Genomic DNA, 55,727 nt, shown 5'->3' on the forward strand with positions numbered 1-55,727 from the left:
GCCAAGGGGAGCCAGCTCGCGAGTGAGGTTCTGCAACTTCTGGTTGTGGTAGCTGGCCACATGGCGCACCTTCTCCACCACCTTCATGCTGCGGGCTGACGGGGTCTGCCCCAGATCCGGGATGTTGAACAGCAGGATCTGCTGCGCGCCGTTGAGCACCAACCGGTTGGATGCCAGCCGGATGGTATCGATCACCCGATCCGCATCCCGCTCGGTGTTCCAGCCATAAGCCAGATAGTCGTTGGCACCGACCCAGATCACCACCAGATCATCGGGGCGGAACTTGTCCTTTTTCAGGAACTGATCGATCTCGTAATCGAGGTTGTTGATCACCTGATATTTGGGATCCCAGGACCAGAAACCGAGCCAGCCGTTCAGAGCCCCCAGATGGTTATAGGCCACCGCGGTCGCACCGCCTTCCGCCTCGTTGGCCACGACCAGACCGGGGAAACGCTCGTCACCCAACTGCTCCAGCCACACCGGGCCGTTGCTGAAACGCCCGTTGAAGTAGGGTGGGCTGGAGGGGAGATACCCCCGCATCTTTTTGTACATCTTGCCGGTGTCGGAGAGGCTGTCACCAAACATCACGACCCGGGAAAAAGGTTGGCGTCCCTCTGCCGCTTGCGCGGTCAATGCCATTAACCCCAATAAACAAACAAGCCATTTTTTCATATTGTTATGCTCTTCGATTAAGCAGGTGAGACCTGCGGACTTCTCCTCGAGTGGCGACAGGCATGGGAAGAGTCTGCTGCCACTGACTTCTGGTGAAGGCGACAGATTACAGTTCCAGATGAAATCACACATGTTCCGCCACCGATGAAATCGCTTGCGCTCACAAAACAGACAATCACACCAGCCTATTTCTTTCACGCTTGTTTCACGCCCCCCCCGGCACAATGCCCCCATACCAACGACAGGAGTATGAAATGAACAAGGCAAGCGCAAGCGTAATCGGACTGTTGACCCTGATGTCTGTCTCCTCTTTTGCCATGGCGGCCTATACCGGCCCGCAGGAGCAGAACAAGGTTTCCGTTGCTCAACTGAAAGATCTGGCCGATGACAGCTGGGCCACCCTGGAAGGGAAACTGGTCAAGCACCTGGGCGGCGAGAACTATCTGTTCCGTGATGCCAGCGGTGAAGTGGAGGTCGAAGTGGATCAGGATGTGTGGCGTGGCACCGAAGTGGGCCCGGACGACCTGATCCGCATTCGTGGTGAAGTGGACCACAGCTGGAACAAGACCGAAGTGGAAGTGAAAACCCTGGAGAAAGTGGGCGCGGCCCCGCAGACCAAGGGCGGCTTTATCGCCAAATAAGGCCACTTCAACGACGAACTGGCCAGACGTTAAAAGGGCGCTTGATATCAAGCGCCCTTTTGCATGGTTAACCCAGCGTCACCGCTTAACCGGCCCGACTGGCAAAGGCTCTCTTGAACCCCTTCTCGGCCTGATTGACCTTGTAGAGGTAACGGCGCGCCTCCTCTTTGGGATGCTGCTCGGTCAACACCTGATAGACCGCCTCGGGGGAGAGCCGGTTGATCCGACCCGGCGCCGCCTTGCGATCGCTGGAGAAGGTATTGAGTACCCCGCCAGCACCACCGTTATAGGCGGAGATCACCGCATAGCGACGGGAGCGCGGATCCTCGATATCCGCCAGATAGACGGTCTGCAACAGGTGCAGATAAGCGGTACCGACATCGATGTTGTAGGCCGGGTTGAACAGCTCCTCCCGGGTCGGCTGGCCGTTCTTGCCCTTGACCCGAACATAGACGTCACGACCGGCGGTAGCCGGGATCACCTGCATCAGGCCATAAGCGTTGGCATGGCTCACCGCATAGGGGTTGAAGCTGCTCTCGGTCTTGATCACCGCATAGATCAGGCTCTCCGGCACGCCGTATTTGCGCGACGCTTCCCGGATGATCCCCGCATACTTGTAGCCCCGTCGATCTTCATGGTTGGCCACCATGGGTATATCGACGAAGAAGATGGTGCGAATACCCAGAGTGCGCTTCTTCATCGCCGTGTTGAGCAGGTAATCGGCATAACGCTCGGCGCGCCAGGAGGCTCGGATTGGCTGGCGCTGGTTGTCCAGCACCTGACCATAGAGGAAAGGCTCGCCGCCGGTCAGAATTTCCCGATCGGAGTAAAGATCCACTTCCGCCGGATCGTCCGGCGTCAGCAGGGTCTCGATGATAGCGCGACGCAGGTGAGCGCGGGGATCGATGCCCGAGACCGTCTCCACCATGATGTGGCCGCTGGAGAAGTCGATGTGGGCCCGGCTCTTGTACTGATCCGTGTATTTGACGTAGTCAAACTTGCCCGCAAACAGCGCCTCCCGCCCCCATATCTCGTTCACGTTATGGGAGAGCGCGCTGATCATGTGTTCAAAACCGCGGATGTCCTTGCCGTTGACCAGATCGTCATCCTCACTCCCGCTGGGCTTGGGGGAAGATGAGCAGGCAGAGAGAAACAGCAGGGTGCACAGCAGCCAAAAAATTCGGCCCATAGGATCCTCAAACCGGGCAGCAGAGCTGCCCATCATTCATTTGCTGCGACTTCAGGAGCGGTCACGCCAGTGTGGCGCCATTCCCGCACCTGTTCACACGTACAACAGCCGGAGAGCTTACTGGGCAGGCGGGGTGTAACCTTCGATCTGCACTTCACCTGCATCAAACAGGTAGCTGACCATCTCTTTTTCCAGCAGTTGGCGATGCTCAAGATTCATCATGTTGAGCTTTTTCTCGTTGATCAGCATCACCTGCTTCTTCTGCCACTCGGCCCAGGCTTCCTTGCTGATGTTGTCAAAAATCCGCTTGCCGAGCTCACCGGGATAGAGTTGGAAATCCAGACCCGGGCCCTCTTTTTTCAGGCGTTGGCAAAATACAGTACGGCTCATGTTGACCTCTATGGTTGTAACTCTGGATAGGCGAGGAGACGGGCCGTGGCGGCCGCCAGCCCCACCTCGGCAGGATGGCGTAAGTTATACCAGAGTCGGTTATCTGCTTCCATGAGCCGCAGCGGCTGCGCCTCATCAATGTCAATCAGCAGCGGCTGAATATCGAGATGGAAGTGGCTGAAGGTATGGCGAAAACCGCCCAGTTCACGATAACCGTGATGGCTCAGGCCGAGGGATGCCAGCAGACCATCTACCTCCGCCAGCGAAGCCACCTGCGGGAAGCAGTAAAGCCCGCCCCAGATCCCCTGTGGCGGCCGCTTCTCCAGCAGCAGCTCATCATCATGCCGGATCAGCAGCATGATGCCATCGCGAGCCGGAATGCTCTTCTTGGGCTTGCTGTTGGGATAAGCGGTAGGCTTGCCTTGCGACAGCCCCTGGCAATCGGCCCGCACCGGGCAGCGATCACAGGCAGGCTTGCTGCGGGTGCAGATCGTCGCCCCGATATCCATCATCGCCTGATTGTATTGCGCTACGCCCAGTTTGGGAGTCAGCCGGATGGCGATCTCCCACAGCTCGTTCTCCACCTGTTTTTGGCCGGGCCAGCCCGGCAGCGCCAGCCAGCGGGTGAGTACCCGCTTCACATTGCCATCAAGGATGGCGTGGGGCTGACCCAGAGAGAGCGACAGCACGGCCCCGGCGGTTGAGCGGCCAATGCCCGGCAGCGCCATCACCTCGTCAAAGCGCTCGGGAAAGAGGCCGTGGTGATGATCGCGGATCTGCTGAGCCGCCTTGTGCAGGTTGCGGGCCCGGGCGTAGTAGCCAAGCCCGGTCCAGTGGTGCAGCACCTCGTCGACAGGGGCATCGGCCAGCGCCACCACATCGGGGAAGCGCGCCATAAAACGCTGGTAATAAGGAATCACGGTAGCGACCTGGGTCTGCTGCAGCATGATCTCCGAGACCCAGACCCGGTAAGGGGTCTTCTCCTGCTGCCAGGGCAGGGTTTTGCGGCCATGAAGCTCGTACCACTCCAGAACCCGGCTTGCGAAGGTTGATTGATTCACGTTGTTCTCATGTCGTTGATATAAGTGGAACTCTGCGGTTCCTTCGGCTCATCTGGCCTGCGCGGGCATAAAGTCATCCCGCAGCACAGCGCCAACTGTCTGGTGCGGCAGCGTAAGGCCTCGTCACGCCCAAGTCAAAGCCGCGCTGACTGGCGCTGCGGGCAGGTGGTGCTCAGGCAGCAAAACGGTAACAAAGACGATATACTCGGCCCCACGATTGATGACGGGAGAGACGGTTTGCAGACTTATCTGGTTGGGGGCGCAGTGCGGGATCGCCTGCTGGGATTACCGCAGGGCGACAGGGATCATCTGGTGGTCGGTGCCACCGTGGAACAGATGCTGGCGCTGGGTTTTACCCAGGTCGGTCGCGACTTTCCCGTGTTTCTTCACCCCAAAACCCAGCAGGAGTATGCCCTCGCCCGTACCGAACGCAAACAGGGTCAGGGCTACACCGGTTTTGTCTGCCACGCCGCCCCCGATGTGACGCTCGAGCAGGATCTGCTTCGCCGGGATCTCACCATCAACGCCATCGCCGAAGATGATCAGGGCCAACTCCACGATCCCTACGGTGGCATTGAGGATTTGGAAAAACGGCTGCTGCGCCACGTTTCCCCTGCCTTTGCCGAAGATCCGCTGCGCATCCTGCGGGTCGCCCGCTTCGCCGCCCGCTTCCACACTCAGGGCTTTACCATAGCGCCGGAAACCCTCGCCCTGATGAGCGAGATGACTGCCGCTGGCGAGCTGGCCCACCTCACGCCGGAGCGAGTCTGGAAGGAGCTGGAAAAAGTGCTGCTGGGGCCGACCCCGCAGATCTTTATCGAGGCGCTGCGTCAGTGCGGCGCCCTCAAGGCGCTCTTCCCCGAGATCGATGCCTTGTTTGGCGTGCCCGCCCCGGCCAAGTGGCATCCGGAGATCGATACCGGCATCCACACCCTGATGGTGCTGGAGCAGGCGTGCCGGATCTCCCCCGAGCTGACCGTCCGCTTTGCTGCCCTCTGCCACGACCTTGGCAAGGGAGTAACTCCCAAGGAGTTCTGGCCAAGCCATCACGGTCACGGCCAGAAGGGGCTGCCGCTTATTCGCGCCCTGTGCGAGCGATTCCGGGTACCCAATGAGTGCCGGGATCTGGCGCTGCTGGTGAGCGATCTGCATACCCACATCCACATCGCCTTTGAGCTCAAGCCAGCCACCCTGCTCAAGGTGTTCGACAAGGCCGATGCCTGGCGCCGCCCCGAGCGCTTTGCCCAGCTGCTGGATGCCTGCCGCGCCGACTTCCATGGCCGCACCGGTTTCGAGGAGCGGGTCTACGCCGAGCCGGACTATGTGGCCGAAGCACTGGCTGCCGCCCAGGCGGTGCCGGTGAAAGAGATAGTGGCGGCCGGTTACAAGGGAGAAGAGATTAAGGAGCAGCTCGCCAAAAAGCGCACTGATGCCATCAGCCGCATCAAGGATGAGTGGACCTTTATCGAAGAGTAACCTCGGCCCCATAACAGACGGCCGCCCTGATGAGCTCCGCAAGGAGAGCATCGCCAGGGCGGCCGTTTTGCATCCAGGTTTATATGTAAAGGGGCGCTAACCCCTGCTGGTGCTGTTATGCCGGACCAATTCGCTCCATCAGGCTCATATGGGATGAGCCATCGTGGCGCTTGAGGTTCTGGCGATACTCGAACTGGCGCTGGCTCTCCTGCTTGAGCCCCAGCATCAGCGAATAGCACATCGCCAGCATGATCACCGAGAAGGGCAGCGCCGCTATGATGCTGGCTGCCTGCAAGGCCGCCAGGCCGCCGGAGACCAGCAGGATGGCCGCAACCAGCCCCTGTCCCAGACCCCATACGGCGCGGTGCAGAACCGGCGGCTCCTGATCACCGATGGAGAGCAGAGTCGTGATGACCAGCGTACCCGAGTCACTGGAGGTGATGAAGTAGGTGCAGATGAGCAGGGTCAGCACAGCTTTGGCAATCCAGCCGAAGGTATCCCAGTGTAGCAGCTCGACCGTCTTGTAGAGCGCCAGCGTCACATCCTGATTGACCGCAGCGACCACGCCGCCGCCACCAAACAGCTCCAGATTCATCGCCGTGCCGCCAAACACGGTGAGCCAGAACATGCCGAGCAGCGAGGGTACCAGCAACACACCGAGCACAAACTCGCGGATAGTACGCCCCTTGGAAATGCGGGCGATAAACATGCCGACAAACGGCGCCCAGGCAATCCACCAACCCCAGTAAAACGCCGTCCAGCTCGACTGCCAGGCCGAAGTACCGTTGGCTTCGGTGTTGGTCCAGAAGCTCAGTTTGACGATGTTCTGCAGGTAATCACCGATATTCTGCACATAAGCGTTGAGGATATAGGTGGTCGGCCCCAGTACCAGAAAGAGTGCGAGCACGAACACGCTCAGCCAGATATTGAGCTCGGAGAGGATCTTCACCCCGCGCCCGACCCCGGAGACCGCCGAGAGGGTGGCGATCAGGCTGATACCGCCAATCAGCCAGAGCTGGTTGGACTGCGACACCGCCATACCAAACATCTGGTTGAGGCCGGTATTCATCTGGGAGACCCCCAGACCAAGGGAGGTCGCCACCCCGAACACGGTGCCGAACACCGCCAGCACATCGGCCGCATGGCCCCAAAAACCGTAAATCCGCTCGCCAAGGATGGGGTAAAGCACAGAGCGGATCGCCAGCGGCAACTTGCGCCGGTAGCTGAAAAAGGCAAGTGACAGGCCGACGATCACATAGATAGCCCAGGGGTGCAGACCCCAATGGAAAAAGGTGAGGCGCATGGCGATCTGGGCCGCTTCCGGGGTCATCCCTTCGGTAATGAACGGATTGCCCTGCAGATGGTTCATCGGCTCGGCGATGCTCCAGAACACCAGACCGATACCCATGCCTGCGCTAAAGAGCATGGAAAACCAGGCGAAGTAGCCGAACTCCGGTACCTGGTCGTCGTCACCCAGCCGGATGCTGCCAAAACGGCTGAACATCAGGTAGACAGCGAAGAACAGGAACAGGGCGACCACCAGAATGTAGTACCACTTGAACCCGGCAATAATCTGATCCTTGGCACCGACAAACCAGGCGGCCGCGGTATCGGGAACAAATACGCCAAACAGCAAAAACAGGGTGATCACGGTGAGGGCCGTCATGGCCATAGTGGGGTTGAGGCCTTTCAATAGCCCTTTGCTTGCTCGCATCCAGCCTCCTTAGTCGTTGTTGAAAAAGTCTTCGCCCACATGATCACCGGCACCGCCGATGGCACGATAGACCAGTTTGCCGGCCGCCTGTTCGCGGTGATCCACAAGCGAAACCGAGGGCTGGCCATTCACGGCGTGACGCTTGCCAAGGAAGATGGCCATGGGGACGCCCAGATTGGAGATACCGCTGGTGATCCAGAGGCGGTTGAAGTCGTAAGAGCCACCGATGAACTCCAGCTGTGCCAGGCCGGTATCTAGGCCAGTCAGATAGAAGTTCATGGCACTTTCGTCAGGAAAGAGGTGCACCAGCACATAGGCGTAGCGCAATTCGTTCACCAACTCCTTTAGGTTGAAAGTACCTGTCTCACTGCAAGAGAGGGGTAACTCACCATCATAGTGGTGTACCTTGAGGTTGTTGGGGTCTTCATCATAGGCAGGCTGATAGCGCACAAAAGCCGAGGTATCCGGCAGTTCATAGCGCACTCTGACCACACGTAACTCGGCCACCAGAGACTTGATATCCAGCTCGTCATTCATCATTTCGCTCCTCAAATGTCAGGGTGAATTCCGTGAAATGCCCGTCAACCTAACACAAAATTAATTAGAGCAGAAATCATTACAACAAAAACCATATTGACCTTGTGACGAATTAGGCGGAAAATTTTGCCCCTCTCCATAGCCTTCCAATGACGCACACCCCATGGAAAAACATGATGAAGTGCTGGTCGCCCTGCGCCAGATTATTCGTGCCATCGACATGCACTCCAGGCGCTTGATCAAAGAAGCCGGGCTCACCTCCCCGCAACTCTTGCTGCTCAAAGGGATCGACGAGCTGGGACAGATCTCCATGCGCCAGCTGGCCGATCACACCAACATGAGCCAGGCCACCGCCACCACCATCATGGACCGATTGGAGAGCCGCCAACTGGTGCAGCGAGTTCGCAGCAATACCGACAAGCGCAAGGTTCACGCGACACTGACTGACGCAGGCCGCGCCCTACTGGCTCAGGCCCCTACCCCGCTGCAAGAGCGCTTCATCCAGCGTTTTCAGGCGCTGGAAGCGTGGGAGCAGACCCTGCTGCTCTCCTCCCTGCAACGCATCTCCACCATGATGAATGCAGACGAAATCGACGCTGCCCCGGTGCTGAGCGTCAGACCCCTGACCGAAGAGCAAGCTTAAACAGCCACAGAATGACAGACATAAAAAAAGCTCCCGACCGGGAGCTTTTGTCTATCAGGCACCGGAGATAATTACTCTTCCAGGCTGATACCGATATTGGAGACACCATCCTGAGAGGCGAATGCTCTGATGGCCAGGATACGATCGCTGTCGCGCTCATGGGCAACCCGCTTGAGCAGCTCGACCTGAAACTCCAGCTCGGCTTCCATATATTCGTGCTCGTAGAGCTCCTCTTCGGTCAGATCCCGCTCTTCCATCATCTCGATAAAACCGGCTACGGTACCGACGGAGGCATGACTGGCATCGTTGGCCTCTTCCCCAACACGGCAGATCACCGAGTTGTAGGCACAGCCCAGCGCCACGCAGGCATCCAGCGCCGGATAGGCACCGTAGGATTCAAACTTGCGGGGATCCGGAATATGGGCTTCGAACTCTTCGAGAATGGCACCCAGATTGACCCGGGAACCCTTGACGGTCAGGTAGTTCCACATCTGATCCAGCGCGTGCCGGAAGGCATCTGCATTGCCAAAACCGGAAGCCTGGCTGAACAGGGCATAGTTGGGGTACATGCGCTCTGCCAGCGCCAGGGTGTAGACGGTCTGTTGCCAAGGCTGTAGCTCGGCCAGTCGCTTATAAAACTTGTCACCAAACACTGGAGTCGGATCCTTTGCAAAATGTGGGGCAGATTGTAGCCCACGAGGGGCGTGGCGAAAACGAAAAAGCGCCCTGGTCGGCTATGTTGCGCTGGCAACTCGGGTAAGATGGGACGAGAGCGGCATCTTGTCGCGCCGCAAATTCTGATAAGGAACAAGAGTATGAGCCAACGTACCCTTCTTTTGCTCAGCCAGGATAATGCTCACTACGAACGTCTGCTCAAGGCGGCCAACCTCCCTCATCTGCGCATTCTGCGGGCCGACAACCCGAGCGATGCCGAACAACTTATCGGCGAGGCCCATATTCTGCTGGCAGAGCCAGCCCGCGCCAAGCCACTGCTGCCCAAAGCCAACAAGCTGAGCTGGTTCCAGTCCACCTATGCCGGGGTCGACGTGCTGCTCGATCCGGACAGTCGTCGCAACTATCAGCTCACCAACGTGCGCGGCATCTTCGGCCCGCTGATGAGCGAGTATGTCTTTGGTCATCTGCTCAGTCTGACACGCCAACTTCCTCTCTATCGGGAACAACAAAGACAACGACTCTGGCAGAGTCACCCCTATCAGGGGCTCAAAGGGAAAACCATGCTGATCCTGGGTACCGGCAGCATTGGCCAGCATATCGCCCACACCGGCAAACATTTTGGTATGAAGGTGCTGGGCATCAGCCGCAGTGGTCGGGAGCGTGCCGGGTTTGACCAGGTTTATCAGCTGCCTGCGCTCAACAAGATGCTGGCGCAGGCCGATGTCATCGTCAGCGTGCTGCCTGCCACCCGCGATACCCGTCATCTCTTCAATGCCGCCCACTTCGAACACTGCAAACCGGGCGCCATCCTGTTCAACGTCGGTCGTGGCAGCGCTGTACACTCGGGCGATTTGCTCACCGCACTGCGTACCGGCAAGCTGGCAATGGCGGTGCTGGATGTATTCGAGCAGGAGCCGCTGCCCGCCGACAGTCCACTGTGGGGACAACCCAACCTCATCGTCACCCCCCACAACAGCGCCTACAGCTTTCCAGAGGATGTGGCCCAGATATTTGTACGCAACTACATTCGCTTTATCGATGGCCAGCCACTGGATGGCAAGATTGACTTCGACAAGGGTTACTGACCAACACTGCGCATGCAAAAAGGCCCCGCCAGTCTGGCGGGGCCTTTTCATTTCAGCTAGTGGCTACAGCGATTAACCGGCGGCCAGCTCCTTGCGGTAGCTCTTCACCTTGGCCAGGAACTGGCGACGCTCCTTGCCACTGAGCGGTTCAGCCATCGGTAGCTTGGCGGTCATGGCATTGACCGGACGGTTGTTGATCCGCAGCTCGTAATGCAAGTGAGCACCAGTCGAGCGACCGGTATTGCCGGAGAGGCCGATCTTGTCGCCCATCTTCACCCGCTGACCGGTTTTGACCAGCAACTTGCTCAGGTGCAGATAACGGGTAGAGAGGGTTCGACCGTGCTTGATGACGATATAGGTACCCGCCAGCGGGTGGCTGGTCGCCTTCTGGACCACACCGTCACCCGTGGCCAGTACCGGGGTACCCACCGGAACGGCAAAGTCGGTCCCCTCGTGGGGACGGATAGCACCAGTCACAGGATGCTTGCGCGCGGGGTTGAAGTTTGAGCTGATCCGGTAACGACTGTGGGTCGGATAACGGCGGAAACCACGCTCCAGGCTGTTGCCCTGACCATCGTAATAGTTGCCATCATCGGAGAGCCAGGCCGACACCGTCTTGCCCTGACTGATCATTTCCACACCCAGCAGCTGGCTGTTACCGGTGCTCTTGCCCTCGACTGTCTCCTGGCGTACCAACACCTTGAATTTATCGCCCTTTTTCAGATCCTGGGCAAAGTTCATCCGCCACTGGAACAGGTTGGCAATCTTCTGGATATGATTGGCAGGAATGCCAGCATTGCGGGCACTGACATAGAAACTGCCGTTGATCACGCCACTGTAACGCTGCGGCTGCCACTCGACCTTCTCGTTGATCATGGAGGCAGTATAAGCATCGTCACTGCGCGCCATCACCAGCGTCTGCTTGATGTTCAAGCGGATCTTGAGTTGTTGCAGAATGTTGTCCTGATCGATCAGCAGCTCTATGGTCTGGCCCGGTTTCAATCTGGCCAGATAGTTCTTGCTGTCCGCATCAAGTACCTTGTAGAGAGTAGTGGTAGAGAGTCCCAGATTGTTAAAAATGGCGGTCAGGTTCTCACCATTACGCACCCGGTAATCCTGCCACTGCGGTGCGGTATCAACAGGGATATCGTCCTCTGCCGCACTCTGATCAACCAGTTCGTGGTCGGGGATTTCGTTAAAATCGGTGTTGTTTTCGTTGGTTGCTGTACCGGCGGTATCAATGGGCAACTCAAGACGAAGAGGCCGCTCCAGGATATCCCCCGGCGCTGGCAGCAATGCCACTGCTGACAAGGTCATGGCCGTCAGCATCAGCATGGCGTAAAAATGTTTGCGGGGAACCGGTGGTTCCCAATTGGCAGCCTGTGCTACCAAGGGACGGAGACGTTTCATCCGCTATCCTGTATTTAGATCCAAGAGAGAGTATTGCGATGTCAGTTGTGACAAAACCGTATAAAACTGTTTTTTGGACAAAACAAATTACAAATAGTTCATCACAATCTGCATGAACCTCACATTTTATGCATAACACGCCCTGATGGGCAGAAATGATCGCCTTTTTTAACTATTTTTTCCTATTTTTAAGAGCCGGGTCGGACTCGATTCGGCATTAAAAATTCAAATGTTGCGATAATTTTTCCATGGAGTGGATATGACGTTATCAAAACTGTTGCGCTGGATAATCCTTGTACTGTTCCTGATTGGTGCAGTTATGTTGTTCGTTCTTGAAGTCTCCACAGTCCGCCAGTCAATCCTTGATCAGATGTCGGCCAATCTGGAGACCGCCATCACAGCCCTTGGACTGGTACTGCAAGGCACCCTGCTCAATGATGATCAGGTGCTGGCCGAAACCATCGTCAATGCCATGTTCGATGGCGGTTTCGTCAGCTCGGTCATGCTGGTGGATCCGGATGGTCAGGTGCTGTTTCAGAAGGTATTCCACTCTACCCAGCAGAATGTTCCCGGCTGGCTTCCCTCGGTTATCGGCATGCCCCCCGTCAAGATTGAGCAAGAGTTGACCGATGGCTGGCGCATGCTGGGCACTCTGACCCTTGAGGGACATAGCGGCTACGCCTATCAGCATCTGTGGAATGCCATCAGTCGCACCGGCATAGCCCTGCTGGCGGGGCTCGTCGTATTTACCCTGGTCATCTCTCTGGTCTGCAAGCGCCTGCTGCAACCACTGGAGCAGATCAATGTGCAGCTGATCCGGCTGCGCAAACACCAGTTCAACAGCACCCTGCCCACCCCTTGGTTACAAGACCTTAAAGAGGTGGCACTTTCCATCAACCAACTGGTCTCCGAACGCAAGCGGGACCTGCTGCAACAACGGCTCAAGATCACCCAACTGGGAAAACAGCTTGCCCCAACCATGCCACAGCCACTGCAAGGGCTAAGCCCGCTGCCAGAAGGCGGGCAACTGCAAAAATTTGTCTCCACACAAGGGGAAATCGCCCTCTATCAGCGTTTCTTGCCCAGCCAGCACCTCGGTGCCGACAGCGATCTCGCGACCATCCAGAGCGCCCTGCAACAGTGGCAGCACTCTCATATAGAGGGGATCTTGCTGCCCCTCTCCCTGCTCAATCACCCGCAATGGTCCGAAATCGCCCCTCTGCTAAGCCAGGGGCGAGGAAAAACACTGGATTGGCGCTGGGATGTAGCCACATTCCCCGCCCACGGCCAGTCTACCTTGGCTGCGTTGCAGGAACAGGGGTGTGAGCTCGCCTTCAGCGCCATTCCCCTCAATGCGGATACCTTCAATCAACTTGACCCGCTCAATCCCATTTTTATCAGCTGCCAGCTGACCGATGCACCGCTCTACTGGAATCTGCTCTCCCAGACCATGCATGCCGCTGGTTATACCCTGCTGGCAGAATCGGGAGAGTGTAACGACATCGACAAACTGCGGACCTGGGGTATCGATGGTTATGCCAAGGAGGCGCAATCATGAAAAAGCTCGCCATGCTGTTGCCCCTGCTGTGGCAACCCGGCCTGATGGCTAAAACCGTCACTATCACCACCGGGGGTGAGCAGGGGATTTATCACCAGATAACCAAAGAATTTTGCCGTCTGGCCCATGAGGTCGATGAGCAACTTGCATGCACATTGCAGAGCTCATCGGGTTCAATAGAAAACCTGAAGCGGCTGAAGAGTGGCGAGACCTCCTACGCCATGGTGCAGTCAGACTGGCTGTATCAGGCAAGCAAAGGCTTGGGCCCTTTTGCCACCCAGCCGCAACCTGAGCTGCGCGCCCTGTTTGCCACCCATGCCGAGCCCTTCACCATAGTGATCCGTGCCGATGGCGATATCACTTCACTGGAACAGCTCAAGCTCGCCCCCATCGACATGGGGTTGAAGAGCTCGGGAACCCGCCAGACGGCGCTGACCCTGTTCAACATCTTGGGAGCGAAAGAACAGGATCTCGATCTGAAGAGCATGGCCAACCTGCCGGATGCGCTCTGTAGCAAGCAGATCGATGCATTTGCACTGGTGATGGGACACCCTAACCGGATTGTGCTCGACACCGCCAAACGTTGTGCGGTCAGTTTCCTCCCCATCGATGGGGCCACCCGTGATCAGCTACTCAAAGGGGTCAAATATTACCAACGTAGTCAGGTGCCCGCCCGCATCTACCCCGGCAATCTGAAGGCGACCCCCACCTTTGCCATTGCCGCCACCCTGGTTACCAATGCCAGCATGCCGGAAGAGTCTGTCTATCGTCTGACCAAGGCCATGCTGACCCAGCAGACCAAGTTCAATGAGCAGACTTATGGCTACGCCAATATGTTTCACCGGGCACGCAATAAAACCGGCCCGGTGCTGAGTATTGAGCAGCATCCGGGCGCGGCGAAATATTTCGAGGAGCTGAAAGCGGCGGGCAAGCTATAGCTGACGGCGGGGAGAGCGCAGTTGCTCGCTCGAGAAACGGGTCTTCATCGATGTCCACTGCGCCAACCGATCGGCGCTCCCCGCCAGCGTCCCTTCCCGCCGTGACTTCATGATCCAGATGCTTTTGGCATCGAAACTGTAAACGGGAATGAGATCGGTACGCTTGCTGCCCGGCAGGATCCGGCTGTTGATGTTGTCGAGCACCAGTGGGTCAGCCTTGGGCGTAGGGAAGTAGAGCGTCACCATGTGGAACTGGTTGTAACGCACAGCCTTGACGTAGGCCAGCCGCAGCTTCTTCTCATCCACCCCCAGCTCCATCAAGGTGTAGTACTTGGAGATGCTGTAATCCTCGCAATCCCCACCCCGGGCACCGATGAACTCCAGCGGATTGGCCCAGTAATCCTCATCCCCCCACAGCTTGGGATCCTCGCTGTAGGTCAGATTGTTGAAGTAGTTGTTCACCAGCTCGATCTTCTGCTGGTCGGTTGTACCCGCTCTGGGGGTGAGCAGGCGAGAAAATGCCTCGGCCCGCTGGATGGCCCGGCCACCATACACTTCCTGCAGCTTGGCCCGCAGGTCCGGACTGGCAATATATTCGGAAAGACGCGAAGCCTGCACGTTGGCGCAACATAGCGCCAACGTGCAGGCCGGGATCAACAACCATTTCATACCGGACACTCCATGTCAGATGCTGGAGGTCAGTATAGTCCCTCCGGATGAGAGGCTCAGCTGCTAATCAGCGACACTGGGCGAATGCGTCTGCCAGTTGTTGCATGAATTGGGGATAACCATCTGGGCCGAGCGGTACCTGTTCACCCACCTCATCAAGCAACAGCACCTTGGCGCCGGTATTGCGTGCCACCGATTCGATCACAGCCGGTGAGAATTGCGGCTCGGCATAAACGCAGCTCGCCTGCTTATCTTCCAGTGCCTTGCGAATATCCACTAGCGTCTTGGCGCCCGGGCGACGCTCAGGGCTCACGGTAAAGTGACCCTTTGAACTCATGCCGTAGTGGCGCTCCCAGTAGCCATAAGCCTCGTGGAAGACAAAGTACCCCTTCTCATTCACTGCCTTCATCTGGCCGGCAATCACCTTGTCCTTGGCATCCACCTTGGCATCAAATGCCGCGAGGTTGGCGTCATAGCGAGCCTGATTGGCCGGATCCAGCTTGCCCAATTCACTTGCGATCGCCTTGGCAATCACCTTGGCCTGCGTCGGGCCAAGCCAGATATGGGGATCGACCCCTTCGTGATGATGTCCCTCATGCCCTTCATCATGATCATGGTTACCGTGCTCGTGGGCGGCATGATCGTGATCATCATGGTCATGGGAGTCATGACTATCCTGAGTCGCGTAGTTGAACAGCGGCATTCCCTCAACCTGAGTCAGGGCCAAAGCATGGGGATGATTGGCCAGCGGCTTGGCCATAAACCCTTCCAGCTCGGGGCCAACCCACACCACCAGCCCAGCACTGTTGATGCTGCGAATATCGGAGGGGCGCAGGGAGAAATCGTGGGGAGAGGCGCCGGTCGGCAACAATACCTTGGGCTCACTCACGCCGTCAGTGATCGCCGCAGCGATGAAGCCAAGGGGCTTGATGGTGGTCAGTACCTCAATGGCACGAACAGGCAAACTCACCGCCAGCAGGGCAGTGAAAAGCGCAATAATTCTCATTGGTGAATCTCGTCAGGGGGTGAGTATGTGATAATATAACAGCCGCTTTTTGTTATATTATAACTCTCACTGGCTGTAAACCCCGGAGTTGTCATGAGCCAACTGGTAGAGCTGAAAGAGGTCTCTCTCTCGTTTGATGGACGCTCTGTGCTCGACAAGGTCTCCTTTACCCTCAATAAAGGCAAAATCACCACGCTAGTCGGCCCCAACGGGGCAGGCAAGAGCACCCTGAGCAAGCTGGTGCTGGGTCTGCTCACCCCGGATTCGGGCAAGATCTCCCGCAGCCGCGACCTGAGAGTCGGCTATGTACCGCAGCGCCTCTATCTGGATCCCACCTTGCCGCTGACGGTGCGTCGCTTCCTGCAACTGGGCAAAAATAGCCGCCTCTCCATCGAGGAAGCTCTGGCCCGGGTGGGCGCAGAGGGATTGCTGGAAAACCGGATGCAAAAACTCTCCGGCGGTGAGATGCAGCGGGTGCTGCTGGCCCGCGCCCTGCTGGTCAAGCCCGAGCTGCTGGTACTGGACGAGCCGGTGCAAGGGGTCGATATCACCGGCCAGATAGAGCTCTATGCCCTGATCGGCCAGCTCGCCGCCGAGTTCAATTGCGCCGTGCTGATGGTCTCCCACGACCTGCATCTGGTGATGGCCAGCACCCACGAGGTGATCTGCCTCAATCGCCATGTCTGCTGTCATGGCGAGCCGGAAAGCGTGGCCCGCCACCCCGAATTTGCCCGTCTGTTCGGGCGACCGGAGCAGGAGGTGCTGGCTGTCTATACCCACCATCACCACTGCGACGGCGAACACCATCATCATGAACCGCAGGCCCCCGTCATCCGCCTGCCTTCTCGCAACAACGCTCACAGCAAATAGCGCAAGCAACAGGACATTCAAGTGGACAGCTTTCTGTTATACGCCCTCGCGGCCGGTCTCGGCATCGCCCTGCTGGCCGGCCCCCTCGGCAGCTTCGTGGTATGGCGCAAGATGGCCTATTTTGGCGACACCCTCTCCCACGCCTGCCTGTTCGGTATCGCGCTGGGCATCCTGCTGCAGGTCGATCTCACCCTGGCGGTGGTGGTCTGCTGCCTCGCCATGGCGATGCTGCTGGTGATCATGAGTCGCAACCAGCAGGTGGCAACTGATACCCTGCTCGGCATTCTGGCCCACAGCGCCCTGTCCCTCGGTCTGGTTACCTTGAGTTTTATGGATAACGTGCGGGTGGATCTGATGGCCTACCTGTTTGGCGACCTGCTCTCGGTACAACCGATGGATCTGCTCTGGATCTACGGCGGTGGCGCGCTGGTGCTGCTCACCCTGTGGCGGCTGTGGGATCCCCTGCTCTCCATGACCATCTCGGAAGAGCTGGCACGGGTAGAAGGGATCCGGGTCGACGTGTTGCGCTGCGTGCTGATGCTGCTGATCGGGCTGGTGATTGCCGTAGCGATGAAGTTTGTCGGGGCGCTGATCATCACCTCCCTGCTGATCATCCCTGCCGCCACCGCCCGCCGCTTTAGCCAGACACCGGAGCAGATGGCCGGCTTTGCCGCGCTGATTGGCTGTCTCGCCGTGCTGGGTGGATTGACCCTCTCCTGGTATCAAGATACTCCGGCAGGCCCCTCTGTCGTCGTCTGCGCCACCAGCCTGTTTGTCCTAAGCCAGTTCAAGAAAGCTTGATGCCGCGCTAGAGCGGCATGCTCTGGCGTGTCTCCATCATCAGCCACTGGCGCAACCGGCTGATGGCGGGCTCATGGGCCCGCGAGCGCTTGCAGGTAAAGTAGAAGGCATCCCCCGTCTCCAGCTGGTGTACCGGCAAGGCCACCAGCTGGGGATCATCGGGCCGCAGCATGTAATCATTCACGAATGCCACCCCCTGATCCCAGGCCGCCGCCTCCATCGCCAACAGCACATGGCTGAAGTGGTGCATCCGTGCCTCGTCCGGAATAACCAGCCCGCCGGCCTTGGCCCAGCGCTGCCAATCCTCCCCCCGCGCCTTGTAGATGGACTGCACCGACAGCAGCGGCAACTGCCAGATGGCCTCAGGCCACTCCCCGCTGATCTGCTGCAACAGGCGGCGACTACAGACCGGAAAGAGCCGCTCCTGATAGATAAGATCGTGGCAGTAGCCCCGTCCGTGGGGTGAGACTGTGATAAAGCAATCCGCCACCCGATCAGATAGCTCAGGATCTTCCGCCACCATCTCCAGACTCAAATCCAGCTCGGGGTAGAGCTGGCGCAATCCAGCCAACCGCGGGATCAGCCACTTAACCGCAAACGAGCTGTAGACCGCGAGGCGCAACCGCATCTCGCCGCCACCGCGCAGCTGTTCGCTGCTCTGGGCAATCTGGCTAAGCCCGGCAGCAATCCCTTCGAAGTAGCTCTCCCCCTGGGTTGTCAGCGAGAGCAACCGCCCCTGACGCAGCAGCAAGCGCTCACCCAGAAAATCCTCCAGCAGACGGATCTGGTGGCTGACCGCACTCTGGCTGACGTTCAGTTCCAGAGCGGCGCGGGAGAAGCTGAGCAGCCGGGCCACCACCTCGAAATATTGCACCGCACGCAGGGGAGGAAGCTTCATTATCTAAATATCTCATGAATGGTCATTTTTTATCATTTTACTGGATATCAACCGGCACGCTACCCTCCCCTCATCTGAAGTGGGAGGTGGTATGAATGCAGTAGGGATCGGCATCCTATATCTGGTGCTGGGCAATATGGTGGCGGTTTTTTCCGATGCGCTGGTCAAGGTGCTGGAGCCGGATCAGCCCATCTTCCAGTTTGTCTTTTTCCGCCAGCTCTCGGCCGCCATTCTGCTGATGCCCTGGCTGCTCTGGTCATGGCGCCGCAACCCGCCGGTGGCCATCAAGTGGCACCTGCTGCGGGCCCATATCTGGGCGGTCGGCGTCTGCTTGATGGTGGTGGCCCTCACCCGCTTGCCGCTCGCTACCGCCAATGCCCTCTTCTATGCAGCCCCCCTGATGATGGTGCCGCTGGCGGTGTGGATGGCGGGGGAAGCGATCTCGCGCCAGAAGGTGCTGACCGCAGTCATCGGATTTATCGGGGTTTTGATCGTGCTGCGCCCGACCGAGGTGAACTGGGCCGCTCTGGCGGCGCTTGGGGTGGCGCTGTCGATGGCGCTCAACAACCTGCTGATCAAGCGGATCCCGCTCAAGCAGCCCATCGCCCAGACCCTGTTTTTCACCAACGTGCTGAGCATGCCCTTCATTCTGGCGCTGGCACTGTGGGAAGGGGGCGACTGGCAGTGGCAGATGTGGTGGCCCGCCTTCGGATCTTCGGCGCTGATCATGGTCTATGCGGGATTGTGCGTGGTGGCCTATCGCAAGGCGGAGGCTAGCAAGATCGCCTCGGCGGAGTACACCGGTCTGCTGATGGCGGTGGCCATCGGGGTATGGTTGTTTGACGAGCAGCCGGGCCTGCCGCTGCTGCTGGGCTGTATCTGCATCGTCCTGCCACTTATCGCCATGGCGCGCAGCAAGCCAAAACCGCTGGCCGAGCCAGCGCTCTAATACTCAGGGTCTCCCCAGAAGCGGGGCGACCCTTTGCTGCAGATGGGGGACGATCTCCTGCCAGAACCAGGGATTCCTCCTGAGCCAGAGGGTATTGCGCGGGGAGGGATGCGGCAACGGCAGCCAGCCGGGGCCATAGTCGGCCCAGCAGCGCACCGTGTCGGTGAGTGACCCTTTGGCTGCCCCCCGCAGATAGTAGGCTTGTGAATATTGGCCGATCAGCAGGGTCAGTTCGATATTGGGCAACAGCATCAATACCTTGTCGTGCCAGGTGGGTGCACATTCGGGGCGCGGCGGCAGATCGCCGGATTTTCCCCTGCCGGGATAGCAGAACCCCATCGGCATGATGGCGATGCGGGATTCGTCGTAAAAGGTGGCCTTATCGACACCGAGCCAATGGCGCAGCCTGTCACCGGAAGGGTCATCCCACGGGATCCCGCTGGCATGCACCCGGGTGCCGGGCGCCTGACCGATGATCAGCAAGCGGGCACTCTCGGCCCCGCGGATCACCGGACGAGGCCCCAGCGGCAGATGAGCCTCGCACAGACGGCAGGCCCTGATTTGCTCAAACAACTTATCGATTCGCTGCATGACGTTGATAGTACCAGCATTTCCCTGTTTTCCCTCTTGTGGAAACAGGGCGCGCCCCCTACTATCGCCATGAGTGTTTAATTTAATAAACGGATAATAATGAAAAACTGGCTAGGTACCGGCACCGCGACCCTCTCCTTCATCCTGTGGGGGATGCTGCCGCTCTATTATCAATTCATGCCCGAGGTCAACATGTGGGAGCTGATCTCCCACCGGGTGCTCTGGTCTGTGGTGCTGCTGGGTGCCCTGTTTTTGCTGCTTGGCCACAAGGTGCCCTGGGCACAACTGCGCAGCGAGCCGCGCCAGCTCGGCCTCATTCTGCTGGCGGGCCCCGTGATGTCCATCAGCTGGTGCATGTTCACCTGGTGCCTCACTACCGGGCAAGTGCTGACCACCAGCCTCGCCTTCTTTATGACCCCGCTGTTCAATATCGTATTCGCCGTCATCTTCCTCAAAGAGCGACTCACCCCGCAAAAGCATCTGGCGGTCGCCCTGGCGCTGGCGGGGCTCGCCTACATGCTCTTCTGCTACGGCCAACTCCCCTGGTTCTCCCTCATCATGGGGGCCAACTTCGCCTGCTATGGCCTTATCAAGAAGAAGATCCACTACGACACCGGCACCAGCCTCTATCTGGAAGCCATGGTGCAACTGCCCGTCGCGCTGATCATCATCGGCACACTGGCGTGGCACGGGGAAGGGGCATTCGTGAACGGGGATTTGGCCGACAAGCTGCTGCTGATGGGCAGTGCGCCCGCTACTCTGCTGCCGGTGGGGTTGTTCTGCTACGCGGTGGCGAGAACCCGGATGAGCACGGTGGGGCTGCTGCAATATATCGAGCCCAGCCTCGCCTTCCTGCTCGCCATCTACTGGTTTGGTGAGGCGCCGGACCCCATCAAGGCGGTCGGTTTCGCCTTTGTCTGGGCAGGTCTGCTGGTGAGCCTGTTGCCGCTGCACCGACTCAAGCGCCGCCCTCAGGGCTTACCGCGATAGGACTCCAGCACCTTGTGCCAGCGGGGATCCTTGTCCATCTGCTCGGCGATGTCGTTGAGGGTGGCATGCAGCTCTGGGCGAGATTTGGGCAGCAGGATATGGCGGGTATAGCTGGATTGGGGGAATGGCGAGATAAACAGCTTGCCCTGATAGTGGTTTGAGTCGATGAAAAAGCCCAGCGCGGAGCCAGGCACCATGGTCACATCGATGCGGCCGCGCACCAGCAGCTCAAGATTGGTCTTCACCTTCTTGGCATCGTGACGCTCCAGCTCTCCCCTTGCTGCCGCATCGTCGATCCCCTGATAGCGGTAGCCCTCCACCCCGCCGAACACCAATCCCTTGAGGGAGTCGGGTCCGCGATAGGTGATCGGCTTGTCGATGTTCGAGATTAGCTCGTTGGTGTCGCGCATCACCGGAAAGGTCCAGAGATAACGCTCGCGATGGGGATCCCCTACCCAGGCGGGATTGACCCAGACCACCAGGCCATCAAAGTCGGGATCCGCCATCTCCAGCGCCAGCCGGGCGCGATTAACCAGCCAGAGCTCGATTCTGGGTTCCCCCCCCAACTTTTCATTGAGATACTTGACCAGCTCGCGGCTCAGTCCGGCATCCACTCCGGTATTGAAGGGCGGATGCTGATGGTAATCGTAGAGACGGATCGTCTCCCCCAGAGCCGGAACCGACAACAGTAACCACAACCAGAACCAGACTCTCATCGCACCTCCTTGCACTGCTTTTGAGTTTGGCACAGAGAAGTACAAATGATAAAACCTCCTGACGGGATATCCCCGCACGCCTCTCCCCCCTCTTCTCGCTGGTTTATCTATATGGTGCGCACCGCCACCGGCCTGCTCTATACCGGGGTCAGCACGGATCCTCAACGTCGTCTGCGTCAGCACCAGAGCGGCAAGGGGGCTCGCGCCCTGCGCGGCAAGGGCCCCTTGACGCTGGCTTGGCAGCAGGAGGTCGGCGAGAAGGGGGCAGCCCTGCGCCTCGAATATCGCCTCAAGCAGCAGCCAAAATCCTTCAAGGAGCAGCTGATCCACAGCCCGGCACTCTGGCAGAGCTGGAGCCCGCAGTGGTTACCCGAAACGACCCGACCTTAAGGGTTACAGCTAAAAAAAGGCCACTCGATGAGTGGCCGAAAAGGGGAAATCAGGGAGCATTTCATAACTTGTTGCACAACTACAGATAGGTATTGTTGCGCTGACGACGGTGGCTGATGAGCCAACAGACTGCCAGCGCGACCAGCAGCCAGGGGGCCAACTTGACGATCAGGGCAAGCATGCCGCTCAGCAGCCCCAGTAGTACAAACACGCCGCTGACCAGCAGCATGGCCACCAGGGTAAAGCCGGTCAGCGCCATGACCAGCAACACTCCCAGCAAGATGAAAAATTCCAGCATAACTTGCTCCTTACGGGCTCTCTGTGCCGCGGGGCTGCCTTGCGGTCAATCCAGCCAGCGTTTCAATTCATAACGGGGCGGCATCACCAGCACCGCCAGCAGATAGGCAGCCAGTGCCAGCGGTGGCACCAGGATCAGGGCGAGCAGGGCTACCACTCGCACCGTCACTCTGGAGATCCCCAGCCGTTGGGCAATGCCGGCGCAAACGCCAGTCAGCTTGCGATGGACAAGATCCTTGGGCCAGGGAGTCATGGTTATACCTCCACCTTCTGCCCCTTGAGACGGGCCAGCTCGCGCTCTATCTCGTCATTGAGCTCCAGCTCGCGGAACTGGGCCTCCAGCGAGGGATTCTGCCCCAAAATGGCCGCCTCCAGCTGGGCTTCCAGCTGATCGACCCGGCCTTGAAAACCGTCAAAACGCGCCATCAGCTCATGCATGCGCTGGTTGTCCACCTGGGCGCGGGCACGAATGCGGCTGTGGGCTGTCTGCTCGCGCAGGGTCAGCAGTTTCTGCTTCTCCCGCGCCTCGGTCAGCTTGGCTGCCAGTCGCTCGCTGTCGGCGGTAAGCTGGGCCAGCACCTCGGCCACCCGGGCCTTGTCCTGTTCCAGCTGTTCACATTTCCTGGCCTCCGCCAGCTTCTCGGTGAGGGCGGCACGGGCCAGATCCTCACGGCCTTTCTGGATGGCGAGCTCGGCCTTGGCCGACCACTCCAGGATCTGCGCCTGCAACCCCTGCTGGTGACGCTCCAGCTGTTTCTGTTCAGCAATCACGCGGGCGGCCTGGGTACGCATCTCGACCTGCACCTGCTCCATCTCTTCGATCATCAGGCGCAGCATCTTCTCCGGCTCTTCACTCTTGTCGAGCAGGCTGTGCAGGTTGGCATTTATCACGTCGGTCAGGCGGCTGAATACGCTCATGGTCTGGCTCCTTGTTGATGGGATTGCTATCTCTTCCCATTGCATTACAAGAGCCGTGCCAAGAAAGATTATTGTTGTTTTACATATAGATGGGAATTTACCGAGGAAATTCAAGAAGGGCTTATTGGTGAGAATAGCCAACCAGGTGGTGATTTTTACCAACAAAAAAGGGAGCCTGTGGCTCCCTTGTCGATTCATCGGCGATATCCGTCAGGCGGTGTGACTGTGGCCCAGCTTGCTGTCCAGTTCGGCCAGCTTGGCCTCCATCCGGGCGCGGCAGGTGTCGGAGAGATCGCGAATGCCGCTGGCACCATGCTCCTTGCTGCAGACCGGGGCCATCACTTCCACCAGCACTTCGCCGTTGTCCCAGCGATTGAGGTCGACCTGACCGAAGTAGCTGGAGCAGACGATGGGCACCACGGGCACTTCAGCCTGTACCGCAGTGTGGAAAGCGCCCGCCTTGAACGGCAGCAGGCCACGCCCCTGGGAGCGGGTCCCTTCCGGGAACATCCAGATGGAGGTGCCGCGGTTCTTGATGCGATCCACCACCTGACCTATGGTGCCGATGGCACGGGAGCGGTTGGAGCGGTCGATCAGCACGTTGCCGGAGAGCCAGAAGATAAGGCCGAACAGCGGCAGCCAGAGCAGGCTCTTTTTGCCCACTGCCACCACGCCAGGCTGCACCGCACCGGTCACGGTGAAGATGTCGAAATTGCTCTGGTGGTTGCAGACGTAGACCGCCGGGCCGACCGATTTGACCTCGTCGGCCACCGTCACCTTGACTCGCAGCCCGATCAGCGGGCAGACCGCGTGATACATGCGAGCGAAGACATAGACGTTGTTGGGATGGCGCGGACGAACCAGACAGAGCAGCAGGCCGAACAGGAACCAGAAAATGAGCAGCAGACCAAGCAGCAGCACACGGGCAATTTTGAGCATCGAACACCTCGAGTTTTAACTCGGCGCAGTATACTGATCCCCCTTTTAGCGAACAAGCGTTCGCCAAACAGAACCGACCACCCTCCCCGTCGCGCCACCCACAGTACTACTCATCAATACGCCGCCGACTTGCCCCACCCGCCATTGGTCGTTAGGATGGCCCCATCTTGATGGACGGGGCGAACATGATTTTGCAACAACGGGTAGCGAAACATCTCCTGCTGCTGGTCTGCCTGCTGGTGCTCAATTGTGCGGCCCAGCCGCTGGCCCGGCTTGCCCTGCTCGATCACGCCCTCAGCTGTCAGGCACTGCCCGTTCCAGGCTCGGCAACGGATCAAGAGGATGCCAAACCGGCCAGCCCGCAACCCACCAGCTGCCAGCTCAACGGCAAGTGGCTAAGCGCCGCCACCCTGCTCTGCGTCGAACAGCTCTTCTTTGCCGTGGCCGTGCTGATCGCCCTGCTGGCCCCCCTTTGGCGCTACACACCGCCACTGCCCCCACCCATAGTCATCTCGCCACCCGAACGGCGTCTGCACCTCACCCTCTGCATCTGGCGGGAATGATTCCGGCTCTTTGCCATTGGTCATGACTCATGTTTGCGAGACCATCGCCGCCTTCTTGCACCAACGGGGCACGACTGCGGCGTACTGAAAACAGATTTACGGCATGGCGTTGTTGCAGGGGAATACCTTGCTGCCCCGACGCAACCACGACGACTGCCGACTAGCTTGCACAAGGCTGGCCACTTCAGGCTGGCACTACCCGATTTTAAGGAGTATCCATGAAACCGACTCTGAGCGCCCTGCCCCTGCTGGCCTCTCTCTGCGCAACCCTGCTGTCTCCGACCCTGCACGCGGCCCCCTTCACCCCTGAACAGGAAGCACGCATCAAGGAGCTGATCCGCGAGACTCTCATCGCCAACCCCAAGATCCTCGACGAGGCGGCCGAGTCCTGGGAGAAGCAGAATGCCGCAGCCCAGGAGGCCCAGCTTGGCAACTTCATCAAGGGCAACAAGGATGTGCTGTTCAACAGCGCTACCAGCCCGCGCCTGGGTGCCAAAAACCCCAAGCTGACGCTGGTGCTGTTTACCGACTACAACTGCCCCTACTGCAAGCAGTTCGATCCCCAGCTGACCAGGCTGCTCAAGGCCTATCCGAATGATCTGGGGCTGGTGATCAAGTTGCTGCCGTTCAAGGGGCAGAGCTCCGCCAAGGCAGCCCAGTACAGCCTGACCCTGTGGCAACAGGATCCCGCCCGCTTCTTCGCCCTGCACGACAAGCTGATGAGCAAGCAGGGGATGCTGACCGAGGCGGACATCAACAAGGCGCTGGCGGCCACCGGCAATGTGGCACTCAAACCGGAGGGTAAAGCCACCGAGGAGCTGCGCAACAGCCTGCGCATTGGCACCCTGCTGGGTGTACAGGGCACACCGGCGACCCTGATCGGCAACCAGCTGGTGTCGGGCGCCATCCCCTATGAGGAGCTGGAGCAGCTGGTGAAGGCCGAGCTGGCCAGGCAGAGCTAAGGTCGGGGTCGCCCGCAGGGCAGGAAGCGCTCGCACTGCGGCAATGGTGAGCCCTCAGGTCACCCCGTCTCCATGCAAAGAGCCCGGTATCACTACCGGGCTCTTTTTTCAGGAAGGAAAGGTGACAAACCAGCTCTATTGGGCGGGCGCCATCATCCCCTGCCCGAGCCGCCCTCTGGCACTGGTACGCTCGACTTCGTCAAGCACACCATCTCCATTCTTGTCCATTTGGGTAAAGAGAGCCTCATGATGCGCCATGAACTGTTCCCTGGTCGTGTCCTGCATCGGCCTCATGTTGCCCATGTTCTCCATCTTGCCAGGCATGGCCTTGCCTGACTGCTGCATTGCCTCGTGCATCTTGGCCATGGCTGCCTCTCTCTCTGCAATCGAGAGGGTACCATCCTTGTCACTGTCCTGCCGGGTGAAACGCTGCTCGGCTCTTTCCATAAACTGTGCCTTGGTAATGTCCCCCTTGATGAACATCAAGGGCTCATCGATGCTCTCATCGGCAGCGATGGCGAAACCGCTAAGCAGCACCATAGGCAGAAGATAAAATTTGAGCATGGCTGTCCATTCCTTAGTAAGGGTCTCGGTACGGCCGAGGCCAACTGACGATCGCCAAGATAATCCCCGGCGCCTCCTGTAGTGTAGTCCCTGGGCTATTCCCGACAGGGAGACAGATCCCAAGGTGCCCCGTCACGCTTTTCTGCCAGTGACCTTGCGTCCTATTCATGGCGATGGCGGGAGGTTTCCGTTAAAATGACGGGTTTTTGCCGTGCCTGGTTTGCCAATCCCCACCATCAGGCACTCGCAGCGTGAATCCTATGATGCCAGTGATGCAGGATCTGCCATGAACAACTACTTTCGGGTGCTGGGCGTCAAGTCCAACGCCAGCGAAAACGACATCAAGAAAGCCTATCGTCGGCTGTCGAACCAGTACCACCCCGACAAGCTGCACGGGGCCAGTGAAGAAGAGAAAGAGCAGGCAGCCATCAAGCTGCACCAGGTAAAGCAGGCCTATGAAGTGCTGTCCGATCCGAAACAGCGGGCAGCCTTTATCAAGGATTTCAACAACGTCATCGTGACCGACCCCGCCTCCGCCATGCAGGAGATGTGGGATCAGTTCTACCCCTGAAACAGCAGGCAGAAAGAGCAACTATGCAAAAGAGATGGGACCAGGCGCGGCTCAAGTCGCTGCAAAGCGATGCCAGCGAAAACATCGAATCCTACCGGGATCAGGACGACCCCAAGGGGCTGGAACAGTTCACCGACCAGATGAAGAGCCTGCTGCTGGCCGATATGAGCATGCTGGAGTTTATGCCCGAGTATCTGCCGCTGGCCCTCTATGGCCGGGTGCAGTTCCCGGCCAAGGCCAAGTCGCAGTGGAACAAGTGGCTCGCCAGCGGCGAGCAGCCAAGCTGGGACGAGTTCAAGGTGAGCGTCGGCTTCAACAACGCCGCCCTGCCGCTGGTCAAGGCGGTGCGGGCCCAGAGCGAAGATCAGCTGATGGAAGCCTGCGCCGTGCTGTTCCTGCTCGATAACCCGCTGCCGCGCGGCAGCCACCGCGGCGATGACGACTATGAGCTGCGCGACGAAGAAGATGAAGACGGGGAAGATGCCGACGCCGACTACCACGGCGGCAGTGACCGCTATGGTGATGACGACGGCGATCAGGATATGTACGACGAAGTCCGTTTCTAATTGGGGCAAGGCATGAGCAACAGTCTGATAGAAATTACCGCCATCGAGATCAAAGAGCTGGCCGTTATCGAGCCGAAGCAGGCCAGCGAGAAGTTCGAGCTGATCGCCAAGACCATGTCTGACGACCAGCTGGCAGAAGTGATTGAAAACATTGATATCGTTACCCTGACCCAGATCAACGGCCAGCACGACATCTCCTTCCCCTCCATCATCTCCGAGCTGATGACCCCGGAGCGGATCCGCGACATCGTCTGCCAGCAGCCGCTCTATTGGGAAGAGGCGATCAAGAACAACGCCGATGAGCTGCAACAGCACACCTTCGACTTCCTCAACTACCTGATCCGCACCCAGGATAGCGAAGCCAAGCAGCGCGAGATCCTCGAGTGCGTGGCCGAAGATCCGGCCGGTCTCTTCTACCTCGCCATCCCCTTTATCGAGTTCTATCGCGGCGATCGCTATGAAGAGGACGAAGGGTATCGCGACGTGCTGCACGCCGAAGAGGAAGATCTCGAAGAGTCCCTGCGCTACAGCGAGCGCCAGCAGAGCGAGGATGTCCACGACTACGCGCTGGATGACCCGAGAAGCCTGTTGATGCTCATTCGCGAGCTGGCCCCCGAGGTGGAGAAAGCCATCAAGGCGCTGCTGCGCAACGAGCACTCCAGCTGGGACGGCATCATCAACAAGTTTGCCGCCGAACTGGTGATGCAGGCCAAAGAGAAGAACAAGGTCGAGGAAGACGAGTACGGCGACGTCGACGACATGTTCAGCTTTCTGGATTAAGGAGCCCATTCATGCAGTTAGTCATTCGCGATGCCAACCAGGGCCCCTTTCTGACCCAGGTGCTGCGCTTTGGCCGCGACAATGAACGTTTGACCGAGCAACAGCTCGCCGCCATCAAGGGCAAGGCGGTGCTGATGAGCCTCAAATTCGCCGACAAGTACTACAACAAGTACAAAATGCACCTGCTGGAGCAGGCGGCCCACGACGTCATCGGCGTGGTGAGCCTCGGCCTGCAGGAGCTCTCGGCGCGGGATCCGGCCAAGGCGCTGGCGCTGCTGCAGGCGCCGGAAGGCCCCATCAAGCCGTTCCAGAAGGGCTGGTCGATGCTTATCACCGTCAGCCCCAAGCAGGCTGGCAACAGCCTCTACGGTGACGTGGATGCCCGCCTGCTGGACAAGATCTCGAGCCCGCCCGATGTGGAGGAGTGGCAAGGGTGGCAGGAGTACGAGAAGGCGCTGACCGAGCACAACAAGAGCCGCCTGATGGAACTCATCGACCAGCACTTCTTCGCCTGCGAGAGCGACCACCCCACCATGGAGGACAAGCTGGCCGAAGCACTGCTCTACCGCATCCTCTGTGGCAAGGGCAGTGGCGCCGCCCCGCTCAAGGTGAAGCAGGATCTCAAGCGCAAACTGGCGCGGGAGATTGAGCTCGACGAGAGCTGGTACGACACCGACTATCTCGCCGCTCAGCTCGCCCTGATGCTGAGCGCGCTACCCGCCGACATGGCCGCCGCCCTGCGCCAGGAGCTGAGCCCGGGCTTTGTGCCCAACCTGCTCCACACCCTCGGCTTTGTGCGCCAGTACCAGCTGCTGCAAAAAGAGAACGCCTCACCGGAAAAGCTCGACAACGTCGAGATGCGCGCCGGTCTCAAGCACCCGCTGCTCGGCTGGCCGCTCTACCATAACTTCTAGGGGCGTTTTCGCCGTCTGATGTGTTGATGCTCCATCTCTGATAACTCAACGCCCGGCCCGCCGGGTGTTGTTCTATCCTCCCCTCACCCTCTCCCAAGCAGATAGGTAACACGCGCAAGTCACCCTGGGGCTGCCCTTCTCCTCCCGATATTTATTCACTCAATGCCCAAGGATGAATAAACAACCTGCAATACAACAACTTGGCACCAGCTGCGTTTCGGGACAACAAAGCGGGATGCAGATCCCGCTAAAGCGCCAGAATCAGCACCAAATAGCCGACTGGATCACATCAATCGTGCCGCAACCGCGTGGTAAGCCGAGCTAAAACCACGACTCAATCACGCATAAAAAGGCGGAATAGATCAATAAAAAGCAATTAATCGCGCCGGATTAAATTTCAGGTATGGCTATTTGCACCGCTTGGCCGCTAAATGACAGACCGGCCTTCAGACCAGCATGGAAGCGCACAAGGCTAGCCGGCAGCAGACCGGCACGCTCTCAGGACGAGTAATGACTTTCTTCTCTCACAGGAGACAGACCGTGAGCGCTTCGAATCAACACCCCACCATTCCCCCCGGCTCCGGGGCGCTGTTCTTTATCCAGACCTTCTCGACCCTGGGGTTTGCCGTGCTCTACTCCACCCTGGTGCTCTACGCCACCAAGCGGCTCGGCTTTAGCGAATCCCAAGCCAATGCCATGATGGGGGTCTTCGGGGCCTTCAACTATGGCCTGCACCTGTTTGGCGGTTATCTCGGCGGGCGCTACCTCAGCAACCGCAACCTGTTCGTGATGGGGATGGTGCTGCAGGTGATCGGCTGCTACTTCATCGCCGAGATGGGGATCACCGGCCTCTACTGGGGACTCGCCATGTTCCTCACCGGCAGCGGCCTCAACGTCACCTGCCTCAACATGATGCTGACCCAGCGCTTCGCCCCGGATGATCACCGCCGCGAGAGCGCCTTCCTGTGGAACTACGCCGGGATGAATCTGGGCTTCTTTATCGGCTTCACGGTGGCGGGCTACTTCCAGCTCACCGAGGATTACCGCACCCTGTTCCTGTTTGCGACGCTGGGCAACATCATCGCCATCATCGCCACCTTCGCCTGCTGGCCGATTCTGGCGGATATCAGCACCCCGCTGCGCCATGTCAAAGGGAGCGGCTTCTACCGCCGCATGCTGGCCGGTATCGCCATTCTGGCCATGCTGGTGCCGGCGCTGCGCCTGCTGCTGACCCACGCCAGCTTCAGCGGCAGCTTCGTGCTGATCCTGGGAGCCGTGGTGCTGGTGCTGCTCTGCGTGATGACCGCCCGCCACCCGGACGCCGCCGAGCGCAGCCGCATGGTGGCCTACCTGATCCTCGCCCTCGGCTCCCTCATCTTCTGGTCGCTCTACCAGCTGGCGCCCATGGGGCTGATGCTCTTCTCCGAGCACAACATCAACCTCAATGTGTTCGGGCTGCGGGTCGCCCCCCAGTGGATCCAGAACATCAACACCCTCGTCATCGTCATCGGTGGCCCCCTGATGGCGCTGCTGTTCAAGCGGCTGCGCGAACAGGGCTGGAATATCGACATCCCCTCCCAGTTTGCCGCCTCCCTTTTCTGCATGGGGCTCGGCATGCTGGTGCTGCCGATCGGCATCCATCTGGCGGGTGCCAACGGACTGGTCGCTTTCAAGTGGATCGCCATCAGCTATGTGCTGCAGAGTTTTGGCGAGCTGCTCATCTCCCCCATCGGTTACGCCATGATTGGCAAGCTGGCCCCCGCCAGCCTGCAAGGCTTGATGATGGGCTGCTGGATGATGGTGACCGGCGTTGCCTCGGTGCTGGCGGGCTATGTCTCCGGCGCCATGCCGCAAAATATCGGCAGCACCCCGGCCGCCACCAATCCGGGTTACAGCTCGGTATTCAATATGCTCGGCTGGGGTTCGCTGGCAGGCGGCGTGGTGTTGCTACTGCTGGTGCCCCGCCTGCGCCAGTTGATCGCCTCCAAGCTCACCCCGCCACCGGCGGCGACAGCCATTCCTGTCTAATCGGGTTCGGGCCAGCCATTTCAGTGGCCCCTGCCAGCGCGAACGGTTGAATCAGCAACGCGGCTGATAATACAAGGGGCCCCGCCATCATGGATGGCGGGGCCCTCTCTTTTGGCGGGATGGATAGCTCTTTTTCAGGTTGGCAACCTTGCGCTTGCTATGGTGTTTACCCCTATCGTCGGCTCCCCTCACCCTAACCCTCTCCCAAAGGGAGAGGGGATCAGCACCTGCCACTCTGTAGCCGAAGCTGTCACGCTTAGCTATCACGCCATACCACGGTCACTATCAATGGCTGCGATCTCTACTTCCTTCTCCCACTCTTTGCCATAGATAAAGGGAGAAAGGTCGGTGAGGAGGGAGAGCAAACCACCGACAAGCAGCAGAGCGTTAAATCAAGCAGGAACGCGTAGGGTCGATTAGCGAAGCGTAATCGTCCGCACCGCAATCCCGGTAGCGATGGACATAGAGAAGAGATCAGCTGGAACACCGGCAGAATTACGGCAACCTGTTTTCGCGAACGTCTGATTACGCTTCGCTAATCAGACCTACGGCCCTAGCTGCCTTCTTCTAAGCCACGCATCACCAGCCGCTTATGTCACCGCCATCCGATTTTGCTACGAGCGGCGCTCCCTTCTCCCCTTGCGGGAGAAGGGTCGGGGATGAGGGGGAATAAACCATCACAACAGCAGCCACCGACCAGCCACAGAACGTTAAATCAAGCAGGAGCGAGTAGGGTCGATTAGCGAAGCGTAATCGTCCGTACCGCAATCCCGGTGGCGATGGATGATGGATATAGAGAAGAGATCAGCTGGAACACCAGCAGAATTGCGGCAACCTGTTTTCGCGATCGTCTGATTACGCTTCGCTAATCAGACCTACTGCCTCACTCAGCTCATCATATTTAAGAATACACTTTTGAGATAACCATTTTATAACTTTCAAGGCAGATGATATATTTTCTGATTGTGATGAGTAAGGCTCAAATATTGCTTCTATTTTCCCCCTCCTACGTTTTTTAGAATGGATTACTGCACATCTAATTGCGTACAACCAATCACTAATATTCTCTAGAGCACTAGAGTCATTATTAATAACTACTCCTTTTATCTTTACTCCAGATGATGTCTCAATATCTTTTGCTATATTACATGCCAAATCTAGGGAGCTGCTGGTTATAAATTCAAATAACTCGCCATGAGTAGCAATCAAAGACAAAACCATTCTTAAACTTATTTTCTCTGATGTGTTATGATTTTTAAGAATGATGGATGCCTCCTCAAAACAATGTTCCAATACATTATAATACCCCATAAAGCTCAATAAACAATTCCTCTCCCTTAAACCTGAAAAGTAATATGACAACAAGGTTGGTGAGTATCTCTGATTACAGTTAATATTCTGAATGGATAATTCCAGAACTGACTTGTCCAAATTTGACTCAACCCTAAACACTGATTTATCTTTTATATTGTAGAAATTTATACAATCCAAATTAAGTGCCTGAGTATAATCTAATAATGTACCATCACACTCAACTAACCTTAGCTTTCCGAAATAACCATCCCTCTCCCAATTCGGAATTATTTTCACAATAATCTTTCTTTCATATATGGCTTTGATTTTTAATGCGCTTTCTGATAAAGCATCATCAATGAACTCTTTAGGAAAACAATAATCGCTAAATGCCCACTCATTCCCATCAATATCTGTTATTTCCAATATTGAGTCATCATTGTATGGATCAAGAGTAAGGGCCCTGGTATTACGTTTATCATGATACTGATAAAAGTCACTATAATCGGGGTGCCAGAAAGCAGGGTCTGTTATTTTTGCGCAAACTTTAGAGGTTTCATCCGAAAGACTATATTCAAACAGATAATTATCAATCAAATATTCCATTTCAATATCAGTGATTTTCTTCGGATGCTCAACGCTTAGCTTTGCAATTGATCCAATATCTTCTAAAAAGTATAAAGGCTGCGTAGTTACCAACGGTTCCCCATATACATAAGGATGTAATATTAGATCAAATTCCAAACCAGAGAAATATATTATCCTACACAACCCTTTACTTTCATGTAATTGGCAAGAATAAACAGTAGCTGCCATTTTAAGCCCCTTAGTTAAGGTTGACATAGATGGTTAATTTACTCTTACCTAAATAACCATAGACATTATTTCCAAGGGAGTATAACGACTGCAATATAATAAACATTATTGAATATAAGAAGGGCGCTTTCGCGCCCTTCTATATTAATTACCCTTCCTGATTTTCCCCAGCTACCTGTTCGGCACCGGCGGCGGGTTCAATCTCGATGCGATCGACGCGCTGCAAACCGCGGGGCAGCTTGGCGCCACGGCGGCCGCGCTCGCCGCGGTAGTAGTCGAGATCCGAGGGTTTGAGGGTGAGCTTGCGCTTGCCGGCAAACAGGGTGACCGACTGGCCCTGCGGGATCACGGCGGCCATCACCACAAACTCCTCCCGCGCCTTGACCCGAGCCGACGGAATGCTGATCAGCTTGTTACCCTTGCCCTTGCCGAGCACCGGCAGGGTGTTCATCGGGAACAGCAGCATGCGCCCCTCGTTGGAGATGGCCATGCAGAGATCGGTCTCCGGCGAGCCGATCTTCTGGGGTGCCATCACCTGCCCCCCTTCCGGCACGGTGAGCAGCGCCTTGCCGTTCTTGTTCTTACCGATCAGGTCGTCATAGGTGCAGACAAAGCCGTAACCGGCGTCGCTGGCGATCAGATACGGCTCGCCCTCGTTGCCCATCACCAGATGGCGCACCTCTTCCCCAGCCCCCAGCGCAAAGCGGCCGGTGAGCGGTTCGCCCTGACTGCGCGCCGATGGCAAGGTGTGAGATTCGAGGGCGTAGGTTCTCCCCAACGTGGAGAGGAACACCGCCTGCTGGTTGCTGCGGCCACAGGCGTGGGCCAGATAGCTGTCCCCCGCCTTGTAGGAGAGCCCCTCGACATCCACATCGTGCCCCTTGGCGGCGCGCACCCACCCCTTGTCGGAGAGGATGACGGTGACCGGTTCGCTCGGCACCAGCTCTTTCTCGGTCAGCGCCACGGCGGTGGCACGCTCCACCAGCGGGGTGCGGCGATCGTCGCCGTACTTCTCGGCATCGGCCAGCAGCTCTTTCTTGAGCAGGGTGTTGAGGCGGCGCTCGGAGCCCAGAATAAGCTCCAGCTTGTCGCGCTCTTCGGCCAGTTCGTTCTGTTCGGCACGCAGCTTGAACTCTTCGAGCTTGGCCAGATGGCGCAGTTTAAGCTCGAGGATCGCTTCGGCCTGGGTCTCGGTAATGTTGAAGCGCTCCACCATCACCTTGCCCGGCTCATCCTCGGTGCGGATGATCTCGATCACCTCGTCGATGTTGAGATAGGCGATCAGCAAGCCTTCGAGGATGTGCAGGCGAGCCAGCACCTTGTCGAGGCGGAACTGCAGACGGCGACGCACTGTCTCGCGGCGGAACTGGATCCACTCGCTGAGGATGGTCTTGAGGCACTTCACCTGCGGCCGGTTGTCGAGGCCGAGGATGTTGAGGTTGACCCGGTAGTTCTTCTCCAGATCCGTGGTGGCGAACAGGTGGGCCATCAGCCCCTCCACATCCACCCGGTTGGAGCGCGGCACGATCACCAGACGGGTCGGGTTCTCGTGGTCCGATTCATCCCGCAGATCGGTGACCATCGGCAGCTTTTTCGCCACCATCTGGGCCGCGATCTGCTCCATGATCTTGGCGCCGGAGGCCTGATGGGGCAGCGCGGTAATGACGATGTCGCCATCCTCCTCGCTCCAGACTGCCCGCTGCTTGATGGAGCCCTTGCCGGTCTCGTAGATTTTGCGGATATCGTCGCGCGGCGTGATGATCTCGGCGTTGGTCGGGTAGTCCGGCCCCTGAATGTGCTGCATCAACACATCCAGCCCCGCATTGGGGTTGTCGAGCAGCTCGGCACAGGCGTAGGCCACTTCCCGCGCGTTGTGGGGCGGGATGTCGGTCGCCATGCCCACCGCGATACCGGTCACCCCGTTGAGCAGGATGTGCGGCAGGCGGGCAGGCAGCACCACCGGCTCCTTCATGGTGCCGTCAAAGTTCGGCGTCCACTCCACCGTGCCCTGGCCCAATTCGGAGAGCAGCAGCTCGGAGAAGCGCGACAGGCGCGCCTCGGTATAACGCATGGCGGCGAAGGATTTGGGATCGTCCGGCGCACCCCAGTTACCCTGACCATCCACCAGCGGGTAGCGGTAGGAGAAGGGCTGGGCCATCAGCACCATGGCTTCATAACAGGCGCTGTCGCCGTGGGGGTGGTACTTACCCAGCACATCACCCACGGTACGGGCAGACTTCTTGTGCTTGGAGAGGGCCGACAGACCCAGCTCGCTCATGGCGTAGATGATGCGCCGCTGCACCGGTTTGAGGCCGTCGCCGATATGCGGCAAGGCCCGATCCATGATGACGTACATGGAGTAGTTCAAGTAAGCCTGTTCGGTAAAGGTGCGCATTGGCTGGCGCTCTACCCCGTCCAGACTGAGCTCGATAGCATCACTCATGTGATTTTCTCTTTCGGTTCGGGAGCCGCCACAGGGCGACTCCGGCTAAATGCTTGCTGGCCCAGTGCGGGCCAGCCGACGGCTTAGATGATGGCGAGGTTGCCCTTCTCTTCCAGCCATTCGCGGCGATCGCTCGCCCGCTTCTTGGCCAGCAGCATGTCCATCAGCTGCAGGGTCTCGTCAGCCGCATCCCCTTCGCTCTCCCCTGCCGGCTCCATGGTGAGCTGCACCAGACGGCGGGTGTTGGGATCCATGGTGGTTTCCCGCAGCTGTTTCGGGTTCATCTCGCCCAAGCCCTTGAATCGGGTCACCATCACCTTGCCCTTCTTCTTCTCGGCTTCGACCCGCTGCAGCACGCCGTTCTTCTCGTCCTCGTCGAGGGCGTAGTAGACCTCTTTACCGATATCGATCCGGTAAAGCGGCGGCATGGCGACATAGACGTGGCCTTTCTCCACCAGCGTGCGGAAGTGCTTCACGAACAGGGCGCAGAGCAGGGTGGCGATGTGCAGACCGTCCGAGTCCGCATCCGCGAGGATGCACACCTTGCCGTAGCGCAGGCCGCTGAGATCCTCGGAGTCGGGGTCGAGCCCGATGGCGACCGAGATATCGTGCACTTCCTGTGAGGCGAGCACCTGACCAGCCTCCACCTCCCAGGTGTTCAGGATCTTGCCGCGCAGCGGCATGATGGCCTGAAACTCGCGATCCCGCGCCTGCTTGGCACTGCCGCCCGCGGAGTCACCCTCCACCAGGAACAGCTCCCCCTGCATGGGGTCGGCGCAGTTACAGTCAGTCAACTTGCCGGGCAGCGCCGGGCCCTGGGTAATCTTCTTGCGCACCACCGTCTTGGCGGCGCGCATCCGGCGCTGGGCGCTGGAGATACAGATCTCGGCGATCTGCTCCGCCAGCTCGGTGTTGCTGTTCAGATAGAGGCTGAAGGCATCCTTCACCACGCCGGAGACAAACGCCGAGCTCTGGCGGGAGGAGAGGCGCTCTTTGGTCTGACCGGCAAACTGCGGATCCTGCATCTTGATGGAGAGGATGTAGGCGCAGCGATCCCAGATATCTTCCGGTGTCAGCTTGACCCCGCGCGGCAACAGGTTGCGGAACTCGCAGAACTCGCGCATGGCGTCGAGCAGGCCCTGACGCAGGCCGTTGACGTGAGTACCGCCCTGCGCGGTGGGAATGAGGTTTACATAGGATTCGGCGAGGCATTCGCCCCCTTCCGGCAACCAGCAGAGCGCCCAGTCCACCGCCGATTGTTCGGAGCTGAACGAGCCGATAAAAGGCTGCTCCGGCAGGCAGGTGAACTGCTTGACCGCGTCGACCAGATAATCCTTGAGGCCATCTTCGTAGCACCACTCCAGCTTGATGCCGGTGTTCTTGTCGAGGAACTTGATGGTGAGGCCGGGGCAGAGCACGGCCTTGGCTTTGAGCAGGTGCTCCAGCTTGGTGACCGAGAACTTGGGTGAATCGAAGTAGCTCGCCTGCGGCCAGAAGCGCACCCGGGTGCCGGTGTTGCGGCGGCCGCAGGTGCCGGTGATGGTCAGCTCCTGCACCTTCTCGCCGCGCTCGAAGGCGATGTCATAGACCTGACCGTCGCGACGTACCGTCACCTCGACCCGATCGGAGAGGGCGTTTACGACCGAAATACCCACCCCGTGCAGACCGCCGGAAAACTGGTAGTTCTTGTTGGAGAATTTGCCGCCCGCGTGCAGCTTGCAGAGGATCAGCTCCACCCCGCTGACCCCCTCTTCCGGGTGGATATCGACCGGCATGCCGCGGCCGTCGTCGATCACTTCGAGGGACTGGTCTTCATGCAGGATCACCTCCAGATTGCGGGCGTGACCTGCCAGCGCTTCATCGACGCTGTTGTCGATGACCTCCTGGCCGAGGTGGTTGGGCCGGGTGGTGTCGGTATACATGCCGGGGCGGCGACGCACCGGTTCAAGGCCATTGAGGACCTCAATGGCATCCGCATTGTATTGAGTAGACATGGAGGGCCTTGCGAATTGACGTTTGGAGGGAATCTTAACTGCTAGGCGGGGGTAGAACAAACTCCCCGCACCGAAAGCTTGATCTGGAGAAGAACAAGCAGGGCGAGACCGCCCTTATTGACTCAAACCTGACTATAACCCGAGGAAACGGATGATCTGGGCGGGGTAGCGCTCGAACGCGACAAAGGCGTGGTTGCCGCCGCACTCCAGCGAGAGGCGGGCAAAGCGGTATTCATCCAGCGCCTTGCGATAGTCGAGCACCTCATCTCCCTGCTGTTGCAGGATCCAGAGTCGCTCCGGCGCCGCCACCGGTACCGCCAGTGCCCGCAGCTCATCCATATGTTCAGGCCGCAGTTCGTACTGCTCCCCGGTATAGGGATTGGTCTGGGGGCCAAGGTAGTCACAGAGCAGCTCGTGCGGGCACACCGCCGGATTGATCAGCGCCGCGCGGCAGCCGTACTGCTCGCTCACCCGGGTCGCCATAAAGCCGCCGAGGGAACTACCCACGGCGCCGAGCTTGAATTCACTACCATAACGACCCTGCAGATCAGCGATGGTCTGCTCGATAGCCGCCCAGGCCGCCGCCGGGGTGTTGGGCTGGGCCGGAATGATCACCTCGATGTCGGGCCGGTTGGCGGCCACCCAGGCAGCCATCTGCTGCGCCTTGGCGGAGCCCGGTGAGGAGTTGAAACCGTGCAGATAAAGGAGAACCGACTTCATGCAATGCTCTCCTCAATAACCGGTGGCGTTGGGGTCGGGCACAAACTGCCCCACCGGCAAGCGCCACACCTCGCTGGCCACCCGCCCATCCGGATAGAGGGTGAGATAGCGCCAGCCCGGGCCGGATTCATCCAGCGCGAAGCCATCAGAGAGCGGTTTGAACTGGATGCAAGTCGATGGGCTGGCAATCAGCCGCACCCCGCGGTGCACCTCGTCAAACTCCTGATGGACGTGGCCGAACAGGATGGTCTTCTGCTGCGGATGACGGGCCAGCACGGCAAACAGATCGTCGGCATTCTTGAGATTGTGCTGATCCAGCCAGGCGCAACCCACCGGCACCGCCTGATGGTGCAGGGTGATAAGAGCGTGGCGATCAGGATATTGGCGCAGGGCGCGGTCGAGGGCGGCCAGCTGGTGATCGCCAATCATGCCGTGGGGTTTGCCGCGCACCTGAGTGTCGAGCAGGATCACCTGCCAGTGGTCGCCCACCAGCTGCTTGGATTCGCTGATCCCGGCGGCATGGAGATATTCGGTCATCAGCGGGCTGTCATCGTGATTGCCGGGCAGCCAGTAGATGGGGCGGCCCAGGGGCGCCATCATGGAGGCGAAACGCTGATAGGATTCCGGGCTGTGATCCTGCGACAGATCGCCGGTCGCCAGAATCACCTCGTAGGGGTGTTCATTGGCCTGCACCTGTTCCAGCACGGCGGCCAGACTCTCTGCGGTGCGCACAGCCAACAGCCGCCCTTCGGCACTCGCGAAGAGGTGGGTGTCGGTAATTTGCAACAGGCGCACACTGCCGTCCTGCGCCTGGGGGAGCTCTGTTTCCAAAATCACGCTTCTTTTTATTTGTTCAACTGGAGATATTGATCGGGCTGGTACCATGTCTGAGACAAAATTTTAGCCATTCGGCCAGAAACAGATTTACCTGCTCCTTTTCGTCCCGCTGGTGCATCTTTTTATTGGGATAATCATAACGTGGTTGCAAACGGGAAATCTGTTGCGCTGCACACACTTCCGCCATTCGCACATCATGATACAAACGAATCTCTATCTGAGCTTGTAAATATTCGGGCAATTCGGGGTTGTGCTGGCTCAGGATCACCTGATTGGTGAAGCGACTCTCACCAATGATGGTGAGCTGGAACTGCAGATCGTTGCCGACCCGATAGCGGCGCTCGGCGCCGACTTCCCCATCAGGCGGCAGCAGTTTCATCAATGCCATGTAGTTGACCTCGCAGGTACGCTGCAAGGACATCAGATCAGGCACATAGCGCCTGCTCTGTTGCAGGGTCAGCGCCACCTCAGCAATCCGCCAGCCAGCGGGCACGCAGCTCGCCATGGTTGAGGGCCAGCCACTGCAGGGCGATGACCGAGGCCGCATTGTCGATGCGCCCCTCTTTGAGCCAGGCATAGGCCTGTTCGCGGCTCACCACGTGCACCCGGATATCTTCGCCCTCATCAGCCAGACCGTGCAGTCCCTCGGCCTTGCTGGCATCCACCTCGCCCACAAAGACCTCGATCCGCTCGGTGCTGCCGCCTGGGCTCACCAGATAGCTGATGGCATGCTCGCAGCGGGCCACCTCGATACCGGCCTCTTCCACCGCTTCGCGACGCACCACCGCCTCGGCGGTCTCTCCTTCGTCAATGATGCCGGCCACCAGCTCCAGCAGCCAGGGGGTCGGGCTGGTCTCCATGGCGCCGATACGGAACTGCTCCACCAGCACTATCTGGTCGCGCACCGGATCGTAGGGAAGCAACGCGGCGGCATGGCCCCGCTCGAACAGCTCGCGCACGATGGGCTGGTTCCAGCCGCCCGCAAATAACCGATGCTGCAAACGATAGACATTCACCTTGAAGAAGCCGTTATATCCAGCTGATTTTTCAATGATTTTCACATCATCGGCGGCGTAATGCCGATCTTGCGGCAAGGGTTGCTGCGACATCCGGGGCTCCCGTCAGCTTGACTTGTATCAGTTTGACCATAAAATCCGAGGAACATGAATGAACGTTCATTCACTCGGCGTGCCATGGTAATGAGGGGTGGATTTTAGCAGCCACAGACCATTTGGCTAGGCGCGCGGGGAGAAAACTGCGTCCGGTTCTTGACGTTCCCGTCACCGGACCTGAGACTCTTAGCATTAAATTTTGCTTATAGTAGAGTGATTAAGCTGCAATCAAGCTTGGTCGGTGACAATATTTGCCTCTCCAGCAACCAGTTTGGGTTACTACATAAGGTTAAAACGATCTATGAAAAGAACACTTTTGTCCGTCATGGTGTTGCTGGGCGTCAGTGCCGGTGCCCACGCCGAAAACCTGCTCGATATCTATCAACAAGCCCAGCTGAAAGACCCGCAGTTGCTGCAGTCCAAAGCCGTTCGCGACCAAGCCTTCGAGAAGATCAACGAATCCCGAGCCCCTCTGCTGCCCCAGATCGATCTGGGTGCCGGGCTCAATTATCTGCAAAACAAGAACGACACCCAGAGCAATACCAACGCCAAGGGTGAGGTGACGCTGTCGCAATCCCTCTATCGTCGCAGTAACTGGGTCAATCTGGATATCAGCGAGAAGCAGGCCACCCAGTCTGATGTCGCCTACAACCTCGAAATCCAGAACCTGATGGTGCGCACCGCCAAAGCCTACTTTGATGTGCTCAAGGCGATGGATACCCTGGAGTTCGTCCGTGCCAACAAGGTTGCGGTAGAGCGTCAGCTGGAGCAAACCCAGCAGCGTTTCGAAGTGGGCCTGACCGCCATCACCGACGTCCATGAAGCTGAAGCCTCCCGCGACCAGGCGCTGGCTGACGAGATCAATGCCGAAAACTCTCTGGACAACAGCTACGAGACCCTGCGCGAGCTGACCGGTATCGATCACCGCAATCTGGACGTGCTGAACACCGATCGTTTCAGCCCGCAGAAGACCGCCTTCGGCTCCGACAAGTGGCTGGAGCTGGCGCTGGACAAGAACCTGCAACTGCACAGTGCCCGCATCAGCAAGGACATTGCCAAGGAGCAGATCGATCTGGCCAAAACCGGCCATGAGCCGACTCTGGATCTGGGTGCCGGACTGCAAACCAGCAATACCGATTACAAACTGGATAGTATTCAGAGCGGCGGCAATGACAATCAGGCCAATATCGGTCTGACCTTCAAACTGCCCATCTACAGTGGTGGCGCCACCAGCTCCAAGGTGAAGCAGGCTCAATACAACTACGTTGCGGCCAGTGAACTGCTGGAGAAGAACTTCCGCTCGGTGCAGAGCACAGTGCGCTCCTCCTACAACAACGTGAACGCCAGCATCGGCTCGGTACGTGCCTACAGCCAGTCTGTGGTCTCCGCCGACAGCGCCCTGAAGGCAACCGAAGCCGGTTACGAAGTGGGTACCCGTACCATCGTCGACGTGCTGGACTCTACTCGCAAGCTGTACGAGGCCAAGCAGAAGCTCTCCGAAGCCCGTTACAACTACATTCTCAATATCCTGAGCCTGAAACAGGCTGCCGGTATTCTGGAAGCGCAGGATCTGGTGGAAGTGAACCAGGGTCTGATGCCTGCCACGGCAAAAGCCAAAGGCTGATAGCCGCTATCGGACATGAAAAAGGCGACCGCAAGGTCGCCTTTTTGTTATCCGTATTTCTGCCGGTTTGCTACCGCCGATAGTGAGCCCCGCCAGATTGCGGGGCTAGCAGAACGTTAGCCGCGCTCGCGGATCGTCTTGATGATGTCGGTGGTGGAGCAGCCATCCTCGAAGTTGAGGACGCGCACCTCACCGCCGTTGGCAGTCACTTCGGCGTAACCGGCGATATCTTCCGGCTTGTAGTCGCCGCCCTTGACCAGCAGATCCGGCAGGATCTCGGCGATCAGACGCTGCGGGGTATCCTCGGAGAAGGGCACAACCCAGTCCACCGCGCCCAGCGCAGCCAGTACGGCCATACGGCGCTCGGTCGGGTTGACCGGACGACCCGGCCCTTTCAGACGGCGAACCGACTCGTCGGTGTTGACCGCCACGATCAGGCGATCCCCCAGCTTGCCGGCGTTGGCCAGATAGGAGACATGGCCGGCATGCAGGATGTCGAAGCAACCGTTGGTCATCACTACCTTCTCGCCGCGCAGACGGGCGGCACGAACCGCCACTTTCAGCTGGGCTTCGGACATGACGCCGAAGCCGGTCTCCTGCTCGGTGTAGAGGGCATTGGCCAACTCGACCGGGCTGACGGTAGAGGTACCCAGCTTGCCGACCACGATACCGGCTGCGGTATTGGCCAGCGCACAGGCTTCGTCCAGGCTCTTGCCTGCCGCCAGCGAGGTAGCCAGAGTGGATATGACGGTATCACCGGCACCGGTCACATCATAAACCTCGTGAGCCTGAGCCGGCAGATGCAGCTCCGGCTGACCTTCGCGGATCAGGGTCATGCCGTTCTCGGAACGGGTGACCAGCAGAGCATCCAGCTCGAAGCGTTTGACCAGATCCAGCCCCTTGGCGACCAGCTCCTCTTCGCTCTTCACCTTGCCCACCACGGCTTCGAATTCGGACATGTTGGGGGTCAGCAGGGTGGCGCCGCGATACTTCTCGAAGTCGGTACCCTTGGGGTCGACCAGCACCGGAATACCGGCGGCTCGGGCGCGCTGGATCATGCCGGGCACGTCGTTGAGAGCACCCTTGCCGTAGTCGGAGAGGATCATCACGTCGCTATTCGGCAGCGCCTGCTCGACCTTGCTCATCAGCAGGGTGGCATCGACGGAGTGGAAGGGCTCTTCAAAGTCCAGACGCAGCAGCTGCTGGTTGCGGGACAGCACCCGCAGCTTGGTGATAGTCGGGAAGTCGGCCAGACGAACGAAATCACAGGCCACCTTGACGCCAGCCATCTGGCCAGCCAAGGCATCGGCTGCCTCGTCCTGACCGGTCAGGCCAAGCAGCACGGCGTGAGCGCCAAGGGCGGCGGAGTTGAGGGCCACGTTGGCCGCGCCACCGGGACGCTCCTCAATGTGTTCAACCTTGACCACGGGCACCGGCGCCTCGGGGGAGATCCGACCGGTAGGGCCATGCCAGTAACGGTCCAACATGACATCGCCAACGACCAGAACGCGGGCTTTTTCAAAATCGGGCAGGGTGATCTTCATCTGTATCGACTCTCAAAACCTGAAAAATCAGCGGGGGATTTTATCACACTCTTTTATCCGGTGTAGAAAAAGCCGACCGCAGTTGCCGCCGCTGTCACGCTAACCGGACGCAGGCTACCCCTCTGACCAGCACACAGCCATTCGCCCCCGCCCCCCCTTTTCGGCTAGAATCCCCCGATTGTGTTTGCGAACAAGAGATTAGCCATGGCCCACGACAACGCTCCCCGCCTCAAGCCCCGCCTGTTTCATCCCCGTTACTGGGCCAGCTGGTTCGGCCTCGGCCTGCTCTGGCTGCTGACCCTGCTGCCGTGGCGCAGCCAGATGTGGCTGGGCCGTCAGCTCGGTCGCCTCGCCGCCAGGATATTGAAGTCCCGGGTCAAGATTGCCCGTCGCAATCTGGAGCTGGCCATGCCCGAGCTGACCCGGGATGAGCGGGAGAAACTGCTTAAGGCAAACTTCGAGAGCGTGGGCTGCGCCGTGTTCGAGGTGGGGATCGCCTGGTTCTGGCCAGACTGGCGGATGCGCAACCTGATGAAGGTGGAAGGGGAAGAGCACGTTATCGCAGCCATGGAGAAGGGACAGGGCATGCTGCTGCTCTCCTGCCACTTCCTGACGCTTGAACTCAACGCCCGCTGTTTCGGGCTGGTACGGCCCGGGGTGGGGGTCTATCGCCCCAACACCAATCCGGTGCTGGAGTATGCCCAGTATCACGGTCGCTGCGCCTCCAACAAATATCTGGTGGACCGGATGGATGTGAAGGGGATGATCAAGGCGCTGCGCAACGGTGACGCCCTCTGGTATGCACCGGATCACGACTACGGCAGCCACGCCAGCGTGTTCGTGCCCTACTTCGCGGTGGAGCAGGCCGCCACCATCACCGGCACAGCCACCCTGGCGCGGGTGAAGAACACCGTTACCCTGCCCTGCTACAACATCCGCACCAGCGAGGGTTACACCCTGCATATCGGCGCGCCCCTTGCCGACTACCCCAGCGGGGATGACACGGTTGATGCCGCCCGCGCCAACCGCGAGATTGAAGCCGCCGTGCGCAAGGCGCCGGAGCAGTACATGTGGCTCCATCGCCGCTTCAAGACCCGCCCCTCTCCCGAGGATGCCGGCTTCTACTGAGCCGCAGCCCCGACAGGGCTCAGATCGCAAAAACCGACAAACCGCCTGCTGGCGGTTTGTTTTTATCTGCTATCAGCCCTGCGCGGCAAGCAAGCGCCCCGAACATCTGCCGCTCGATAACATTCTGCATGTTGGCGCCCATTCCCATCAATTAGCCTCAAAAGAGTCCCGTCCGCCGACCGTAAAAACTGAAAGCGGGTTACAAATTTATTGATTCATTGATAAGCAATGGAGTGTTTCGATAGATCCATCGTCACCACCCGCTGATGAGTGACTGAGTAATTTGCCCCATTCGAATACAAAAATCGAATTTGTGACGCTAATCACCATTCCACAAGGGGGCCACAAAGTAACTTTAGTGATTTAAATCACAAAAAATGACCATGCAAAACAGAAAAGATCGAAATGTAGCCGAATTACAGCTCTCGAATGTGATCAGGGTCACTGGTTATGGAGGGGGTATCGCTGGGTATCTGAGAGGTGGATCACAAGACACCCCGTTTTCAGCCTAATTTGATATCAAGCTGGTAGATTGAAGTTGCTTAGACGACCGGGATGGCGGTTCGGCAAAACCGGCCATCCCGACTACCACTTTTAATCAAACAGGCTTAAAACGGGGTCCCGACATGTTATCACCGGATACCAAAGTCAAGATACAGAATTTTGGACGCTTCCTGTCCAATATGGTCATGCCCAACATAGGCGCCTTTATCGCCTGGGGCTTTATCACCGCCCTCTTCATCCCCACCGGCTGGCTGCCCAATGAAACCTTGGCCAAGCTGGTCGGCCCCATGATCACCTACCTGCTGCCGCTTCTGATTGGCTACACCGGCGGCAAGCTGATGGGCGGTGAGCGCGGCGGCGTGGTTGGTGCCATCACCACCATGGGTGTCATCGTGGGGACCGATATCCCCATGTTCATGGGCGCCATGATGGTCGGCCCGCTCGGTGGCTGGGCCATCAAGCGCTTCGACAAGGCGATGGACGGTCGCGTCAAAAGCGGCTTCGAGATGCTGGTCAACAACTTCTCCGCCGGTCTTATCGGCATGCTGCTGGCAATCCTCGCCTTCTTCGTGATTGGCCCCTTCGTCAAGGTGCTCTCCGGTGTGCTGGCCGGTGGCGTCGGCTTCCTGGTGGATAACCACATGCTGCCGCTCACCTCCATCTTCGTTGAACCGGCCAAGATCCTGTTCCTCAACAACGCTATCAACCACGGCATCTTCTCACCGCTGGGGATCCAGCAGGCGACCGAGCACGGCAGCTCCATCTTCTTCCTGATTGAAGCGAACCCGGGCCCGGGCATGGGCGTGCTGCTGGCCTACATGGTGTTTGGTCGTGGTGCGGCCAAGCAGTCCGCGGCTGGCGCCTCCATCATTCACTTCTTCGGCGGCATCCACGAGATCTACTTCCCGTACGTGCTGATGAACCCGCGCCTCATTCTGGCGGTGATCGCCGGTGGCATGACCGGGGTCTTTACCCTGACCCTGTTCAACGCCGGTCTGGTCTCCCCTGCCTCACCGGGTTCCATCTTCGCCGTGTTGTTGATGACACCGAAAGCCTCCTTGATCGGGGTCGCCCTCTCCATCATCAGCGCCACTCTGGTCTCTTTCCTGGTCGCCGCCGTGTTCGTTCGCGCCCAGCAGCCGGAAGCTGACGAGGCCGATGCCCTCGGTGAAGCCACTCGCAAGATGAAAGCCATGAAGGGTGGCAAGCCCGAAACCGCAGCGGCCAAAAAGCCGGGCGGCGAACTGATGGCGGTACGCAATATCGTGGTCGCCTGCGATGCGGGCATGGGCTCCAGCGCCATGGGCGCCGGCATGCTGCGCAAGCGGGTGCAAGCCGCCGGGCTCGATATCAGCGTCACCAACCGCGCCATCGATCAGCTCGACGATCAGGTGGACTGGGTCATCACCCACAAGGATTTGACCGAGCGGGCTCGTCGCCATGCGCCGAACGCTCACCATATTTCCCTGACCAACTTCCTCGACAACGGCCTCTATCAGGAGCTGGTACAGAGCCTGAGCCGCGCCGCCAACGATGACGTCGCCAACCCGCAACTGCTGGTAGCGGCCAACGACGACAGCTACGAGCCGCAGGCCGCCGAAGTCTTTACCCTGAGCCGTCATGACGTGCATCTGGGACTGAAAGCGGACAACAAGGAGGCCGCCATCCTGACCGCAGGCCGACTGCTGGCAGAGCGCGGCTACGTGGCGCCCGACTACGTCAACGCCATGCTGGAGCGTGAACAGCTGGTCTCCACCTACCTCGGCGAATCCATCGCCGTGCCTCACGGCACCATCGCCGCCAAGGAGTTTGTGAAGCGTACCGGCATCGTCATCTGCCAGTACCCGGCCGGGGTCGCCTTTGGCGAGGCTGCCGATGAGGTAGCGCGGCTGGTGATCGGCATCGCTGCCCGCAACGACGAACACATGCAGGTGATAACCCGCCTGACCAATGCACTGGATGAACCCGGTCTCATCGACCGGCTGGCCAGCACCACGGATCCACAGGCCTTCCTGGATCTGCTGGGTGCCGAACAGGCTGCGTAATCATCTTTCATCGTCTTTGGTTCAAGAGGTTAATATCATGAAAACATTGCATTTTGGTGCTGGTAACATCGGTCGCGGCTTTATCGGCAAAGTGCTGGCGGATGCCAGCCATCAGGTCACCTTCGCCGACGTAAACGACACCCTGATCGACCAGCTCAACCACCGTCAGGAGTACAAGGTCCATGTGGTGGGGGCAGATCAGAAGCTGGACGTGGTGCGCAACGTGGCGGCGGTGAGCTCCGCCGGTCACGAGGTGATCGCCCGTATCATCACTGCCGATCTGGTCACCACCGCGGTCGGCCCCAACATTCTGGACAAGATTGCCAGTACCCTGGCCAAGGGGCTGCAGGCCCGCTTCGATGCCGGCAACCTGACACCGCTGAACGTCATCGCCTGTGAAAACATGGTGCGCGGTACCAGCCACCTCAAGCGGGAGGTACTCAAGTACCTGCCGGTCGCGTATCATGCCACGCTCGAATCCTGTATCGGCTTCGTCGACTCGGCGGTGGATCGCATCGTACCGCCCGCCGCGGCTGCCAACGATGATCCGCTGGAAGTGACGGTCGAGAGCTTCAGCGAGTGGATCGTCGACCAGACCCAGTTCAAGGGGGAGCTGCCACAGGTGGCGGGCATGGAGCCCACCGACAACCTGATGGCCTTCGTCGAGCGCAAGCTGTTCACCCTCAACACCGGCCACATCGTCACCGCCTACCTCGGCAAGCTGCGGGGCTACCACACAGTGCGCGAGGCGATCGAAGATCCGGTGATCCGCAGCAAGGTACGCCGCGCCATGGAGGAGAGCGGTGCCGTGCTGGTGAAACGCTACGGCTTCGACCCGCGTCTGCACGCCGCCTACATCGAGAAGATCCTGGCCCGCTTCGCCAACCCCTATCTGGTGGACGAGATTGACCGGGTCGGTCGTCAGCCACTGCGCAAGCTGGCGGCGGGGGATCGACTGGTGAAGCCGCTGCTGGGCACCCTGGAGTACGGCCTGCCGAGCGATCAGTTGCAGGAAGGGATCGCCGCGGCGCTCCACTATCGCAATGCCGATGACCCGCAGGCAGTGGAGTTGCAAGCCCTGCTGGCGGAGCTTGGCCCGGCCAAAGCACTGGCCCGCGTTACCGGACTGGATGAAGAGAGCGAGGTGGTTCGCGCCATCGTCGCCCGTTACGAAACCCTGTAATGACCCTGCTTGCGGCGCATTCAGCCACCACTGATAGCGCGCCAAGCGCTTGAATGGCAAGGGAATGTGCCCCATATGATAAAAACCGGGAGAGAGGCCCACTCTCTCCCTGTCAGCTGGACCCAATGCACCTATGACCACACACCAGGAAGATGAAGTACTGGAACGACTGAATGAGCAGGATGGCCCCCGCGGCTTCTTTCTCGAAGCCGTGACCATCCTGGAAGAGGCGGTCGACTCCCTGATGCGACGCGCGTTCCGTCAGGAGGAGTATGCCGTCAAATACGCCATCGAACCCCTGCTCAACCAGAGCGGACCCCTCGGCCAGCTGGAGGTGCGCCTCAAGCTCATCTTCGCCCTCGGCCTCATCTCCCTCGAGCGCTATCAGGATATCGAAGCCTATATCAAGATCCGCGACTTTCTGGTGCGCGACCCCAAGGATTACCGCTTCAGCGACAAGCCGATCCGCGATCTGCTCGACCGCCTGCACGGGGTCAATCAGGGCGGCATGATGAAGCTGGAGCCCCCCGCCAGCGAAGAGGATTGGGCCTTCTACCAGATGCAGCTCAACCGGCTCGATCAGATGGTGCGCTCCGCACTGGTACTGGCGCTGGCCGACTGTGTCGGCGAGCTCCACAAGGAGAGCCCCATCTAATCCAGCCCCAAGGCCACCCCATCACCACGGTTGGCGTCTGGCTGGCGCCCTGCACACCACCGCCAGCCACCATGACGCCGACTGTCGCACATCTCCCCATCCCGGCCATGATGCACGCTCCTTCAGGTGTCAATCTGACCAACTTAGCCACTACACTAGCTCCATACTCACTGCCTGAATCGAGGTCTGCATGATTGCCCTCTCTCTGGCCGGGATCGCCCTGGTCTCCGTGCTGGCCCAATGGCTTGCCTGGTCGCTGCGGGTACCCGCCATCCTGTTTCTGCTGCTCACCGGCCTGACTCTGGGCCCGGTCAGCGGCCTGCTCGACCCCGATGCCCTGCTCGGGGATCTGCTGTTTCCGCTGGTCTCCCTGTCGGTGGCCATCATCCTGTTCGAGGGGGCACTGACCCTCCATCTGGCCGAGCTCAAGGGGATCGGCAAGGTGGTGCGCAATCTCTGCTCCACCGGCATGCTGGTCAGTTTCGCCGTCATCGGCAGCGCCGGTTACTTCCTGCTGGGGCTGGACTGGCGGGTCGCCACCATGCTCGGCGCGGTACTGGTGGTAACGGGCCCGACGGTGATCGCCCCCATGCTCAACGTGATCCGCCCCACCCGGGAGGTGGACCGCATCCTGCGCTGGGAGGGGATCGTCATCGACCCTATCGGTGCCCTGTTTGCGGTGCTGGTGTTCGAGGCGGTGCGCCTCGGCAGTCAGGGGGATCTCATCAGCCATACCCTGCTGGCGCTGGGCAAGACAGTGCTGGTCGGTTCCCTGATCGGGGTGGCGACAGGCTGGCTCACTACCCTGCTCATTCGCAAGGACTGGCTACCGGTCAGCCTGCACAAGTTCGGCGTGCTGGCGCTGGTGCTGGTCACCTTCAGCCTCTCCAACTGGCTCAGCCACGAATCGGGCCTGCTGGCGGTGACCGTGTTCGGCATCTGGCTCGCCAATCAGGAGGGGCTGGATCTGGAAGAGGTGCTGGCGTTCAAGGAGGATCTCGCTGTCATCCTTATCTCCAGCCTGTTTATCCTGCTGGCGGCGCGCCTCGATCTGGCACAGCTCTGGCAGCTCGGCCCCATGGTGCTGGCGCTGCTCTGCGTGGTGCAGTTTGTGGCGCGCCCGCTCTGTATTCTGGTCTCGACCTGGGGCTCGGATCTCTCCTGGCGAGCTCGCACCCTGCTAAGCTGGATCGCCCCTCGCGGCATAGTCGCGGCGGCAGTCAGTGCCTCGTTTGCCATCAGCCTGCATCAGGCCGAGATCCCCGATGCCGACAAGCTGGTACCGCTGGTATTTGCGGTGATCATCTCCACCGTGGTGTTGCAGAGCCTCACCTCGGCGCCGCTGGCCAGCCTGCTCAAGATGCGCCAGAGCGCCCCCAACACCTGGCTCATCATAGGGGCCAACTCGGTGGCGCGGGCCATAGGCCGGGCGCTGGCGGATCAGGGGGTGCCGGTACAGCTCTGCGATCCCGCCTGGGAGTTCTGCAAACAGGCGCGGATGAGCAACCTCCCCTGCTACTTCGGCAACCCCCAGTCGGAACATGCCGAGCTGCACCTGCCGCTTACCAGCATCAGTACCGTGCTGGCACTCTCCCCCAACCGCCACAACAACGCCCTCGGGGTGCTGCACTTTGCCCACCTCTACGGCGAGGAGCAGGTCTACTCCCTGCGATCCAGCGAGCAGCACGGCAAGGCCAACCGGGAGAGCGCCACCTTTCGCGCTCGCCAGAACCTGTTCGGCCCCGACATCAACTATGCCAAGCTGAGCAGCCTGCTGAGCCGGGGCGGCCAGATCAAGGCGACCCGCCTGAGCGAGACGTTCGACTGGGCCCAGTATCAGACCGCCAATCCCGGCGCCATCCCGCTGTTCATCATGGATGGCAAGGGCAAGCCCCAGATCGTTACCGGCCCCGTCACCCCGCAGGCGGGTGAGCTGCTGATCGCCCTGCAACCGCCCAGAGAGCAGGGTACTGAATGAGCGAAGCCAACCACAATCCGCTGGTCGCCCCGCTGCTGGTGCTATTGCAGCAGGCAGCGGGTAGCTACAAGGTGCATGAACTGATGGCTGCTCTGCGCCAGCAGGGGGCGATCCCCCGGCTGGCCGACGACGAGCAGTTGCAGCTGTTTCGGGTCAACTTCCTGATCATGAACGCCCTCTACCAGTTGCAGGCCGAGCTCTGGCAAGAGGGATGGTGGCTGGTAATCAGCACCCTGGATATCCGGCTCGAACCGCTGGCCGGGAATCAGGAGGCCAACCACGGCTTTGCCCTTGGCGAAAATCTGCGTAGCTACTATCTCGACTGGCAGGTGTTCTGGCAGACCGACCGTGCCGAAGTTGAAGCCCTGCTCAACCGCTTCTGGCGCGCTTATGACGGTGAGGGGCACAAAGCCGAGGCGCTGGCCCTGTTGGGGTTGAATGAGGGGGCGAGTCAGGAGGCGATCCGCCGCCGCTGGCGGGAGCTGGCATTGCAGCACCATCCGGATCGGGGTGGTAATGCCGAGACCTTTATCCGTATCCGCTGGGCCTGGGAGGTCCTGCGGGGATGATCCGGTTGCCGTCCGCACAAAGAGAGGCATAGACTGGAGCTGAATCCCCCTTCACAGGAGAGCATCATGACAGTCAGTGAACTTCGCAAGCTCTATCAACAACAGATCCTGCAAGAGGCCGAAATACTCCACGACGTGGCCATCCCCGGCTGGATCATCGAATTCAGAGGCAATGATGGCGCCCTCTACGAGCTGACCGATACCCTAGGCTGCCCGGTCAGTTTCGATACGGTCGAGCAGGCCCGCGATCATGTGCATCTGGTAGCTGACTGCCCGATGCAGGTAGAACACCTCTATCGCTTCTTCGAACGTTAACTCAAACCGTCACATCTCACCCCTAGCCCCGGTGAGGCTTGTACCAGGCATATAGTCAGCACGTGCCTGCCACAGGCCTCCCCAGAAACAACCGCTTCGATTTACTCGTGTTGCAGAGTGCAAGTTGCACGCTATCTGGCATAGACAGCCATAAATCTGGCTATGGAGTGGCTATCTCTATGGTCACATGAACCAGCTCTTCATGTATCGCCAACCGCGCGCGGATCTCGCTGGCGGAGACAGGTGCCGCCATCAGCAGGGAGAGCACGCAGGCATACTGCTGCTGGCCCACCCGCCAGACGTGCAGATCGCGGATCTCGGCATCCGGCAGGTCGGCAATCACCTCACGGATCTCACCCACCAACGGGGTATCCATCTCGGCATCCAGCAGCACCCGACCGGAGTCACGCAGCAGACCCCAGGCCCACACCGCCACCAGTACGGCCCCCACTATGCCCATCAGGGGATCCAGCCAGTCGGCCCCCCACAGCATACCCCCCACCAGTGCCAGGATCGCCAGCACGGATGTGGCCGCATCAGCAAGCACGTGGATATAGGCGGCGCGCAGGTTGAGATCCTGATGGCCGTGGTGAGCGTCATGGTCATGATGATCGTGGTCGTGATGCCCATGATGGTGGTCATGCCCATGGCCGTGGTGATGATGGCCGTGATCATCCTTGAGCAGCCAGGCACAGGCCAGATTCACCAGCAGCCCCACCAGCGCGATGGCGATCGCCTGTTGATAGTGGATCGGGCTGGGATCGAGCAGCCTGAACACCGACTCGAACAGCATCAGCCCGGCCACCCCCACCAGCAGGAGAGCACTGGTGAAGCCACCCAGCACCTCGATCTTCCAGGTGCCGAAGCTGAATCTGTGGTCGCGGGCAAAGTGGCGGGCGGCGCGGTAGGCCAGCACCGAGAGGCCGAGCGCCAGCGCGTGGGAACTCATGTGCCAGCCATCGGCCAGCAGCGCCATGGAGTTGTAGAACCAGCCGCCGCCGATCTCCGCCACCATCATGATGACGGTCAGCAGCACGGCCCAGCGAGTCTTCTGTTCGGCCAGCGGATTCCCTTCGTGGACGACGGGTTGGTGGCAGTGGGATGAGGCAAGGGATGACATGGATTTCTCCTGAGGACGACAATGCAATATACTATACCCCAGTATAGTTTTATTGATCGAGAGGATCCTGCATGTCACACACCATTCACGGTAAAAAGAAGCTGCTGGCACGGGTACGTCGCATCAAGGGACAGGCCGGTGCGCTGGAGCACGCGCTGGAGCAGGAGAGCGACTGCGCCGCCATTTTGCAGCAGATCGCGGCCATTCGCGGTGCCGTCAACGGCCTGATGCTGGAGGTGCTGGAAGGGCACATGCGTGAGCATCTGGGTGCCGAAGAGGCGACCCCGGCCGAGCGGCTGGAAGATCTGGATCAAGTAGTGCGGGTATTGCGATCCTATCTGAAGTAGGACCGGTGAATGAGGCTGCGGGCGACCCCGCATCATTCCGTTTACGGCTGTGTGGCGTCTGCCCGCCAGCCCCCGTCCCTTTCGGGCTTGAGCCACCGCCAGCTTTGCGCCATGATGTCCAGCCCGGCTGACCGCCGGTTTTACTGGACAGTCAATTTCAAGGATCCCCCATGTTTGAACACGTCGATGCCTATGCTGGCGACCCTATCCTGACCCTGGTCGAGACCTTCCACAAAGACACCCGCGAGCAGAAGGTGAACCTGGGGATCGGCCTCTATTACGACGAGCAGGGCCGCATTCCGCTGCTGGCCTCGGTACAGCAGGCCGAAGCCCAGCGCGCCGCCGCCGCCGCCCCTGCCCCGCGCCCCTACCAGCCGATGGAAGGCGCCGCCAACTACCGCACCGCAGTGCAACACCTGCTGTTTGGTGCCGACCATGAAGCGGTCAAGGCGGGACGTATCGCCACCATCCAGACCATCGGCGGCTCCGGCGCGCTGAAGATCGGCGCCGATCTGCTCAAGCGCTACTTCCCGACCTCCGAGGTGTGGGTCAGCAATCCCACTTGGGACAACCACAAGGCGATGTTCGAGGGAGCTGGCATCAAGGTGCACGACTACCCCTACTACGATGCGGCCACCGGCGGCGTGCAGTTCGATGCGATGGTCGACTGCCTGAGCACTCTGCCGGCCAAGAGCATCGTGCTGCTGCACCCCTGCTGCCACAACCCGACCGGGGTGGATCTCTCCCGCGCCCAGTGGGATCGGGTGATCGCGCTGGTGGTCGAGAAGAACCTGATCCCCTTTATGGATATCGCCTATCAGGGTTTCGGTGACGGACTGGAAGAGGATGCCTACGCCATTCGCGCCATGGTGGCCGCAGGGGTCAGCTTCTTCGTCAGCAACTCGTTTTCCAAGAACCTCTCCTTCTACGGCGAGCGGTGCGGCGGCCTGTCGGTCATCTGCAAGGATGCCGAAGAAGCCAGCCGCGTACTGGGTCAGATGAAGGCCACCGTGCGTCGCAACTACTCCAGCCCGCCCACCCACGGTGGCCAGATCACCGCGGCTGTGATGAGCCAGCCCGAGCTGCACGCCATGTGGGTCGACGAAGTGACCGAGATGCGCACCCGCATCAAGGCCATGCGCCAGAAGCTGTTCGAGGTGCTGAGCGCCAAGGTGCCGGGCCGCGACTTCAGCTACTTCATCAACCAGCGCGGCATGTTCAGCTACACCGGCTTCACCCCGGAGCAGGTGGACAGGCTGCGCGAGGAGTTCGCCGTCTATCTGGTGCGATCCGGTCGCATGTGCGTGGCGGGCCTCAACAGTCGCAACGTCGACTACGTAGCCGACGCCATGGCCGCGGTGCTCAAGGGCTAATCCGCACTAGCCCCGCTTTGGCGGGGCTTTTTTGTCTTGTCTCTTCCCTTCGCTTGTGGAGTACTTATGGATCTGATCGCACTCTCTCGGCTGGGAGGTCGCCATCTGGTCACCCTGCATCTGCTGCTCGACAACCAGAGCGTCACCCGCACCGCCGAGCGGCTATGCACCACGCCTTCCACCGTTAGCAAGACCCTCAACCAGCTGCGGGGTCTGCTGGGGGATCAACTGCTCTACCGCCAGGGCAACCAGCTGCTGCTCACCCCCATGGCCGAGCGACTGGCTCCCACCCTGCACCGGTTGTTGGGGGAGCTGAACGGCCTCACTCGCCAGAATGCCTTCAACCCCCAGCAGTGGCAGGGCTGCTTGCGGCTGGGATTGCGCGAGAGCGTGATGACCTGGCCGGTGGGCCCCATTCTGGGTCAGCTGATGAAAGAAGTCCCGGGCATGGTGCCGGAGATCTGGAACAAGGATGAACAAGGGCTGGAGGCGCTGGCAGCGGGCAAACTCGACTTCGTGATCCTGCCCCATGACCAGAGCCAACCGTTACCGCGCCAGCCCGGGCTGGTGTGGGAGACCCTGCGGGAAGAGAAACTGGTCTGTCTGCTGCGCAAAGACCACCCGGCGCTGGCCAAGCCCTGGGATCTCGATGCCTACCTGAGCTGGCGCCATATCGCCATCCGGGATCAGGAGCTGGCCAACCCCTTCTTCGAGCAGAGCCTTGCCCAGCAACAGGTGCGTCGCCAGATTGGCGCCACCCTGCCCGATTTTGCCAGCGCAGCTGCCCTGCTGCCCCAGACCGATCTGATCCTCACCGCCATCGGTGGCTGGGCGGCATGCATCGCCAGCCAGCCGGATCTGGAGCTGCGTCCGGCACCGTTCGATTACGGCAAGGTGAGTCACAGTCTGGTCTGGTATGGCCCGGCCGGTGATGGCTCGGCCCGCCACTGGTTCCGCCAGCGGATCCTGCATCTGGGTCGCGAGCTGGTCGAGCCATGAGCCAGGTGACAGCGAGAAGAGATGGATGTTTCGCCACGGCGAAACATCCACGGCAATGAGGGATCAGGGACGCTTGGTATAAATGGGACTGGGGAAGGAGGCGACGTTGCTACCCAGATCCGTAATGCGGGCAGCCCCCTGCTTTTTCACCTGATCG

General features: G+C 59.4%; 57 protein-coding genes (2 of these 57 running past the window's edge). 29 read left to right on the forward strand and 28 right to left on the reverse strand.

Features of this window, described 5'->3' with window-relative positions:
• A protein-coding gene (locus tag G5179_RS09135; protein WP_421258232.1) for an SGNH/GDSL hydrolase family protein crosses the window boundary here: on the reverse strand, positions 1 to 672 show its 5' portion. It extends 366 nt beyond the left edge of the window; only the first 672 of its 1,038 coding nucleotides appear in the window; it begins with the start codon at positions 670 to 672; its stop codon lies off the left edge, out of view.
• A 254-nt stretch (positions 673 to 926) separates the two neighbouring features.
• On the opposite strand from G5179_RS09135, the gene G5179_RS09140 reads away from it, so the two are divergent.
• Entirely contained in the window at positions 927 to 1,313 is a 387-nt protein-coding gene (locus tag G5179_RS09140; RefSeq protein ID WP_075113210.1) for a YgiW/YdeI family stress tolerance OB fold protein, read from the forward strand.
• Between the two features lie 85 nt (positions 1,314 to 1,398).
• Here the strand turns inward: G5179_RS09140 and mltC are convergent, their stop codons facing one another.
• The 3 genes from mltC to mutY form a co-directional block, all read right to left on the reverse strand.
• Entirely contained in the window at positions 1,399 to 2,502 is a 1,104-nt protein-coding gene (gene mltC, locus G5179_RS09145) for a membrane-bound lytic murein transglycosylase MltC (protein ID WP_042052484.1), read from the reverse strand.
• Between the two features lie 117 nt (positions 2,503 to 2,619).
• On the reverse strand, positions 2,620 to 2,892 hold the full coding sequence (locus G5179_RS09150; RefSeq protein ID WP_005335828.1) for an oxidative damage protection protein: 273 nt from the start codon (positions 2,890 to 2,892) through the stop codon (positions 2,620 to 2,622).
• 8 nt (positions 2,893 to 2,900) lie between these two features.
• On the reverse strand, positions 2,901 to 3,953 hold the full coding sequence (gene mutY / locus G5179_RS09155) for an A/G-specific adenine glycosylase (protein ID WP_421258233.1): 1,053 nt from the start codon (positions 3,951 to 3,953) through the stop codon (positions 2,901 to 2,903).
• Between the two features lie 237 nt (positions 3,954 to 4,190).
• Between mutY and G5179_RS09160 the strand changes: the two genes are divergently transcribed.
• Entirely contained in the window at positions 4,191 to 5,429 is a 1,239-nt protein-coding gene (locus G5179_RS09160) for a multifunctional CCA addition/repair protein (RefSeq protein WP_421258234.1), read from the forward strand.
• A gap of 115 nt (positions 5,430 to 5,544) precedes the next feature.
• On the opposite strand, the gene G5179_RS09165 is transcribed toward G5179_RS09160, so the two are convergent.
• Positions 5,545 to 7,143 (reverse strand): BCCT family transporter, encoded by a 1,599-nt coding sequence (locus tag G5179_RS09165; RefSeq protein ID WP_005335834.1) that lies wholly within the window; start codon positions 7,141 to 7,143, stop codon positions 5,545 to 5,547.
• 9 nt (positions 7,144 to 7,152) lie between these two features.
• Positions 7,153 to 7,680, reverse strand: a complete 528-nt coding sequence (locus G5179_RS09170; protein ID WP_005335836.1) for a hypothetical protein — start codon at positions 7,678 to 7,680, stop codon at positions 7,153 to 7,155.
• A gap of 163 nt (positions 7,681 to 7,843) precedes the next feature.
• Between G5179_RS09170 and G5179_RS09175 the strand changes: the two genes are divergently transcribed.
• Positions 7,844 to 8,323 carry a MarR family winged helix-turn-helix transcriptional regulator gene (locus G5179_RS09175; RefSeq protein WP_216952087.1) on the forward strand — a complete coding sequence of 160 codons (480 nt, stop codon included), beginning with the start codon at positions 7,844 to 7,846 and terminating at the stop codon, positions 8,321 to 8,323.
• A gap of 71 nt (positions 8,324 to 8,394) precedes the next feature.
• Here G5179_RS09175 and G5179_RS09180 read toward each other — a convergent pair whose 3' ends face one another.
• Positions 8,395 to 8,976, reverse strand: a complete 582-nt coding sequence (locus G5179_RS09180; RefSeq protein ID WP_421258235.1) for a YjaG family protein — start codon at positions 8,974 to 8,976, stop codon at positions 8,395 to 8,397.
• Positions 8,977 to 9,138: 162 nt separating this feature from the next.
• Between G5179_RS09180 and G5179_RS09185 the strand changes: the two genes are divergently transcribed.
• Complete coding sequence (locus G5179_RS09185; protein WP_421258236.1) at positions 9,139 to 10,083, forward strand: D-2-hydroxyacid dehydrogenase; 945 nt, start codon at positions 9,139 to 9,141, stop codon at positions 10,081 to 10,083.
• Positions 10,084 to 10,155: 72 nt separating this feature from the next.
• On the opposite strand, the gene mepM is transcribed toward G5179_RS09185, so the two are convergent.
• Positions 10,156 to 11,493, reverse strand: a complete 1,338-nt coding sequence (mepM, locus tag G5179_RS09190; RefSeq protein WP_216952090.1) for a murein DD-endopeptidase MepM — start codon at positions 11,491 to 11,493, stop codon at positions 10,156 to 10,158.
• A 259-nt stretch (positions 11,494 to 11,752) separates the two neighbouring features.
• On the opposite strand from mepM, the gene G5179_RS09195 reads away from it, so the two are divergent.
• Positions 11,753 to 13,051 carry a LapD/MoxY N-terminal periplasmic domain-containing protein gene (locus tag G5179_RS09195; RefSeq protein ID WP_421258237.1) on the forward strand — a complete coding sequence of 433 codons (1,299 nt, stop codon included), beginning with the start codon at positions 11,753 to 11,755 and terminating at the stop codon, positions 13,049 to 13,051.
• Positions 13,048 to 13,989, forward strand: coding sequence for a TAXI family TRAP transporter solute-binding subunit (locus tag G5179_RS09200; protein ID WP_421258238.1), 942 nt, complete (start codon positions 13,048 to 13,050; stop codon positions 13,987 to 13,989). Before G5179_RS09195 ends, G5179_RS09200 begins: the two co-directional genes overlap by 4 nt.
• Here the strand turns inward: G5179_RS09200 and G5179_RS09205 are convergent.
• Complete coding sequence (locus G5179_RS09205; protein ID WP_005335848.1) at positions 13,984 to 14,658, reverse strand: transglutaminase-like cysteine peptidase; 675 nt, start codon at positions 14,656 to 14,658, stop codon at positions 13,984 to 13,986. The two genes, G5179_RS09200 and G5179_RS09205, sit on opposite strands and share 6 nt — an antisense overlap.
• Before the next feature lie 67 nt (positions 14,659 to 14,725).
• Entirely contained in the window at positions 14,726 to 15,664 is a 939-nt protein-coding gene (znuA, locus tag G5179_RS09210; protein ID WP_421258239.1) for a zinc ABC transporter substrate-binding protein ZnuA, read from the reverse strand.
• A gap of 93 nt (positions 15,665 to 15,757) precedes the next feature.
• Here znuA and znuC point away from each other — a divergent pair, with 93 nt between their 5' ends.
• Both znuC and znuB read left to right on the forward strand, forming a co-directional pair.
• Positions 15,758 to 16,534: a zinc ABC transporter ATP-binding protein ZnuC gene (gene znuC / locus G5179_RS09215; RefSeq protein ID WP_216952093.1), complete on the forward strand. Its 777-nt coding sequence runs from the start codon at positions 15,758 to 15,760 to the stop codon at positions 16,532 to 16,534.
• A gap of 21 nt (positions 16,535 to 16,555) precedes the next feature.
• On the forward strand, positions 16,556 to 17,335 hold the full coding sequence (znuB, locus tag G5179_RS09220; RefSeq protein ID WP_033115078.1) for a zinc ABC transporter permease subunit ZnuB: 780 nt from the start codon (positions 16,556 to 16,558) through the stop codon (positions 17,333 to 17,335).
• Positions 17,336 to 17,342: 7 nt separating this feature from the next.
• On the opposite strand, the gene G5179_RS09225 is transcribed toward znuB, so the two are convergent.
• Positions 17,343 to 18,233 (reverse strand): LysR substrate-binding domain-containing protein, encoded by an 891-nt coding sequence (locus tag G5179_RS09225; RefSeq protein WP_040067029.1) that lies wholly within the window; start codon positions 18,231 to 18,233, stop codon positions 17,343 to 17,345.
• A gap of 91 nt (positions 18,234 to 18,324) precedes the next feature.
• Between G5179_RS09225 and G5179_RS09230 the strand changes: the two genes are divergently transcribed.
• The gene (locus G5179_RS09230; protein ID WP_005335858.1) at positions 18,325 to 19,182 is read left to right on the forward strand and encodes a DMT family transporter; all 858 of its coding nucleotides are present in this window, start codon (positions 18,325 to 18,327) and stop codon (positions 19,180 to 19,182) included.
• Positions 19,183 to 19,185: 3 nt separating this feature from the next.
• Here the strand turns inward: G5179_RS09230 and G5179_RS09235 are convergent, their stop codons facing one another.
• Entirely contained in the window at positions 19,186 to 19,773 is a 588-nt protein-coding gene (locus tag G5179_RS09235; protein ID WP_421258240.1) for a uracil-DNA glycosylase family protein, read from the reverse strand.
• Positions 19,774 to 19,872: 99 nt separating this feature from the next.
• Between G5179_RS09235 and rarD the strand changes: the two genes are divergently transcribed.
• Entirely contained in the window at positions 19,873 to 20,763 is an 891-nt protein-coding gene (gene rarD, locus G5179_RS09240) for an EamA family transporter RarD (protein WP_216979526.1), read from the forward strand.
• On the opposite strand, the gene G5179_RS09245 is transcribed toward rarD, so the two are convergent.
• Positions 20,745 to 21,479 (reverse strand): substrate-binding periplasmic protein, encoded by a 735-nt coding sequence (locus G5179_RS09245; protein ID WP_216952096.1) that lies wholly within the window; start codon positions 21,477 to 21,479, stop codon positions 20,745 to 20,747. The two genes, rarD and G5179_RS09245, sit on opposite strands and share 19 nt — an antisense overlap.
• Positions 21,480 to 21,524: 45 nt before the next feature.
• Here G5179_RS09245 and G5179_RS09250 point away from each other — a divergent pair, with 45 nt between their 5' ends.
• Positions 21,525 to 21,869, forward strand: coding sequence for a GIY-YIG nuclease family protein (locus G5179_RS09250; RefSeq protein ID WP_216952097.1), 345 nt, complete (start codon positions 21,525 to 21,527; stop codon positions 21,867 to 21,869).
• 79 nt (positions 21,870 to 21,948) lie between these two features.
• Here the strand turns inward: G5179_RS09250 and pspG are convergent, their stop codons facing one another.
• From pspG to G5179_RS09270, 4 genes are all read right to left on the reverse strand, one after another.
• Positions 21,949 to 22,167 carry an envelope stress response protein PspG gene (pspG, locus tag G5179_RS09255; RefSeq protein ID WP_216952098.1) on the reverse strand — a complete coding sequence of 73 codons (219 nt, stop codon included), beginning with the start codon at positions 22,165 to 22,167 and terminating at the stop codon, positions 21,949 to 21,951.
• A 45-nt stretch (positions 22,168 to 22,212) separates the two neighbouring features.
• Complete coding sequence (locus G5179_RS09260) at positions 22,213 to 22,419, reverse strand: PspC domain-containing protein (protein ID WP_124241612.1); 207 nt, start codon at positions 22,417 to 22,419, stop codon at positions 22,213 to 22,215.
• Between the two features lie 2 nt (positions 22,420 to 22,421).
• The gene (pspA, locus tag G5179_RS09265; RefSeq protein ID WP_216979527.1) at positions 22,422 to 23,084 is read right to left on the reverse strand and encodes a phage shock protein PspA; all 663 of its coding nucleotides are present in this window, start codon (positions 23,082 to 23,084) and stop codon (positions 22,422 to 22,424) included.
• 210 nt (positions 23,085 to 23,294) lie between these two features.
• Positions 23,295 to 24,023 (reverse strand): 1-acylglycerol-3-phosphate O-acyltransferase, encoded by a 729-nt coding sequence (locus G5179_RS09270; RefSeq protein WP_267512510.1) that lies wholly within the window; start codon positions 24,021 to 24,023, stop codon positions 23,295 to 23,297.
• Between the two features lie 185 nt (positions 24,024 to 24,208).
• Here G5179_RS09270 and G5179_RS09275 point away from each other — a divergent pair, with 185 nt between their 5' ends.
• Entirely contained in the window at positions 24,209 to 24,586 is a 378-nt protein-coding gene (locus G5179_RS09275; RefSeq protein WP_421258241.1) for a hypothetical protein, read from the forward strand.
• Positions 24,587 to 24,804: 218 nt separating this feature from the next.
• A complete protein-coding gene (locus G5179_RS09280; protein WP_421258242.1) occupies positions 24,805 to 25,548 on the forward strand; it encodes a DsbA family protein in 744 nt (247 codons plus the stop codon).
• A gap of 135 nt (positions 25,549 to 25,683) precedes the next feature.
• On the opposite strand, the gene G5179_RS09285 is transcribed toward G5179_RS09280, so the two are convergent.
• Positions 25,684 to 26,112 (reverse strand): EF-hand domain-containing protein, encoded by a 429-nt coding sequence (locus tag G5179_RS09285; RefSeq protein WP_421258243.1) that lies wholly within the window; start codon positions 26,110 to 26,112, stop codon positions 25,684 to 25,686.
• A gap of 286 nt (positions 26,113 to 26,398) precedes the next feature.
• Between G5179_RS09285 and G5179_RS09290 the strand changes: the two genes are divergently transcribed.
• From G5179_RS09290 to G5179_RS09310, 5 genes are all read left to right on the forward strand, one after another.
• The gene (locus G5179_RS09290; protein WP_005343121.1) at positions 26,399 to 26,683 is read left to right on the forward strand and encodes a DnaJ domain-containing protein; all 285 of its coding nucleotides are present in this window, start codon (positions 26,399 to 26,401) and stop codon (positions 26,681 to 26,683) included.
• 23 nt (positions 26,684 to 26,706) lie between these two features.
• Positions 26,707 to 27,249, forward strand: a complete 543-nt coding sequence (gene atcA, locus G5179_RS09295; RefSeq protein WP_042032639.1) for a cold adaptation protein AtcA — start codon at positions 26,707 to 26,709, stop codon at positions 27,247 to 27,249.
• A gap of 12 nt (positions 27,250 to 27,261) precedes the next feature.
• Positions 27,262 to 28,029, forward strand: a complete 768-nt coding sequence (atcB, locus tag G5179_RS09300; RefSeq protein WP_005343119.1) for a cold adaptation protein AtcB — start codon at positions 27,262 to 27,264, stop codon at positions 28,027 to 28,029.
• 11 nt (positions 28,030 to 28,040) lie between these two features.
• Positions 28,041 to 28,943, forward strand: a complete 903-nt coding sequence (gene atcC / locus G5179_RS09305) for a cold adaptation protein AtcC (protein ID WP_421258244.1) — start codon at positions 28,041 to 28,043, stop codon at positions 28,941 to 28,943.
• Between the two features lie 540 nt (positions 28,944 to 29,483).
• A complete protein-coding gene (locus G5179_RS09310) occupies positions 29,484 to 30,971 on the forward strand; it encodes a peptide MFS transporter (RefSeq protein WP_421258245.1) in 1,488 nt (495 codons plus the stop codon).
• A gap of 855 nt (positions 30,972 to 31,826) precedes the next feature.
• On the opposite strand, the gene G5179_RS09315 is transcribed toward G5179_RS09310, so the two are convergent.
• The 7 genes from G5179_RS09315 to nudF all read right to left on the reverse strand — a co-directional run bounded on the left by G5179_RS09315 (position 31,827) and on the right by nudF (position 40,183).
• Positions 31,827 to 33,080, reverse strand: a complete 1,254-nt coding sequence (locus tag G5179_RS09315) for a hypothetical protein (RefSeq protein WP_421258246.1) — start codon at positions 33,078 to 33,080, stop codon at positions 31,827 to 31,829.
• A 148-nt stretch (positions 33,081 to 33,228) separates the two neighbouring features.
• Positions 33,229 to 35,523 (reverse strand): DNA topoisomerase IV subunit A, encoded by a 2,295-nt coding sequence (gene parC, locus G5179_RS09320; protein WP_421258247.1) that lies wholly within the window; start codon positions 35,521 to 35,523, stop codon positions 33,229 to 33,231.
• A gap of 83 nt (positions 35,524 to 35,606) precedes the next feature.
• A complete protein-coding gene (gene parE, locus G5179_RS09325; protein WP_005335894.1) occupies positions 35,607 to 37,517 on the reverse strand; it encodes a DNA topoisomerase IV subunit B in 1,911 nt (636 codons plus the stop codon).
• A 132-nt stretch (positions 37,518 to 37,649) separates the two neighbouring features.
• Positions 37,650 to 38,237, reverse strand: a complete 588-nt coding sequence (locus G5179_RS09330; protein WP_421258248.1) for a YqiA/YcfP family alpha/beta fold hydrolase — start codon at positions 38,235 to 38,237, stop codon at positions 37,650 to 37,652.
• 12 nt (positions 38,238 to 38,249) lie between these two features.
• Positions 38,250 to 39,068 (reverse strand): 3',5'-cyclic-AMP phosphodiesterase, encoded by an 819-nt coding sequence (gene cpdA / locus G5179_RS09335; protein ID WP_041202814.1) that lies wholly within the window; start codon positions 39,066 to 39,068, stop codon positions 38,250 to 38,252.
• A gap of 22 nt (positions 39,069 to 39,090) precedes the next feature.
• Positions 39,091 to 39,579 (reverse strand): DUF1249 domain-containing protein, encoded by a 489-nt coding sequence (locus G5179_RS09340; protein WP_234917839.1) that lies wholly within the window; start codon positions 39,577 to 39,579, stop codon positions 39,091 to 39,093.
• The gene (gene nudF, locus G5179_RS09345) at positions 39,542 to 40,183 is read right to left on the reverse strand and encodes an ADP-ribose diphosphatase (protein WP_421258249.1); all 642 of its coding nucleotides are present in this window, start codon (positions 40,181 to 40,183) and stop codon (positions 39,542 to 39,544) included. Before nudF ends, G5179_RS09340 begins: the two co-directional genes overlap by 38 nt.
• 304 nt (positions 40,184 to 40,487) lie before the next feature.
• Between nudF and tolC the strand changes: the two genes are divergently transcribed.
• Positions 40,488 to 41,810: an outer membrane channel protein TolC gene (gene tolC / locus G5179_RS09350; protein WP_266135321.1), complete on the forward strand. Its 1,323-nt coding sequence runs from the start codon at positions 40,488 to 40,490 to the stop codon at positions 41,808 to 41,810.
• Positions 41,811 to 41,926: 116 nt separating this feature from the next.
• Here tolC and hldE read toward each other — a convergent pair whose 3' ends face one another.
• Positions 41,927 to 43,354, reverse strand: a complete 1,428-nt coding sequence (gene hldE / locus G5179_RS09355) for a bifunctional D-glycero-beta-D-manno-heptose-7-phosphate kinase/D-glycero-beta-D-manno-heptose 1-phosphate adenylyltransferase HldE (RefSeq protein ID WP_058058377.1) — start codon at positions 43,352 to 43,354, stop codon at positions 41,927 to 41,929.
• A 204-nt stretch (positions 43,355 to 43,558) separates the two neighbouring features.
• Between hldE and lpxL the strand changes: the two genes are divergently transcribed.
• The 7 genes from lpxL (at position 43,559) to G5179_RS09390 (ending at position 51,731) form a co-directional block, all read left to right on the forward strand.
• Positions 43,559 to 44,482, forward strand: coding sequence for an LpxL/LpxP family Kdo(2)-lipid IV(A) lauroyl/palmitoleoyl acyltransferase (lpxL, locus tag G5179_RS09360; protein ID WP_421258250.1), 924 nt, complete (start codon positions 43,559 to 43,561; stop codon positions 44,480 to 44,482).
• Between the two features lie 626 nt (positions 44,483 to 45,108).
• Positions 45,109 to 47,031, forward strand: coding sequence for a PTS mannitol transporter subunit IICBA (locus tag G5179_RS09365; RefSeq protein ID WP_124243201.1), 1,923 nt, complete (start codon positions 45,109 to 45,111; stop codon positions 47,029 to 47,031).
• Between the two features lie 37 nt (positions 47,032 to 47,068).
• The gene (locus tag G5179_RS09370; protein ID WP_005335906.1) at positions 47,069 to 48,214 is read left to right on the forward strand and encodes a mannitol-1-phosphate 5-dehydrogenase; all 1,146 of its coding nucleotides are present in this window, start codon (positions 47,069 to 47,071) and stop codon (positions 48,212 to 48,214) included.
• Between the two features lie 133 nt (positions 48,215 to 48,347).
• Positions 48,348 to 48,869, forward strand: a complete 522-nt coding sequence (locus tag G5179_RS09375) for an MltR family transcriptional regulator (RefSeq protein ID WP_005335907.1) — start codon at positions 48,348 to 48,350, stop codon at positions 48,867 to 48,869.
• Positions 48,870 to 49,059: 190 nt separating this feature from the next.
• Positions 49,060 to 50,847 carry a cation:proton antiporter gene (locus G5179_RS09380; RefSeq protein ID WP_421258251.1) on the forward strand — a complete coding sequence of 596 codons (1,788 nt, stop codon included), beginning with the start codon at positions 49,060 to 49,062 and terminating at the stop codon, positions 50,845 to 50,847.
• A complete protein-coding gene (locus G5179_RS09385) occupies positions 50,844 to 51,416 on the forward strand; it encodes a DNA-J related domain-containing protein (protein ID WP_421258252.1) in 573 nt (190 codons plus the stop codon). Before G5179_RS09380 ends, G5179_RS09385 begins: the two co-directional genes overlap by 4 nt.
• Positions 51,417 to 51,482: 66 nt before the next feature.
• Complete coding sequence (locus G5179_RS09390) at positions 51,483 to 51,731, forward strand: hypothetical protein (protein ID WP_005343091.1); 249 nt, start codon at positions 51,483 to 51,485, stop codon at positions 51,729 to 51,731.
• 160 nt (positions 51,732 to 51,891) lie between these two features.
• Here the strand turns inward: G5179_RS09390 and dmeF are convergent, their stop codons facing one another.
• Positions 51,892 to 52,851, reverse strand: coding sequence for a CDF family Co(II)/Ni(II) efflux transporter DmeF (gene dmeF, locus G5179_RS09395; RefSeq protein ID WP_421258253.1), 960 nt, complete (start codon positions 52,849 to 52,851; stop codon positions 51,892 to 51,894).
• Positions 52,852 to 52,922: 71 nt separating this feature from the next.
• On the opposite strand from dmeF, the gene G5179_RS09400 reads away from it, so the two are divergent.
• The 3 genes from G5179_RS09400 (at position 52,923) to G5179_RS09410 (ending at position 55,570) form a co-directional block, all read left to right on the forward strand.
• On the forward strand, positions 52,923 to 53,198 hold the full coding sequence (locus G5179_RS09400) for a metal/formaldehyde-sensitive transcriptional repressor (RefSeq protein WP_005343089.1): 276 nt from the start codon (positions 52,923 to 52,925) through the stop codon (positions 53,196 to 53,198).
• A gap of 170 nt (positions 53,199 to 53,368) precedes the next feature.
• Positions 53,369 to 54,571 carry an aromatic amino acid transaminase gene (locus tag G5179_RS09405; RefSeq protein ID WP_421258254.1) on the forward strand — a complete coding sequence of 401 codons (1,203 nt, stop codon included), beginning with the start codon at positions 53,369 to 53,371 and terminating at the stop codon, positions 54,569 to 54,571.
• A gap of 66 nt (positions 54,572 to 54,637) precedes the next feature.
• Positions 54,638 to 55,570, forward strand: a complete 933-nt coding sequence (locus tag G5179_RS09410) for a LysR family transcriptional regulator (RefSeq protein WP_421258255.1) — start codon at positions 54,638 to 54,640, stop codon at positions 55,568 to 55,570.
• A gap of 63 nt (positions 55,571 to 55,633) precedes the next feature.
• Here G5179_RS09410 and G5179_RS09415 read toward each other — a convergent pair whose 3' ends face one another.
• Positions 55,634 to 55,727, reverse strand: the end of a protein-coding gene (locus tag G5179_RS09415) for a DUF1820 family protein (protein ID WP_216952118.1). Its footprint extends 230 nt past the window's final position; 94 of the gene's 324 nt are visible here — the last part of the coding sequence; its start codon lies off the right edge, out of view — the gene reads right to left on this strand; it ends in the stop codon at positions 55,634 to 55,636.

The organism is Aeromonas sp. 600886 (assembly GCF_049174935.1).
GTDB classification, from domain to species: Bacteria; Pseudomonadota; Gammaproteobacteria; order Enterobacterales; family Aeromonadaceae; genus Aeromonas; species Aeromonas veronii_A.

Excerpts from the sequence above, each read along its gene's own strand:
- G5179_RS09330 (WP_421258248.1), bottom strand. The coding sequence starts at position 38,237 with ATGAAGTCGGTTCTCCTTTATCTGCACGGTTTCAACTCCTCACCGGGC.
- znuC (WP_216952093.1), top strand. The coding sequence starts at position 15,758 with ATGAGCCAACTGGTAGAGCTGAAAGAGGTCTCTCTCTCGTTTGATGGA.
- znuA (WP_421258239.1), bottom strand. The coding sequence starts at position 15,664 with ATGAGAATTATTGCGCTTTTCACTGCCCTGCTGGCGGTGAGTTTGCCT.
- G5179_RS09170 (WP_005335836.1), bottom strand. The coding sequence starts at position 7,680 with ATGAATGACGAGCTGGATATCAAGTCTCTGGTGGCCGAGTTACGTGTG.
- G5179_RS09270 (WP_267512510.1), bottom strand. The coding sequence starts at position 24,023 with ATGCTCAAAATTGCCCGTGTGCTGCTGCTTGGTCTGCTGCTCATTTTC.
- atcA (WP_042032639.1), top strand. The coding sequence starts at position 26,707 with ATGCAAAAGAGATGGGACCAGGCGCGGCTCAAGTCGCTGCAAAGCGAT.
- parC (WP_421258247.1), bottom strand. The coding sequence starts at position 35,523 with ATGAGTGATGCTATCGAGCTCAGTCTGGACGGGGTAGAGCGCCAGCCA.
- lpxL (WP_421258250.1), top strand. The coding sequence starts at position 43,559 with ATGGCCCACGACAACGCTCCCCGCCTCAAGCCCCGCCTGTTTCATCCC.
- atcC (WP_421258244.1), top strand. The coding sequence starts at position 28,041 with ATGCAGTTAGTCATTCGCGATGCCAACCAGGGCCCCTTTCTGACCCAG.
- G5179_RS09250 (WP_216952097.1), top strand. The coding sequence starts at position 21,525 with ATGATAAAACCTCCTGACGGGATATCCCCGCACGCCTCTCCCCCCTCT.
- G5179_RS09385 (WP_421258252.1), top strand. The coding sequence starts at position 50,844 with ATGAGCGAAGCCAACCACAATCCGCTGGTCGCCCCGCTGCTGGTGCTA.
- G5179_RS09400 (WP_005343089.1), top strand. The coding sequence starts at position 52,923 with ATGTCACACACCATTCACGGTAAAAAGAAGCTGCTGGCACGGGTACGT.
- G5179_RS09205 (WP_005335848.1), bottom strand. The coding sequence starts at position 14,658 with ATGAAATGGTTGTTGATCCCGGCCTGCACGTTGGCGCTATGTTGCGCC.
- G5179_RS09390 (WP_005343091.1), top strand. The coding sequence starts at position 51,483 with ATGACAGTCAGTGAACTTCGCAAGCTCTATCAACAACAGATCCTGCAA.
- mltC (WP_042052484.1), bottom strand. The coding sequence starts at position 2,502 with ATGGGCCGAATTTTTTGGCTGCTGTGCACCCTGCTGTTTCTCTCTGCC.
- G5179_RS09275 (WP_421258241.1), top strand. The coding sequence starts at position 24,209 with ATGATTTTGCAACAACGGGTAGCGAAACATCTCCTGCTGCTGGTCTGC.
- G5179_RS09405 (WP_421258254.1), top strand. The coding sequence starts at position 53,369 with ATGTTTGAACACGTCGATGCCTATGCTGGCGACCCTATCCTGACCCTG.
- G5179_RS09195 (WP_421258237.1), top strand. The coding sequence starts at position 11,753 with ATGACGTTATCAAAACTGTTGCGCTGGATAATCCTTGTACTGTTCCTG.
- G5179_RS09365 (WP_124243201.1), top strand. The coding sequence starts at position 45,109 with ATGTTATCACCGGATACCAAAGTCAAGATACAGAATTTTGGACGCTTC.
- rarD (WP_216979526.1), top strand. The coding sequence starts at position 19,873 with ATGAAAAACTGGCTAGGTACCGGCACCGCGACCCTCTCCTTCATCCTG.
- G5179_RS09175 (WP_216952087.1), top strand. The coding sequence starts at position 7,844 with ATGGAAAAACATGATGAAGTGCTGGTCGCCCTGCGCCAGATTATTCGT.
- G5179_RS09315 (WP_421258246.1), bottom strand. The coding sequence starts at position 33,080 with ATGGCAGCTACTGTTTATTCTTGCCAATTACATGAAAGTAAAGGGTTG.
- atcB (WP_005343119.1), top strand. The coding sequence starts at position 27,262 with ATGAGCAACAGTCTGATAGAAATTACCGCCATCGAGATCAAAGAGCTG.
- G5179_RS09225 (WP_040067029.1), bottom strand. The coding sequence starts at position 18,233 with ATGAAGCTTCCTCCCCTGCGTGCGGTGCAATATTTCGAGGTGGTGGCC.
- G5179_RS09230 (WP_005335858.1), top strand. The coding sequence starts at position 18,325 with ATGAATGCAGTAGGGATCGGCATCCTATATCTGGTGCTGGGCAATATG.
- G5179_RS09185 (WP_421258236.1), top strand. The coding sequence starts at position 9,139 with ATGAGCCAACGTACCCTTCTTTTGCTCAGCCAGGATAATGCTCACTAC.
- G5179_RS09410 (WP_421258255.1), top strand. The coding sequence starts at position 54,638 with ATGGATCTGATCGCACTCTCTCGGCTGGGAGGTCGCCATCTGGTCACC.
- G5179_RS09285 (WP_421258243.1), bottom strand. The coding sequence starts at position 26,112 with ATGCTCAAATTTTATCTTCTGCCTATGGTGCTGCTTAGCGGTTTCGCC.
- G5179_RS09150 (WP_005335828.1), bottom strand. The coding sequence starts at position 2,892 with ATGAGCCGTACTGTATTTTGCCAACGCCTGAAAAAAGAGGGCCCGGGT.
- G5179_RS09245 (WP_216952096.1), bottom strand. The coding sequence starts at position 21,479 with ATGAGAGTCTGGTTCTGGTTGTGGTTACTGTTGTCGGTTCCGGCTCTG.
- G5179_RS09340 (WP_234917839.1), bottom strand. The coding sequence starts at position 39,579 with ATGGCGAGCTGCGTGCCCGCTGGCTGGCGGATTGCTGAGGTGGCGCTG.
- G5179_RS09290 (WP_005343121.1), top strand. The coding sequence starts at position 26,399 with ATGAACAACTACTTTCGGGTGCTGGGCGTCAAGTCCAACGCCAGCGAA.
- mepM (WP_216952090.1), bottom strand. The coding sequence starts at position 11,493 with ATGAAACGTCTCCGTCCCTTGGTAGCACAGGCTGCCAATTGGGAACCA.
- parE (WP_005335894.1), bottom strand. The coding sequence starts at position 37,517 with ATGTCTACTCAATACAATGCGGATGCCATTGAGGTCCTCAATGGCCTT.
- G5179_RS09380 (WP_421258251.1), top strand. The coding sequence starts at position 49,060 with ATGATTGCCCTCTCTCTGGCCGGGATCGCCCTGGTCTCCGTGCTGGCC.
- G5179_RS09200 (WP_421258238.1), top strand. The coding sequence starts at position 13,048 with ATGAAAAAGCTCGCCATGCTGTTGCCCCTGCTGTGGCAACCCGGCCTG.
- G5179_RS09165 (WP_005335834.1), bottom strand. The coding sequence starts at position 7,143 with ATGCGAGCAAGCAAAGGGCTATTGAAAGGCCTCAACCCCACTATGGCC.
- nudF (WP_421258249.1), bottom strand. The coding sequence starts at position 40,183 with ATGTCGCAGCAACCCTTGCCGCAAGATCGGCATTACGCCGCCGATGAT.
- pspA (WP_216979527.1), bottom strand. The coding sequence starts at position 23,084 with ATGAGCGTATTCAGCCGCCTGACCGACGTGATAAATGCCAACCTGCAC.
- G5179_RS09140 (WP_075113210.1), top strand. The coding sequence starts at position 927 with ATGAACAAGGCAAGCGCAAGCGTAATCGGACTGTTGACCCTGATGTCT.
- hldE (WP_058058377.1), bottom strand. The coding sequence starts at position 43,354 with ATGAAGATCACCCTGCCCGATTTTGAAAAAGCCCGCGTTCTGGTCGTT.
- G5179_RS09370 (WP_005335906.1), top strand. The coding sequence starts at position 47,069 with ATGAAAACATTGCATTTTGGTGCTGGTAACATCGGTCGCGGCTTTATC.
- tolC (WP_266135321.1), top strand. The coding sequence starts at position 40,488 with ATGAAAAGAACACTTTTGTCCGTCATGGTGTTGCTGGGCGTCAGTGCC.
- G5179_RS09375 (WP_005335907.1), top strand. The coding sequence starts at position 48,348 with ATGACCACACACCAGGAAGATGAAGTACTGGAACGACTGAATGAGCAG.
- G5179_RS09235 (WP_421258240.1), bottom strand. The coding sequence starts at position 19,773 with ATGCAGCGAATCGATAAGTTGTTTGAGCAAATCAGGGCCTGCCGTCTG.
- G5179_RS09280 (WP_421258242.1), top strand. The coding sequence starts at position 24,805 with ATGAAACCGACTCTGAGCGCCCTGCCCCTGCTGGCCTCTCTCTGCGCA.
- pspG (WP_216952098.1), bottom strand. The coding sequence starts at position 22,167 with ATGCTGGAATTTTTCATCTTGCTGGGAGTGTTGCTGGTCATGGCGCTG.
- G5179_RS09260 (WP_124241612.1), bottom strand. The coding sequence starts at position 22,419 with ATGACTCCCTGGCCCAAGGATCTTGTCCATCGCAAGCTGACTGGCGTT.
- dmeF (WP_421258253.1), bottom strand. The coding sequence starts at position 52,851 with ATGTCATCCCTTGCCTCATCCCACTGCCACCAACCCGTCGTCCACGAA.